The 57348-nt window shown below is 66.9% G+C and carries 51 protein-coding genes and 1 other RNA gene (2 of these 52 cut by a window edge); 33 read left to right on the plus strand and 19 right to left on the minus strand.

The window, feature by feature from the left end:
- Together DWQ67_RS02355 and DWQ67_RS02360 are read left to right on the plus strand one after the other, a co-directional pair.
- Positions 1-534, plus strand: partial view of an RNA polymerase sigma factor gene (locus DWQ67_RS02355; RefSeq protein WP_121483958.1) — the 3' portion only. It extends 792 nt beyond the left edge of the window; 534 of the gene's 1326 nt are visible here — the last part of the coding sequence; its start codon lies off the left edge, out of view; the stop codon is at positions 532-534.
- 127 nt (positions 535-661) lie between these two features.
- Positions 662-952, plus strand: coding sequence for a DUF1905 domain-containing protein (locus DWQ67_RS02360; protein ID WP_121483959.1), 291 nt, complete (start codon positions 662-664; stop codon positions 950-952).
- A gap of 106 nt (positions 953-1058) precedes the next feature.
- Here the strand turns inward: DWQ67_RS02360 and DWQ67_RS02365 are convergent, their stop codons facing one another.
- The gene (locus DWQ67_RS02365) at positions 1059-1280 is read right to left on the minus strand and encodes a DUF7455 domain-containing protein (RefSeq protein ID WP_121483960.1); all 222 of its coding nucleotides are present in this window, start codon (positions 1278-1280) and stop codon (positions 1059-1061) included.
- A 254-nt stretch (positions 1281-1534) separates the two neighbouring features.
- On the opposite strand from DWQ67_RS02365, the gene DWQ67_RS02370 reads away from it, so the two are divergent.
- Together DWQ67_RS02370 and DWQ67_RS02375 are read left to right on the plus strand one after the other, a co-directional pair.
- Positions 1535-3640: a DNA gyrase/topoisomerase IV subunit B gene (locus DWQ67_RS02370; RefSeq protein ID WP_121483961.1), complete on the plus strand. Its 2106-nt coding sequence runs from the start codon at positions 1535-1537 to the stop codon at positions 3638-3640.
- Positions 3641-3699: 59 nt separating this feature from the next.
- A complete protein-coding gene (locus DWQ67_RS02375; protein ID WP_121483962.1) occupies positions 3700-6228 on the plus strand; it encodes an excinuclease ABC subunit UvrA in 2529 nt (842 codons plus the stop codon).
- Here DWQ67_RS02375 and DWQ67_RS02380 read toward each other — a convergent pair.
- Complete coding sequence (locus DWQ67_RS02380) at positions 6225-7241, minus strand: M56 family metallopeptidase (protein ID WP_121483963.1); 1017 nt, start codon at positions 7239-7241, stop codon at positions 6225-6227. The genes DWQ67_RS02375 and DWQ67_RS02380 overlap by 4 nt on opposite strands.
- A gap of 12 nt (positions 7242-7253) precedes the next feature.
- On the minus strand, positions 7254-7649 hold the full coding sequence (locus tag DWQ67_RS02385; protein ID WP_121483964.1) for a BlaI/MecI/CopY family transcriptional regulator: 396 nt from the start codon (positions 7647-7649) through the stop codon (positions 7254-7256).
- Positions 7650-7917: 268 nt separating this feature from the next.
- On the opposite strand from DWQ67_RS02385, the gene DWQ67_RS02390 reads away from it, so the two are divergent.
- From DWQ67_RS02390 to DWQ67_RS02405, 4 genes are all read left to right on the plus strand, one after another.
- Entirely contained in the window at positions 7918-9540 is a 1623-nt protein-coding gene (locus tag DWQ67_RS02390) for a cytochrome ubiquinol oxidase subunit I (RefSeq protein WP_121484241.1), read from the plus strand.
- 29 nt (positions 9541-9569) lie between these two features.
- Positions 9570-10592 (plus strand): cytochrome d ubiquinol oxidase subunit II, encoded by a 1023-nt coding sequence (cydB, locus tag DWQ67_RS02395; RefSeq protein ID WP_121483965.1) that lies wholly within the window; start codon positions 9570-9572, stop codon positions 10590-10592.
- Positions 10593-10623: 31 nt separating this feature from the next.
- Positions 10624-14067, plus strand: a complete 3444-nt coding sequence (cydC, locus tag DWQ67_RS02400) for a thiol reductant ABC exporter subunit CydC (protein WP_121483966.1) — start codon at positions 10624-10626, stop codon at positions 14065-14067.
- Positions 14068-14367: 300 nt separating this feature from the next.
- Positions 14368-15099: an alpha/beta hydrolase fold domain-containing protein gene (locus DWQ67_RS02405; RefSeq protein WP_158595333.1), complete on the plus strand. Its 732-nt coding sequence runs from the start codon at positions 14368-14370 to the stop codon at positions 15097-15099.
- On the opposite strand, the gene DWQ67_RS02410 is transcribed toward DWQ67_RS02405, so the two are convergent.
- Positions 15060-15377: a hypothetical protein gene (locus DWQ67_RS02410; RefSeq protein WP_121483968.1), complete on the minus strand. Its 318-nt coding sequence runs from the start codon at positions 15375-15377 to the stop codon at positions 15060-15062. The two genes, DWQ67_RS02405 and DWQ67_RS02410, sit on opposite strands and share 40 nt — an antisense overlap.
- Positions 15378-15398: 21 nt before the next feature.
- Entirely contained in the window at positions 15399-18143 is a 2745-nt protein-coding gene (locus DWQ67_RS02415; RefSeq protein WP_121483969.1) for a DNA gyrase/topoisomerase IV subunit A, read from the minus strand.
- Positions 18144-18263: 120 nt separating this feature from the next.
- On the opposite strand from DWQ67_RS02415, the gene DWQ67_RS02420 reads away from it, so the two are divergent.
- Together DWQ67_RS02420 and DWQ67_RS02425 are read left to right on the plus strand one after the other, a co-directional pair.
- Positions 18264-20933: a bifunctional acetate--CoA ligase family protein/GNAT family N-acetyltransferase gene (locus tag DWQ67_RS02420; RefSeq protein ID WP_121483970.1), complete on the plus strand. Its 2670-nt coding sequence runs from the start codon at positions 18264-18266 to the stop codon at positions 20931-20933.
- A 58-nt stretch (positions 20934-20991) separates the two neighbouring features.
- A complete protein-coding gene (locus tag DWQ67_RS02425; RefSeq protein WP_121483971.1) occupies positions 20992-21819 on the plus strand; it encodes a GIY-YIG nuclease family protein in 828 nt (275 codons plus the stop codon).
- On the opposite strand, the gene DWQ67_RS02430 is transcribed toward DWQ67_RS02425, so the two are convergent.
- From DWQ67_RS02430 to DWQ67_RS02440, 3 genes are read right to left on the minus strand one after another with little or no spacing between them, the layout of a single operon-like run.
- Positions 21816-22403 carry a GNAT family N-acetyltransferase gene (locus tag DWQ67_RS02430; protein WP_121483972.1) on the minus strand — a complete coding sequence of 196 codons (588 nt, stop codon included), beginning with the start codon at positions 22401-22403 and terminating at the stop codon, positions 21816-21818. The two genes, DWQ67_RS02425 and DWQ67_RS02430, sit on opposite strands and share 4 nt — an antisense overlap.
- Before the next feature lie 11 nt (positions 22404-22414).
- Positions 22415-22906, minus strand: coding sequence for a carboxymuconolactone decarboxylase family protein (locus DWQ67_RS02435; protein WP_233555869.1), 492 nt, complete (start codon positions 22904-22906; stop codon positions 22415-22417).
- Positions 22907-22922: 16 nt separating this feature from the next.
- Positions 22923-23495, minus strand: a complete 573-nt coding sequence (locus DWQ67_RS02440; RefSeq protein WP_158595334.1) for a TetR/AcrR family transcriptional regulator — start codon at positions 23493-23495, stop codon at positions 22923-22925.
- A gap of 130 nt (positions 23496-23625) precedes the next feature.
- Here DWQ67_RS02440 and DWQ67_RS02445 point away from each other — a divergent pair, with 130 nt between their 5' ends.
- From DWQ67_RS02445 to DWQ67_RS02455, 3 genes are read left to right on the plus strand one after another with little or no spacing between them, the layout of a single operon-like run.
- Entirely contained in the window at positions 23626-24399 is a 774-nt protein-coding gene (locus tag DWQ67_RS02445) for a GNAT family N-acetyltransferase (protein ID WP_121483974.1), read from the plus strand.
- Positions 24400-24420: 21 nt separating this feature from the next.
- Positions 24421-25095 (plus strand): DUF5998 family protein, encoded by a 675-nt coding sequence (locus DWQ67_RS02450; RefSeq protein ID WP_121483975.1) that lies wholly within the window; start codon positions 24421-24423, stop codon positions 25093-25095.
- Positions 25096-25099: 4 nt separating this feature from the next.
- Positions 25100-26248, plus strand: a complete 1149-nt coding sequence (locus DWQ67_RS02455) for an alkaline phosphatase family protein (RefSeq protein ID WP_233555870.1) — start codon at positions 25100-25102, stop codon at positions 26246-26248.
- Here the strand turns inward: DWQ67_RS02455 and sepH are convergent.
- Entirely contained in the window at positions 26245-27603 is a 1359-nt protein-coding gene (gene sepH, locus DWQ67_RS02460) for a septation protein SepH (RefSeq protein WP_158595335.1), read from the minus strand. The genes DWQ67_RS02455 and sepH overlap by 4 nt on opposite strands.
- A 286-nt stretch (positions 27604-27889) precedes the next feature.
- Here sepH and DWQ67_RS02465 point away from each other — a divergent pair, with 286 nt between their 5' ends.
- The gene (locus tag DWQ67_RS02465; RefSeq protein ID WP_121483977.1) at positions 27890-28189 is read left to right on the plus strand and encodes a DUF4193 domain-containing protein; all 300 of its coding nucleotides are present in this window, start codon (positions 27890-27892) and stop codon (positions 28187-28189) included.
- A gap of 117 nt (positions 28190-28306) precedes the next feature.
- Here the strand turns inward: DWQ67_RS02465 and DWQ67_RS02470 are convergent, their stop codons facing one another.
- Positions 28307-28888, minus strand: a complete 582-nt coding sequence (locus DWQ67_RS02470; RefSeq protein WP_233555871.1) for a DUF3093 domain-containing protein — start codon at positions 28886-28888, stop codon at positions 28307-28309.
- 93 nt (positions 28889-28981) lie between these two features.
- Here DWQ67_RS02470 and dut point away from each other — a divergent pair, with 93 nt between their 5' ends.
- From dut to DWQ67_RS02490, 4 genes are read left to right on the plus strand one after another with little or no spacing between them, the layout of a single operon-like run.
- Positions 28982-29461 carry a dUTP diphosphatase gene (gene dut, locus DWQ67_RS02475; RefSeq protein WP_199712576.1) on the plus strand — a complete coding sequence of 160 codons (480 nt, stop codon included), beginning with the start codon at positions 28982-28984 and terminating at the stop codon, positions 29459-29461.
- Positions 29458-30324 (plus strand): DUF3710 domain-containing protein, encoded by an 867-nt coding sequence (locus DWQ67_RS02480; RefSeq protein WP_121483979.1) that lies wholly within the window; start codon positions 29458-29460, stop codon positions 30322-30324. Before dut ends, DWQ67_RS02480 begins: the two co-directional genes overlap by 4 nt.
- A 4-nt stretch (positions 30325-30328) precedes the next feature.
- Entirely contained in the window at positions 30329-30649 is a 321-nt protein-coding gene (locus DWQ67_RS02485; RefSeq protein ID WP_233555872.1) for a hypothetical protein, read from the plus strand.
- On the plus strand, positions 30646-31407 hold the full coding sequence (locus DWQ67_RS02490) for a DUF3159 domain-containing protein (RefSeq protein ID WP_233555873.1): 762 nt from the start codon (positions 30646-30648) through the stop codon (positions 31405-31407). Before DWQ67_RS02485 ends, DWQ67_RS02490 begins: the two co-directional genes overlap by 4 nt.
- Here DWQ67_RS02490 and DWQ67_RS02495 read toward each other — a convergent pair.
- Together DWQ67_RS02495 and DWQ67_RS02500 are read right to left on the minus strand one after the other, a co-directional pair.
- Positions 31404-32066, minus strand: coding sequence for a potassium channel family protein (locus tag DWQ67_RS02495; protein ID WP_121483981.1), 663 nt, complete (start codon positions 32064-32066; stop codon positions 31404-31406). The two genes, DWQ67_RS02490 and DWQ67_RS02495, sit on opposite strands and share 4 nt — an antisense overlap.
- Complete coding sequence (locus tag DWQ67_RS02500) at positions 32063-32764, minus strand: potassium channel family protein (RefSeq protein ID WP_121483982.1); 702 nt, start codon at positions 32762-32764, stop codon at positions 32063-32065. Before DWQ67_RS02500 ends, DWQ67_RS02495 begins: the two co-directional genes overlap by 4 nt.
- A 121-nt stretch (positions 32765-32885) precedes the next feature.
- On the opposite strand from DWQ67_RS02500, the gene DWQ67_RS02505 reads away from it, so the two are divergent.
- The 3 genes from DWQ67_RS02505 to acnA all read left to right on the plus strand — a co-directional run bounded on the left by DWQ67_RS02505 (position 32886) and on the right by acnA (position 39244).
- Positions 32886-34868 carry an APC family permease gene (locus tag DWQ67_RS02505; RefSeq protein WP_233555874.1) on the plus strand — a complete coding sequence of 661 codons (1983 nt, stop codon included), beginning with the start codon at positions 32886-32888 and terminating at the stop codon, positions 34866-34868.
- Positions 34869-35026: 158 nt separating this feature from the next.
- A complete protein-coding gene (locus tag DWQ67_RS02510) occupies positions 35027-36421 on the plus strand; it encodes a class I SAM-dependent RNA methyltransferase (protein ID WP_121483983.1) in 1395 nt (464 codons plus the stop codon).
- 117 nt (positions 36422-36538) lie between these two features.
- On the plus strand, positions 36539-39244 hold the full coding sequence (acnA, locus tag DWQ67_RS02515) for an aconitate hydratase AcnA (protein ID WP_121484247.1): 2706 nt from the start codon (positions 36539-36541) through the stop codon (positions 39242-39244).
- 326 nt (positions 39245-39570) lie between these two features.
- Here acnA and DWQ67_RS02520 read toward each other — a convergent pair whose 3' ends face one another.
- Entirely contained in the window at positions 39571-40086 is a 516-nt protein-coding gene (locus DWQ67_RS02520) for a hypothetical protein (RefSeq protein ID WP_121483984.1), read from the minus strand.
- A gap of 931 nt (positions 40087-41017) precedes the next feature.
- Here DWQ67_RS02520 and dxs point away from each other — a divergent pair.
- From dxs to DWQ67_RS02580, 12 genes are all read left to right on the plus strand, one after another.
- Entirely contained in the window at positions 41018-43033 is a 2016-nt protein-coding gene (dxs, locus tag DWQ67_RS02525) for a 1-deoxy-D-xylulose-5-phosphate synthase (protein ID WP_121483985.1), read from the plus strand.
- Positions 43030-43617 carry a DUF402 domain-containing protein gene (locus DWQ67_RS02530; RefSeq protein ID WP_121483986.1) on the plus strand — a complete coding sequence of 196 codons (588 nt, stop codon included), beginning with the start codon at positions 43030-43032 and terminating at the stop codon, positions 43615-43617. Before dxs ends, DWQ67_RS02530 begins: the two co-directional genes overlap by 4 nt.
- Before the next feature lie 57 nt (positions 43618-43674).
- The gene (locus DWQ67_RS02535; protein WP_121483987.1) at positions 43675-44265 is read left to right on the plus strand and encodes a hypothetical protein; all 591 of its coding nucleotides are present in this window, start codon (positions 43675-43677) and stop codon (positions 44263-44265) included.
- A gap of 44 nt (positions 44266-44309) precedes the next feature.
- The gene (locus tag DWQ67_RS02540; protein WP_121483988.1) at positions 44310-45137 is read left to right on the plus strand and encodes a hypothetical protein; all 828 of its coding nucleotides are present in this window, start codon (positions 44310-44312) and stop codon (positions 45135-45137) included.
- 48 nt (positions 45138-45185) lie between these two features.
- The gene (locus DWQ67_RS02545; RefSeq protein ID WP_121484248.1) at positions 45186-46160 is read left to right on the plus strand and encodes an aldo/keto reductase; all 975 of its coding nucleotides are present in this window, start codon (positions 45186-45188) and stop codon (positions 46158-46160) included.
- Positions 46161-46381: 221 nt separating this feature from the next.
- Positions 46382-47137: a cell division ATP-binding protein FtsE gene (gene ftsE / locus DWQ67_RS02550; RefSeq protein WP_121483989.1), complete on the plus strand. Its 756-nt coding sequence runs from the start codon at positions 46382-46384 to the stop codon at positions 47135-47137.
- Positions 47134-48066 (plus strand): permease-like cell division protein FtsX, encoded by a 933-nt coding sequence (ftsX, locus tag DWQ67_RS02555; protein ID WP_121483990.1) that lies wholly within the window; start codon positions 47134-47136, stop codon positions 48064-48066. Before ftsE ends, ftsX begins: the two co-directional genes overlap by 4 nt.
- A gap of 57 nt (positions 48067-48123) precedes the next feature.
- Positions 48124-49569, plus strand: a complete 1446-nt coding sequence (locus DWQ67_RS02560; RefSeq protein WP_121483991.1) for a M23 family metallopeptidase — start codon at positions 48124-48126, stop codon at positions 49567-49569.
- Positions 49570-49772: 203 nt separating this feature from the next.
- Positions 49773-50270 (plus strand): SsrA-binding protein SmpB, encoded by a 498-nt coding sequence (smpB, locus tag DWQ67_RS02565; protein ID WP_121483992.1) that lies wholly within the window; start codon positions 49773-49775, stop codon positions 50268-50270.
- Positions 50271-50402: 132 nt separating this feature from the next.
- Positions 50403-50785: a transfer-messenger RNA gene (gene ssrA, locus DWQ67_RS02570) on the plus strand.
- A 315-nt stretch (positions 50786-51100) separates the two neighbouring features.
- Positions 51101-52030 carry a tyrosine-type recombinase/integrase gene (locus DWQ67_RS02575; protein ID WP_158595336.1) on the plus strand — a complete coding sequence of 310 codons (930 nt, stop codon included), beginning with the start codon at positions 51101-51103 and terminating at the stop codon, positions 52028-52030.
- Between the two features lie 78 nt (positions 52031-52108).
- Positions 52109-52654 carry a DUF1942 domain-containing protein gene (locus DWQ67_RS02580; RefSeq protein WP_121483994.1) on the plus strand — a complete coding sequence of 182 codons (546 nt, stop codon included), beginning with the start codon at positions 52109-52111 and terminating at the stop codon, positions 52652-52654.
- 56 nt (positions 52655-52710) lie between these two features.
- Here the strand turns inward: DWQ67_RS02580 and DWQ67_RS02585 are convergent, their stop codons facing one another.
- The 6 genes from DWQ67_RS02585 to DWQ67_RS02610 form a co-directional block, all read right to left on the minus strand.
- Complete coding sequence (locus DWQ67_RS02585; RefSeq protein WP_121483995.1) at positions 52711-53541, minus strand: helix-turn-helix domain-containing protein; 831 nt, start codon at positions 53539-53541, stop codon at positions 52711-52713.
- An 81-nt stretch (positions 53542-53622) separates the two neighbouring features.
- Complete coding sequence (locus DWQ67_RS02590) at positions 53623-53934, minus strand: holin (RefSeq protein ID WP_121483996.1); 312 nt, start codon at positions 53932-53934, stop codon at positions 53623-53625.
- An 11-nt stretch (positions 53935-53945) separates the two neighbouring features.
- Positions 53946-55187: a peptidoglycan DD-metalloendopeptidase family protein gene (locus tag DWQ67_RS02595; RefSeq protein WP_121483997.1), complete on the minus strand. Its 1242-nt coding sequence runs from the start codon at positions 55185-55187 to the stop codon at positions 53946-53948.
- Positions 55188-55349: 162 nt separating this feature from the next.
- The gene (locus DWQ67_RS02600; protein ID WP_121483998.1) at positions 55350-56579 is read right to left on the minus strand and encodes a hypothetical protein; all 1230 of its coding nucleotides are present in this window, start codon (positions 56577-56579) and stop codon (positions 55350-55352) included.
- Positions 56576-57034, minus strand: coding sequence for a hypothetical protein (locus DWQ67_RS02605; protein WP_121483999.1), 459 nt, complete (start codon positions 57032-57034; stop codon positions 56576-56578). The genes DWQ67_RS02600 and DWQ67_RS02605 overlap by 4 nt, the downstream gene beginning before the upstream one ends.
- Positions 57031-57348 carry the 3' portion of a hypothetical protein gene (locus tag DWQ67_RS02610; RefSeq protein WP_121484000.1) on the minus strand. Its footprint extends 93 nt past the window's final position, so only the last 318 of its 411 coding nucleotides appear in the window; its start codon lies off the right edge, out of view; its stop codon occupies positions 57031-57033. The genes DWQ67_RS02605 and DWQ67_RS02610 overlap by 4 nt, the downstream gene beginning before the upstream one ends.

Raw genomic sequence — 57348 nt, forward strand, 5'->3', positions numbered from 1 at the left:
CGCCAGGCCATCACCCGCGCCATGGCTGATCAGGCCCGCACCATCCGCATCCCGGTGCACATGGTGGAGGTCATCAACAAGCTGGCCCGCGTGCAGCGCCAGATGCTCCAGGACCTGGGTCGCGAGCCCACCCCGGAGGAGCTCGCCAAGGAACTGGACATGACCCCTGAAAAGGTCGTTGAGGTCCAGAAGTACGGCCGCGAGCCCATCTCGCTTCACACGCCCCTGGGCGAGGATGGCGATTCGGAGTTTGGCGACCTGATCGAGGACTCCGAGGCCATTGTGCCCTCGGATGCCGTGTCCTTCACCCTGCTGCAGGAGCAGTTGCACTCCGTCCTTGACACGCTCTCCGAGCGCGAGGCCGGCGTGGTTGCGATGCGCTTTGGCCTGACCGATGGTCAGCCCAAGACTTTAGACGAAATCGGCAAGGTCTACGGGGTCACCCGCGAGCGCATCCGCCAGATAGAGTCCAAGACCATGTCCAAGCTGCGCCACCCCTCGCGCTCGCAGGTGCTGCGGGACTACCTGGACTGATCCGGGTAGTTGTGGACTGAAACGGCGCGGACACCACTCGGTGTCCGCGCCGTTCCTGCATGGGCCCGCTTCCACTGGGCCCGCTTCCACTGGGCCCACGCCTGCTGAGCCGACATAGGCTGGGGCCATGTTGCTGAGCTTCAGCGCCCCCGTTATCGAGTGGCGCGGACCGTCCCCGTACGTCTTTGCCGCCGTTCCGCAAGAGCTGACGGAGGAGGTGCGCCGGATTGCGCGCGAGCTCAGCTATGGGTGGGGAGTGGTGCCGGTGCGCGTCCGGGTGGGTGCCAGTGTCTGGACCACCAGCCTGTTTCCCCGGGACGGCGGCTACCTGGTGCCTCTGCGGGGCAAGGAGCGCACGGCTGAGGGGATCCAGTTGGGCGACGTCATCCTGCTTGAACTCGGCTTTGGCGAGGGCTGAGCGGACCACGAGGCCTGGCAACAACCTGGTGCCCACCATAAAGGGGCAACAAAAAAGCCGACACCCTGTGAGTGCCGGCGTTTCTTGTGTCTCGGTGAGGCGCTGACTAGTCCTCGTCGTCAAAGGACGGCTTGGCGTTCAGTGCGTCAGACTCATCCAGCCACTCCGAAGCCATGGGGCGCAACTTGGCCTCCACGTCGCGGGCGTGATGTGCGCAGAACAGCAGCTGGCCGCCGTTGGACGCGAGAGTGGCGCGTACATACGCCTGTGCTCCACAGCGGTCGCAGCGATCCACAGTGCTCAGTTGGCGGGTTGCGGTGGCGTTCATTCCGGCCTCCTCGTGTCGGTGATTACGGAACATATAACCATGTGGTCTGCACTTTCCTGCCCGGGCGCGGGAGTATTTCACTGGGGGCGTACGCCGGGGCCGGCGAGCGGGGCGAAGCGGGCCCACATCACAGCGCGCCTGGGGCAAAGCGTCAGACGGTGCGACTACCGTTGTTCTGTTGAGCCTTGATCAACACATCTTCACTGCCATGAGCTAAGTGCGCCCCGATGCCGGGGCGGGAAGGGGCTGCACGCGTGGCCACCCGGTCGGATTACGACGCCCGCCATCTCTCTGTTCTTGAGGGCTTGGAAGCGGTGCGCAAGCGCCCCGGCATGTACATCGGTTCCACCGATTCCCGGGGCCTCATGCACTGCGTCTGGGAGATCATCGACAACTCCGTTGACGAGGCACTTGGCGGCTTTGGAGCGCACATCACTGTGGTGTTGCACGCGGACGGGTCCGTCGAGGTGCAAGATGACGGCCGCGGCATCCCCGTGGATATCGAGCCAAAGACGGGGCTCTCCGGCGTGGAGGTCGTCTTCACCAAGCTGCACGCGGGCGGCAAGTTTGGCGGTGGCTCCTACTCCGCCTCCGGTGGCCTGCACGGCGTGGGCGCCTCCGTGGTGAACGCTCTCTCCGCCAGGTTGGACGTGGAGGTTGACCGCGGCGGCAAGACCTACCGCATGCAGTTCCGTCACGGCGAGCCGGGGCGTTTTACGGACACTGGCCGGCCCAGCCCGGACGCACCCTTCGCTCCCTTCACCGAGGCCCATGAGCTGGACGTGGTGGGCAAGGCCAAGCGCGGCGTCACGGGCACGCGCATCCGCTACTGGGCGGATCGGCAGATCTTCACTCCGGACGCCAGCTTTGACCTGGAGGCGCTGCTGCGCCGCGGCCGTCAGACGGCCTTCCTGGTCCCCGGGTTGCGCATTACTTTGCGCGATGCCCGCCGTTTGGTGGGGCCCGACGGCGAGCGGCTGGGTGAGAGCGAAGAGGTGCTGCAGTACGACGGCGGCATCTCCGAGTTTGTGGAGTTCTTGGCCCCGGACAGCAAGGTCTCCGATGTGTGGCGGATGCACGGCACAGGGACCTTCCACGAGACGGTGCCTGTGCTTGACTCCCGCGGACACTCGCGCGTGACCGAGGTGGAACGCACGTGTGAGGTGGACCTTGCCCTGCGCTGGGGGACCGGCTACGACACCACCATGCGCACGTTCGTCAACATCATCGCCACGCCCAAGGGCGGCACCCACCAGTCCGGCTTTGAGGCTGGGCTGCTCAAGAGTGTCAGGGATGCCATCCGCGTCAATGCGCGCAAGCTGAAGGCGGGCGAGGACAAGCCTGAGAAGGACGACATCATGGCGGGCATGACCGCCGTGCTGACGGTGCGCCTGGCTGAGCCGCAGTTTGAGGGCCAGACCAAGGAGATTCTTGGCACCCCGGCCGTGCGCGCCATCGTGTCCAAGGTGGTGGCAACGGAGATTGCCGCCAAGCTCAACTCGACCGCTCGGACGGAGAAGGCGCAGGCCGCCCTCATTCTCGAGAAGGTTGTCAGCGAGATGAAGACGCGCATCTCCGCGCGCAAACACAAGGAGACGCAGCGTCGCAAGACCGCCCTTGAGTCAAGCACCCTGCCAGCCAAGCTGGCGGATTGCCGCACCAAGGACGTCGCCAAGTCGGAGCTGTTCATCGTGGAGGGCGACTCTGCCCTTGGCACGGCCCGCCTGGCCCGCTCCTCGGAGTTCCAGGCCCTGCTGCCCATCCGCGGCAAGATCCTGAACGTCCAAAAGGCCTCCGTCTCCGACATGCTCTCCAACGCGGAGTGCGCGGCCATCATCCAGGTGATCGGCGCCGGCTCCGGGCGCAGCTTTGACCTGGCCAGCGCGCGCTATCAGAAGGTGGTGCTCATGACGGACGCGGACGTGGACGGCGCCCACATTCGCACGCTGCTGCTCACCCTGTTTTTCCGGTACATGCGCCCCATGGTGGAGGACGGGCGCGTTTATGCGGCCGTGCCGCCGTTGCACCGGGTGGAGGTGGTGCGCCGTGGCAAGGCCAATGAGATGGTCTACACCTACTCCGAGGCGGAGCTGCACCGCGTCCTGGCCGCGCTGGAGGAGCAGGGCTTGCACTATAAGGAGCCCATCCAGCGCTACAAGGGCCTGGGAGAGATGGACGCGGATCAGCTGGCAGAGACCACCATGGACCCGCGCCATCGCACCCTGCGCCGGATCATGATGGAAGAGGCCGGCTCCGCTGACTGCGTCTTTGAGCTCCTCATGGGCTCTGACGTGGCCCCGCGCAAGGACTTTCTCATGTCCTCCGCGCACCGCCTTGATCCGGAACAGATCGACGCATAAGCGGGCCGGCAGGGGCCTGACTCTTGGACGCTAAGTTACGCTCGCGTAGCGTTGAGCCCATGCCAGCACGAGTGCTCCCCACCCAGATCGAGGTGCGTGGAGCGCGGGTCAACAACCTGCGCTCCGTCGACGTTGATCTGCCCCTGAACTCCTACGTCGCCATGACGGGAGTGAGCGGATCCGGCAAGTCCTCCCTGGCCTTGGGGGTGCTCTACGCGGAGGGCTCTCGGCGCTACCTAGACGGGCTCTCCAGCTATCAGCGCCGCCGCATTTCGCAGGCGGCCGCCCCGGACGTGGACTCCGTGGAGTTTGTGCCCGCCGCCCTGGCCCTGCGCCAGCGCCCGTCCGCTCCGGGACCGCGCTCCACCGTCGCCACATTGTCTGAGGTGGGGGCAGCGCTGCGGCTGAGCATGAGCCGGCTGGGGACCCACCTGTGCCCTAACGGGCACGGCGTGGCCGCGACCCCACAGGCGTGGGTGGCAGAGTCGCTGAGGTGCCCCGAGGACGGGCTGAGTTTTCACCTGCCCTCCGCGGAGAGCTTTTCCTCCGCCTCCGTGGGCGCCTGCCCGCGTTGCGAGGGCCTGGGAGTGGTCTCCGAAGTGGATCCGGCCACCCTCATCACGGATCCGAGCCTGAGTATTGACGAGGGTGCCGTGGCACCGTGGCGACTCACCGGCCGCATGCACATGCCCTCCGTGGTGCGGGAGCTGGGGGTCCCCACGGACGTGCCCTTTCGGGACCTGAGCCCGCAACAGCAGCACCTGGTCCTTGACGGGCCCGTGACCAAGCAGCACGTGGTCATCACCAGCAAGAACGGCCGCGCCTTTGAGATGGACGCGGTGTACGAGTCCGCCACGCAGTCGGTCCTGAGCCTTGGCGGTTCCGTCCGCTCCAGCGGGGAGCGCCACGGCGCCGATCGCTTCCTGCGCTTCAGCCGCTGCCCTGACTGCGAGGGCTCGGGCCTGGGCCCCGTGGCCCGCTCATCGACGCTCCTGGGGCATTCGTTGCCCCAGCTGCTTGCCCTGTCGCTGTCAGCGTTTCCGGAGCTGACGCGCAAGCTGCGCGATGGCGTTGACTCGCAGGCCCCGGACGACGCTCCGGCGGTGCGCCAGCGCCCAGCACTACTGCTGGCAGCAGAGCTGCTACGCGCCGTCGAGCCGTTATTGGAGCTGGGGCTCGGCTACCTTCAAGCGGGTCGCCGCGGAGAGACGCTGTCCACGGGGGAGCGCCAACGCATGGAGCTCGCGGCCACCGCCATGCGCCGCACCACGGGCATGCTGTACGTGCTAGATGAGCCCACGGTGGGACTGCACCCAGCGGCCGTGGCGGGCCTGGTGACGGTCATGAACCGCATCGTGGAGACCGGGAACTCGTTGGTGGTCGTGGATCACGACGTGGACGTGCTACGCGGGGCAGACTGGCTGGTGGAACTGGGCCCCGGGGCGGGCCAACACGGCGGCACCATCACCGCTCAGGGCACGCCGCAGGAACTGGCCGCGGACTCACGCTCCGTGACTGGCCCCTACCTCAGCGGCGCCGCGGATCCCAGAGTCCGCCCGGCCAAGGACCCGGGGCAGGAGTGGCTTCAGCTGCGGGTAGGGAGGTACCTGTCCCTGCAGGACGTTGAGCTGCGGCTGCCGCAGCGCGCCCTCAGCGTCATCACCGGCGTCTCCGGCGCCGGAAAGTCAGCCCTCATCGTTGATTCGCTGGTGCCGGCGGTGCGCGCGCAGCTTGGCGAGGGGGCCACTCCGGAGTGGGTGGACTCCCTGGACATCACGGGCCTGCGGCGCATGGTGGTGGCAGATTCCACGCCGATCGGAGCCAATGCCAGGTCAACGCCGGCCACGTACAGCGGGATCTTTGACACGATCCGCCAGCGCTTTGCCCGCACGGACAGCGCCCGCTCGGCGGGGCACACCGCCTCTTACTACTCCTACAACTCCAAGTCAGGCGGGCGCTGCCCCACCTGCGAAGGGCTTGGCCAGCTCTCCCTTGACCTGCAGTATCTGCCGGACCTGACCATGGTGTGCTCGTCCTGTCACGGAGGCAGGTACGCGCCAGAGGCGCTCACGGCCACCGTGGACGGGCTGGACATTGCCGCGTACCTGAGTCAAAGCGTGGACCAGGCCGCCGAGCGGTGGGGAGGATCCGGCGCTGGTCTGAAGGTGCTGCGCTCCCTGCAGGACGTGGGGCTGGGATACCTGACGCTCGGCGAGCCCACCCCCGCCCTTTCCGGCGGGGAGGCCCAGCGCCTGCGCCTCGCGGCGGAGCTTGGGCGCGCCCAGGCGGGTGGGTTGTTCGTGTTCGACGAACCAACCATTGGCCTGCACCCGCAGGATGTACGCGTGCTCGTGGAACTGATGCGACGGCTGGTAGATGCCGGCGGAACGGTGGTGGTGATTGAGCACGATCTTGACCTGATCGCCAACGCGGACTGGTTGGTGGACGTGGGCCCGGGCGGCGGAGCGGAGGGTGGCCGGATCGTGGCCCAGGGGAGCGTCTCGCAGTTCCTGCGCGGGGATGCCGGGACGGAAGGGGCGGTGATCACCCCGTGGCTGCGCAGGCACCTGGGGGAGTCTGCGTCTTAGATGCCCCAGCTGGTGGCCACGAGGCACACGGTGGGGATCACCACGAGCAGGGCACCGACGCTCATGGTCAGCCGCGCCGCGCCGGTGGAGAGCGGTGCAGGCGGGTTGAGTAGGCGGTGCAACCGCCCGGATGTCAGGGATTCGCTGGGGCTGCCGTGCCCGCGAGGGGACGCGGGGGTGGGGCCGCTCGCGGCCGCCGCGTTGCTCCCGCCAGCGCCACGACCGGGTTCCCCCGTCAGGGAGGCCGCCTGCCCGGCGGTAGCGACCACCGCGAGGGCCCCGAGCAGGTCTGAGCGTTCGGCGGTACGCAAGGCCGCGTCGTCGGCCAGTTCCTCGATCAACTCACCCACCGCCTGCAGGGCCATGCGCGTGGTGGGCAACCATGGCAGCGCGTCGTGCCACGAGGTAAAGGCCAGCAGCAAGAGGTCGTGGCGCTGATCCAGGTGCGCGGACTCGTGGGCAAGGACCGCGCGCAACTCGCGCTCCGTCAGCGACTCGAGCAGCCCGGAGGAGAGCACGGTGAGGCTGCCGGCGCCCGGGAGGCAGTAGGCCAGGGGAGTGGCGTGCTCAATGACCACGGTGCCGGGCGTGGCCGCGCCAGGCTTGGGCGTGCCGGAGGTGGACAGGAAACGCAGCATCTCGCGGTGGCGTTGGCGCATGCGGCCAAGGCGCCAGGCGCTGCGGATCAGTGTCAGCGTCAGGTGGCCAAAGAGCATGGCCGCCAGGGAGAGCGCAAAGACGTGGATCAGGTCCACGTGGGGCAGGTCCTGGCCGTTGATGATCGCGTGGGCCAGCGTGACTATGGCCGGCAGTAGCCCGGACTCCAACGGCGCCAGGCCCCAACACAGGAACGCGCCAATCATGGACAGCCCACCGGCCAGGGCGATGCCCTGCCAGAGCACCATGGCGGCGGCGGGGGAGCGCGCGGGCCAGGCGGCACGGGCCAGCATGACCGGAACCGGCCAGGCAAGCAGGACCGCCAGGGCGGCCAGTAGGTAAGAGGCGAGGAGCACGCGCGGGCCGGACTAGGCGCGGGCGGTGAACCCGGACGCGTCCTCGTCGGTGGCGCGGGCGGCCAGGACGCGGCGCAGCGCGTCCGCATCGCCGGCGGAGATGGCTCCGGCAAAGCGCACCAGCACGGCCTCGCGATCAGCGGCGGTGCCGAGGGCGTCCTCCATGAGGGAGGCGGTGTGTTCCGCGCGGGTGGCCGTGGGGCGGTAGAGGTGCGGGCGGGTGTGGCGCTCGCGGTCCACCAGGCCCTTCTTCTCCAGCCGGGCCAGGACGGTGAGGACGGTGGTGACGGCGAGTTCCTTGCTGTCATCATCGGCAAGGAAATCACGGACGGCGTTGGCCGTCAGCGCCTCGCTGTGGTCCCAAAGCAGATCCATCACGGACCGCTCCAGCTCACCCAGTGCTGCCATCCCCGTCTCAGTCCTTTCCAAACGGCGCCGCCGGCGCCTTGCTGCGCGGGTGCCGCGCTCTCCACAAAAGTTGTGGTGGAGGCCCACCCATGGGCCTCATGCATACCAGTGTAGGCGCAGAAGGCCGGAGTTTCTACATGGTGTAGAACGGCACACTTCTACGAATTGTAGAAGTCGCCATTTCTACGTATCGTAGAAGTGTCTTGAGGGTCGGGCTTCACGCACGAGGAACGGCCCCAGCGCATCACTGGCACAAAGGACGATGATCATGGACCCACTCGAGATTGCCCGCTGGCAGTTTGGCATTACCACCGTGTACCACTTCCTCATGGTGCCCCTCACGATTGGGCTTGGCCTGGTCGTCGCGACGCTGCAGAGTTGCTGGCTCAAGACCAAGAATCCGGCCTACCTCAGGCTCACCAAGTTCTGGGGCAAGCTCTTCCTGATCAACTTCGTGATGGGCGTGGCCACCGGCATTGTCCAGGAGTTCCAGTTCGGCATGGCCTGGAGTGAGTACTCCCGCTTTGTGGGAGATGTCTTCGGGGCACCGCTGGCCATGGAGGCCCTGCTGGCGTTCTTTGTGGAGTCCACCTTCCTTGGCCTCTGGATCTTCGGGTGGGACAGGCTGCCCAAGCTGGCCCACCTTGCCACCATCTGGATGGCCACGCTGGCCTCCATCGTCTCCGCCTACTTCATCCTGGTCGCCAACTCCTGGATGCAGCACCCAGTCGGTGTGGAGATGATCCAGGGGCGGCCCGTCATGACGGACGCCTGGGCGGTCTTTACCAACAACACCGCCATGATCACCTTTGTTCACACCATCTTTGGCGCCCTAGCCGTGGCCGGCGGATTCCTGTTTGGGATTGCCTGGTTCCACCTCTACCGGCGCCGCCGCGATGGCATCGACACCGTGAACGCCGCCAAGCGCGTGGTGCCGGGCGCCCAGGCCGGGCGCGGGGCTGGCCGGGATAAGACGGACTACCTGGTCTGGTGGAAGTCGCTGCGCTTTGGCGGCTGGCTGGCCCTGGTGGCGTTCCTTGGTGTGGCCTTCTCCGGCCACGCTCAGGCGCAGCTGATGATCCAGCAGCAGCCGCTGAAGATGGCATCCGCGGAGGCGGCCTGTCACGACGGGACCGCGTTCAGCGTCTTCTCCTTCGGCAACCTGGGCGGGGACAAGGTCACCTGCGAGAACGTCACGACCGTCCTTGAGCTGCCCGGCCTGCTCTCCTTCCTTGCGCACGATAACTTCACCACCCCGGTGGCTGGCGTGAACACCCTGATCCCGCAGTATCAGGAGCAGTACGGCACCCACCTGCCGGACAAGGAGATCTACGGCGACCGGGCTGGGCAGGAGATTGACTACCAGCCCGTCATGGGCGTGACCTACTGGGGCTTCCGGCTCATGATCACCTTCGGTGGCCTGGGTGCCCTGGCCGCGGCGGTTGGCCTCTGGGTCACCCGCAAGGGCACGGTGCCCAACAGCAAGTGGCTCTCCCGCCTGGCCGTGCTCAGCATCCTGGCACCCTTTGGCGCCAACGTGGCCGGCTGGATCTTCACGGAAATGGGCCGCCAGCCCTTTGTGGTGGCACCCAACCCGGACCCCAGCGGCGTGGACGGGGTGTTCATGTATACAGCCGCGGCCGTCAGTCCAGGCGTCACCGCGGGGGAGATGATCTTCTCCCTGGTCACCCTGACCTCCGTGTACGCGGTGCTTGCCGTGATTGAAGTGCGCTACTTGGTGCGCTACATCCGGGCAGGGGTTCCCGGTGCCATGCCTGAGCTGGATCCGCACGACGGTGACGACGGCGACGACGGCCACGACTCCGATGGCAAGGGCGACAAGGGCGGCAAGGATTCCGGGCGCGACGACGTGCTCGCTTTCGCCTACTGATCCGCCCCAGAGATTGAAAGGCAACAACGATGGAATTCCTTCCCACCTTGTGGTTCATCCTCATCGCATTCCTCTGGGCCGGATACCTCTTCCTTGAGGGTTTTGACCTTGGCGTCGGCATGATGATCAAGCTTTTTGCCAAGAATGAGAACGACAAGCGCGTGCTGCTCAACACCATTGGCCCGGTGTGGGATGGCAACGAGGTCTGGCTGCTCACCGCGGGAGGGGCCACCTTCGCCGCATTCCCGTTCTGGTATGCCTCCCTCTTCTCCGCCCTCTACGTGCCGCTGGTGGTGGTGCTGGTCGCCCTGATCTTCCGCGCCGTCGCCATCGAATACCGGGGCAAGGCCCGCAGCGACAGGACCCGCGGCGCCTGGGATTGGGCTATGGCCCTTGGCTCCTTCGGCGCGGCCTTTGGCGTGGGTGCCATGCTCGCGCTCTCCACGATTGGCCTGCCGCTGAACGCCAACGGTGATCGCGTGGGTGGCCCGTTTGTGTGGCTCAACGGCTATGCCGTGCTGGGCGGCCTCGGAGTGGTGTTCTTTGCTCTGGTGCAGGCCCTGGCCTTTGTGGGGCTCAAGACGGACGGCGAGATCCGCCACCGCGCCGGGGCGTGGATGCGGCGCGCACTGCCGGTTGCGATCCTTCCGCTCGCTGCCTGGGCCCTGATCGTGGTCCTGCGCGGTCACGCCGTCTGGCCCTGGATTGCCCTCGGGATCGCGGTGCTTGCCGCCGTGGCCTCCTGGTTCGCCGCGATGGCCAAGCGCGAGGGCTGGGCGTTCCTGGCGCTGGGCGTCTTCTTGCTGGCGGGCGTGAGCGCAATCTTCGGCGCCGCCTACCCCAACGTGCTGCCGAGCACGCTCAACCCCGCCTGGAACCTCACGGTCTCCAACGCCTCCTCCTCCGACTACACGCTTGGCCTTATGAGCGTCATCGCGGCCATCGGCGTGCCGCTGGTGCTCGCCTACCAAGCGTGGAGCTACTGGGTCTTCCGCAAGCGCATCAGCGGTAGCCACATCCCGGCTGTTCACGCCGTGACCCCCGTGGTCTGAGCCGGAAATCAGAGCGGAAAAGAGGAGCGTCATGAAACCGGAAATTCCTGAGGGCACGACGACGCGTGGCTGGCTGCTGGGGCTCGGCGCCTTGGCCGCGGCGAAGGCAGCGGGGCTCATCGCCCTGATGTCCGCGATCGCGGCGGCGCTAGCGCAGGCCGCGGCCGGCTCCGCCGTAGACGTTGGCGCGCTGTTGCTCTGGGGAATCACCGGCGCCGTGGTGCGCGCCGGCGCCACCTGGGCCACGCGTGTGGTGGCGCAGCGGGCCGCCCTTGGTGTGAAGGAGGAGCTACGCTCGCAACTGGTGCGGCACCGCGTGGAATCCGGCTCCACCCGGCGGGAGGCGGAGGTCTCCGCGCTGGCCTCACGCGGGCTAGACGGGCTGGATCCGTACTTTCGTGACTATCTCCCTGCGCTTGTCTCCTGCGCCGTGATTCCCCTGGCGGTCGGCGCACGCATCCTCTTTGCCGACTGGGTTTCCGCGCTCATCTTGGTCCTGACCATCCCCTTGGTCCCGGTGTTCATGATCCTCATTGGCCTGCACACCGCAGAGCGAGTGGGTCAGGCCCAGGCCGGGCTAGACCGGCTAGGGCGCCACCTCACGGAGTTGGCGAGGGGGCTGCCGGTGTTGGTGGGCCTGCGGCGCGCCGATCAGCAGCGCCGCGCGTTGGCCCAGGTGTCTGAGCGCCACCGCGTGGCCACGATGGGTACGCTGCGCACCGCCTTCCTCTCCGCCTTTGCCCTTGAACTCATCGCCACGCTGTCCGTGGCCGTCGTGGCTGTGTTCATCGGTGTGCGCCTGGTCCACGGGTCCATGACGCTGGAGGCCGGGTTGCTCGCGCTCCTGCTGGCGCCGGATGCTTTCACCCCGTTGCGAGACCTGGGATCGGCCCACCACGCCTCAGAGGATGGCGTGGCGGCCCTGCGCCGGGTGCGAGACGAGCTGGACGCGCCCATCCAGCCGGAGCACGGCCTGCACGCGGGGGATTCCGGTGACACGGACGCCACCGGCCCGGTGATCAGTGACCTGGTGGTGGAGCGGGCCGGCCGCGAGAGCGTGGGGCCGGTGAGCTTTGCCGCGGCGCCAGGAATGATCACGGCACTGCTTGGCCCCAGTGGATGCGGCAAGTCCACCGTGCTAGACGTCCTGGCTGGCACCCTGCGCGCCACTGACAACAGCGCCGCAGATCCCGCGACCGACTCCGCCGCCGCGACAGAACCGGTCCAGCTGCGTGGCCGCGTCAACGGCGTGGACCCCCGGCGCCGCGCCATGGTGGCGCAGGCCCCGCGTTTCGCGGCCGCCACGGCCCGCGCCGAGGTGGCCCTGTATGCGGGCGAGGACCGCACGCGGGAGCTGGAGGCGCTCCTACCGGAGCCGCTCTGGGACACGCCGTTGGAGCGCCTGAGCCCCGGCGAACGACGACGCGTGGGGGTGGCCCGCGGGGTGGCCCGGGCCCATGCCCTGCTCCGGGACGGACACGGGAGTCTGCTCCTGCTGGATGAACCCACAGCCCACCTTGATCCGGACTCCGCGGGTCGCGTGCGCGCGCTCATCGCCAACTGCGCCGCCCAGGGGGTCACGGTGGTGCTGGCCACGCATGACGTGGAGTTAGCGGCACTCGCACGGCTGCGCGTGGAGTGGGAACTGACCTCGTCACCCGTGGTGAGCACGATCAGCGCTGGGTCTCCCGCCGTCTACCCACCCGCCCTCCCAAGCGGGGCGCCCGCGCAAGCACGCGCCGTCGGGCAAGAGAGCGCCGCTGCCGCAGAACCGCTGGCGACCCCAGGCACCGCGCGCGGTGCCTGGCGCCTGCTGCCGTTGCGCTCCTGGAGACTGTGGGCCGCCGTGGGGCTGGGGGCGCTGTCCGTCCTGGCCGCCGCCGCGCTGTCCGGGCTCTCCGGGTGGCTCATTGTGCAGGCCTCGCAGCAGCCGCCCATGCTGCACCTGATGGTCGCGATCGTGGGTGTGAGGGCGTGCGGCCTGGCCCGCGCTGTGCTGCGCTATCGCGAGCGCCTGGCCACGCATGATGTGGTGCTGCGCTGGGCGGCCGGCTTGCGCGTGCGGCTCTGGGATTCGCTGGGATCCGACGCCCGCGGCTGGAACCGGCTCACGCGGCCCGGCGGCGCCCTGGCGACCCTCATCGCCGAGGTGGACGAGCTCAGGGACGCCCTTCCACGCGTCCTGGTGCCCATCCCCGCGGCCATCCTGGCAGCCATCGCGAGCGCTGTCACCATTGCTTTGGTGGCACCTGCGGCGCTGCCGGTCGCGGTGATGGTGCTGGCCCTTGGCGTCGTGGCGGTCCCGCTGCTGGTCCTGGCCGTGGAGCGCAGGGCGGCCCGCCACCTGGCGGATCATCGGGCGGACGTGGCCGAGCGCACCGGGCGGGTCCTTGCGGCGGCCCCGGACCTGAGCGCCAACAACCTCTCAGACGCCGTGAGTCGGGACTTTGCCCGTGACGACGCGCGGGGCACCGCGGATCTGCGCAGGGACGCGCTGGGGGCCGGCGCAGGTCGGGCCGCAGCCTCACTCCTGAGCGGGGTCGGGGCCGTCGCCGCGATCCTGGCCGGTGCCGCCGCCACTGACCCGCGCCTGCTGGCGCTGGCCGTGCTGCTGCTCCTGGCCATGGACGAGCCGCTGGGTCAGCTCGGTGATGCGCTGCGCAATGTGCCGGTGCTTGGCACCATGCTGGCGCGGGTGGGGCCCTGGGTGTCCGACGACGCCCGGCGGGCCCGGCTGCCCGCCGCGTCTGCTTCGCCTGCCGAGGTCGGCGCGGAGCCCGGTACGCGGCCCAGTACGCAGCCCGGCCGCGTGGATGGGGTGCGTGTGAGCGGCCTGAGCGCGGGCTACGGGGAGAAACCCATCTTCAGCGACGTCAGCGGCGAGGCGGTCCCCGGCCGAGTATGGGCGGTGACCGGTCCTAGCGGCAGCGGCAAGTCCACGCTGATCGCGACCATTCTTGGCTTCCTGCCGGCTCGGCAAGGATCCGTGGAGTTGCGGGAGGCGAAGGGCGGCGCTGAAGCTGCGGAGCGCTGGCTTCCCGCCGCGCAGGCCGGCGTGGCGTGGTGCCCCCAGGACGGCTACGTCTTTGACAGCACACTGCGCGGAAATCTGGCCCTGGCCCGGGATCGCGAGCACGCACCAAGCGAGCAAGAGATGGAAACGGCGCTGCATCGCGTGGGTCTTGGCCGCTGGTACGCAGACTTGCCGCGGGGGCTGGACACGCTCACCGGTGCCGGTGGCGAGCGCCTCTCCGGCGGCCAACGGCAGCGGCTGGCGGTGGCCAGGACGCTCCTGTCCGGAGCCGGTGTGGTGGTGCTGGATGAGCCCACGGCGCACCTGGGCCAGGATGAGGGGCATGAGCTGGTGCGGGATGTGACGCGCGGGGCGGGGCCCACGGCGTTGGTGCTGGTGACGCACGACGCCGCTGTGGCAGCCACGGCGGATCGGCTCACGGTGCTGCCGGGGCGGCACTAGGGCCCCTAGGCTGGTGCGATGACTGCCAGCCACATCCCTCCAGCACACCCCGAATGCCGGGCTGGCTCCGCGGTGGGGTTGGCAGCCCGGCACATCGGATGCGCGGACGAAGAATTGGGGCAGTGGGTCCTGAGGTCCCGCTTGGAGCAGGCGGCGTTGGGCTCTCGCATCCCGGATCCTCTCGAGCTACGCGGGCCAAGGCCCAGGCCCCCCGGACCTGGGCTGCCCTGGGTCAAGAACACAGTTCTGGGAAACGTCGCCTGCCGCGAGTATTCTGCCGGGCAGCTCCAACGGACTCATGTGCTGGTGTTTGCCCACGGCGGAGCCTTTGTGGCGGGATCCCTCCAGAGCCACGATCGCCTGTGCAGGGAGCTGGCGATCAGCACGGGCCGCATGGTGGTGGCGGTGAATTACCGGCTGGCACCCGAGTTTCCCGCGCCTGCGGCTGTGGAGGATGTCGCGGCAGTGATGCGCGCGCTGCATCGGGAAGCGGCTGCCGACGGCATCTCGTTGGATGTGGCCCTGGGCGGCGATAGTGCAGGGGCCACCCTCGCGCTGCTGGCAGCGCTGCGTCTGCACCAGGCGGCTCCGGAGCTGGTGCCCTCCGCGCTCTGGCTCATCTGCCCCAATGTGGACCTGACGGGGCGGATGGCGCGTGAGTCAGATTGTGCCGAAGGCTGGGGTTTATCCGCCGCAGCGATGAGCCACTGCCTACGGCTCTGGGCCGGCGCAGAAGCGGTCTCGCTGACTGACAGCTGTGCCGAACTGCTTGGCGCGCTCTGCGGCGGGGAACACCCGCCGCGCGTCTTGGTGGCCACTGCGGGGCTTGACCCGCTGGAGGCTGAGGGCCACAGGCTGGCCGCTGCACTTGGCGTGACGCCTCTGCACTTCCCTGGGTTGGTCCACGGCTTTGTTCAGCTTGGCGATGTTTCGCCCGCTTGTGCAACGGCCACAAGGGAAGTGGTGGCCTGGGATGGGCTGCGGGCCCGCGGCTATCCAATCAGCAGTGTGATGAGGCCAAGCACCAAGTAGGCGGCGCCCAGTAGGAATCCCAGCGCGCACCACAGGGGCCTGCCCTTGGCGAAGAGGCCAAGCACCACTGCCACACCGGCCGGGAAGGCGCAGAGGAACGCCACGAGCCTGGCCACCTGCTCGCCAAGCTCGCGCGTGCTCAGGGTGCCCACCACGGCAAACACGGTGATGGGCACCATCCACGCCGCGATGCCCCAGATGAACGGCGCGGCAGGGACGGCCCCGCCCGGCGTGGGCCGGTTGGCCGGGCTCCGGCCCGGAAATGGCGCCTTGCTCACCGGGAGGCCCAAGCCATCGCATTAGTCATCAAAGAGCGAGTCCTGGATGTCCGTGTGCGAGCCGTCTTCCACTTCCACCGCGCCGCCGTCGCTGAACGGATCCGAGTCCTGCACAGGGGCCGGGCGCGAACGCACCGGCGTCACGGGCGGGAGCTCCGCAGAGGCAGCTGAGGCAACGGACCCGGAGCCAGCAGCCCCCGCAGGGGCCCGTTTGGTCGTAGCGGTGCGCGCAACGGCGCCTGAGGCGGCCGCGGTAGCCGAGCCGGCGGCGTCGGGCGCTGTACCAAGGGCCGTCGCGGAGACCGGGCCGATCACCTCCACGGACTGCGTCAGCGGGATGCCGGAGCCGTCGCGGCGGCCGTGCTCGGTGGGCAGGGCCCGCGCCACGCCGCCCAGCGTGGAGGCGCGGCCGGGGCCGTGGCCCACCCAGGCCAGGCTCAGGTGATCCTCGCCCTTCAGGAAGCGGTGGGCGCGCACGCCGCCAGTGGCGCGACCCTTGCCCGGGTATTCGGACAGGGGAGTGACCTTGACGGAGCCGCCCTCGGCGCCGGGCAGCGGCTCGGCACCGTCGGAGATGGTCACCACCACCGCCTCCGGGTCCTCAGCGGAGACCACACCAAAGAAGATGGCCTGATCCCCGGCCGCCAGCTTCACGCCGGCCATGCCACCGGCCGTGCGGCCCTGTGGGCGCACCGCAGAGGCCGAGTAGTGCAGCAGCTGGGCACCGCGGGTCACGAAGACCAACTCGTCAGAGTCGGTGGTCACGGCGGCGCCCACCACGGTGTCCTTGGGCTTGAGGCTGATGGCCTCCCACTCATCGCTGGTCTGGGGGTATTCGGGGCTCAGGCGCTTGACCACGCCGCTGGCCGTTCCCAGCGCAACAACAGCGTTAAGCGGCACCACGGCCACCACGGACTCGCGCCGGGCCAGTTGCACGAACTCGCCGACCTTGACCGCGTCCCCCAAGGGAATGCCGTTGCTTCCAGGCGGGACCACGGGAATGTCCACCACGGAGGTGCGCAGCATGCGGCCGGCGCTGGTGATGATGCCGATGTGGCCGCGCGCGGTGGTCTTCACGACGGAGAGCAGCGCATCGTGGCGGCCGCGGCGCTCCCCAAGCACCTCGGTGGTGTCCGGGGTGCGGGCCAGGCGTCCTGTGGCGGTGAGGACCACCAGGCAGGGGGCGTCCTTGACCTCCATGGCCAGCGGCGCCTTCTTGGACTTGCCCTCCGCCTCTGGCATGACGGTGCCCTTGAGCGGGGCGCCCTTGTCCTGCTCCAGCAGGACGGTGCGCCGATCGGTGCCGTGCTCCTCTGAGATGGCCTGCAGCTCCTCGGAGACCAGCTCCCGCAGGCGCGGGTCGGATCCCAGGATCTCTTCCAACTCGGCGATGGCCTGGAGCAACTCTGCCCGCTCCGCCTCCAGCTCCAGCGCGGAGAACTTGGTGAGCTGGCGCAGGCGCAGCTCTAGGATGTGATCCGCCTGGGGCACGGAGAGGTCAAAGACGGTCTGCAGCCGAGAGCGCGCGGAGGCCGTGTCATCAGAGGTGCGGATGATCTGGATGACCTCGTCGATGTCCACGATCGCGATCAGCAGGCCCTCCACCAGGTGCAGGCGGTCCTGCTTCTTGGCGAGGCGGAACGCGGTGCGGCGGCGCACCACGGAGAGGCGGTGCTCCACGTAGACGCGCAGCAACTCCACCAGGCCAAGGGTCCGCGGCTCCCCGTCCACCAGAGCCACGTTGTTGATGCCAAAGGAGTCTTCCATGGGCGTGAACTTGAACAGCGCCTGGAGCACGGCGTTGGGGTTAAAGCCGTTCTTGAGCTCAATGACCAGGCGCAGGCCGTGGTGGCGATCCGTCAGGTCAACCACGTCGGAGACGCCCTGCAGCTTCTTGGCGTCTGCGGCGTCCTTGATCTTCTCAATCACCTTTTCCGGCCCCACCGTGTAGGGGAGCTCGGTGACCACCAGGGCGTGCTTGCGGGCGTTGAGCTGCTCCAGCGTGACCTTGGCACGGGTGCGGAAGATGCCGCGGCCGGTGCGGTAGGCGTCCCGGATGCCGTCCATCCCCACGATAATGCCGCCGCTGGGCAGATCCGGGCCGGGAACAAAGGCCATGATCTCTTCCAGCGTGGCCTCAGGGTTCACCAGGAGGTGGCGGGCGGCGGCGACGACCTCGCGCAGATTGTGAGGGGCCATGTTGGTGGCCATGCCCACCGCGATGCCCGTGGTGCCGTTGACCAGCAGGTTCGGAAACGCCGCCGGGAGCACCTCCGGCTGCGTGAGTTGGTTGTCATAGTTGGGGACAAAGTCCACCACGTTCTCGTCGAGGTCATCCGTCAGGTTCATGGCGGCCGCCGCCATGCGGGCCTCGGTGTAGCGAGGCGCCGCAGGGCCGTCGTCGAGCGAGCCAAAGTTGCCGTGACCGTCGATCAGCGGCAGGCGCAGGGAGAAGGGCTGGGCCATGCGCACCATGGCGTCGTAGATGGCCACGTCGCCGTGCGGGTGCAACTTACCCATGACCTCGCCAGTCACGCGCGCGGACTTCACGTGCCCCTTGGAGGGGTACAGGCCCATCTGGCGCATCATGTAGAGGATGCGCCGCTGCACGGGCTTGAGCCCGTCCCTGGCATCCGGGAGGGCGCGCGAGTAGATCACGGAGTACGCGTACTCCAGGAAGGACGTCTCCATCTCCGTGGATACGTCGATCTCGACGATGTTCTCCTCGAAGTCCTCTGCGGGATCAGTCTGCGTCCGGCGCGCCATGATGGGTAAGTAACCTGTCCTCGTGTCGATGCAGCTCGGCGGAATCGCCGGGGAAGTTGCTGGCAGATGTTGCGTGGGTCATCCCTGGCGCAAGAAAGCGCTACGGATACTCTTTAGAGTATGGCTTCACCCCGACAGCCCGGCGCATATCCGACCCAGTGGGAAGCAGATGTTGTGCTCCGCGATGGGTCCACCGCGCACGTGCGGCCCATCCGCCCCACTGATGCGGACGCGACGCAGCGCATGCACACCGCGCAGTCGGAGCGCTCCATCTACCTGCGCTACTTCACCTATAAGTCTGAGCTGACGCCCTCTGAGCTCAAGCGCTTCACGCAGGTGGATCACCAGGACAGGGTGGCGTTGGTGATCATGCGCGGGGAAGACATCATCGCGATTGGCCGCTTTGATCGCCTCTCCAACCCGGTGGAGGCTGAGGTCGCCTTTAACGTGCGGGACTCCTACCAGGGCAAGGGCTTGGGCTCCATTCTCCTGGAGCACCTGACGGCCGCCGGCCGCGAGGTGGGAATCGAGCGCTTCAGCGCCGAGGTGCTGCCAGAGAACCGCCAGATGCTCACGGTCTTCTCCGAAGCCGGTTATGACGTCTCGCGCCGGTTTGAGGACGGCGTGGTGATGGTGGAGTTCAACATTGACCCCACGGAACGCTCCGTCGCCGTGATGGAGTCACGCGAGCACCGCGCGGAGGCCCGCTCGCTGGCGGAGTTGCTGCGCCCGCGTTCCGTGGCGGTCATCGGTGCCTCCCGCACCTGGGGGACCATTGGGCACGAGCTGCTAGATCACGTCACGGACGCCGGTTTTGCCGGGCCCATCTACGCGGTGAATCCCAACGCCCTTGAGCTGGGCGGTGGCCCCGCCTACGGCAGCATCGCGGAGATCAAGCACCCGGTGGACCTGGCCGTGGTGGCCGTGCCGCAGGATCAGCTGATCACGGTGGCGCAGGAGTGCGCCAGGGCCGGGGTCAAGGGCCTGGTGGTGGTGACGGCGGGCTTCAAGGACGCCGATTCCCTGGCCACGCAGCGCGAGTTGGTGCGCGTGGCGCGCGCCAATGGCATGCGCGTGATTGGCCCCGCCTCGCTCGGCGCGCTCAACACGGATCCGGAGGTGGCGCTGAACGCCTCCATGGCAGCCGCGCTGCCCAGGGCGGGCAGGGTGGGACTCTTCAGTCAGTCCGCGGCGCTGGGTTCCATGCTCCACGCGGTTGCCCGACGCCGCTCGCTTGGCCTCTCCGCGTCGGTGAACGCTGGCAACCGTGCGGACGTCTCTGGCAACGACCTGATGCAGTACTTCGAGGACGACGAGGCCACCACGGTGGTGGGCATGTACCTGGAGAGCTTCGGCAATCCCCGCAAGTTCTCCCGCATTGCGCGCAGGCTCTCCCGCAGCAAGCCGGTCATCGTGGCCAAGTCTGACGTCATGGGCTTGCGCGTCCCGCCCGGCCACGAGGCCCGCACCACCCAGGCCCCGTTGGGGGCCGTGGACGCCATGTTGCGCCAGAGCGGCGTGGTGCGAGTGGGCACCCAAGAGGAACTCATGGACGTGGCGCAGCTGCTCGCCGCGCAACCCCTGCCAGGCGGGCCACGCGTCGCGATCCTGACCAACTCCGGGGCGCTCGCCGCGGTGGCAGCCGACCACGCGGCGTCGCGCAAATTGAGCGTCACCGTCACGGTGGATGAACTGAATCTGAGCTCCGGGCAGTCCGTAGCCGTGCGGGCGCTGCGCGAGCAGCTGGCCCTGCTGGCCGCGCGCCCCGATGTGGACGCGGTCGTGGTCGCGTTGCTACCCGCTGTTGGCGCTGACCCGCGTGCCCTGGCCTCGGCGCTGGACGCCGCGGGCACGTCCAAGCCGATGGTCGCCTGCTTTGCTGGCTTTACCGAGGAGGATGCGCCCGTCGCGGGGCTCTTTGGCACCCTGCCCTGTTACCCCAATATGGCCGCCGCCCTCAACGCGCTGCGCCATGCGGTCACCTACCAGCAGTGGCTGGGGCGGGACCCTGGCGAGGTGCCAGAGTTTGAGGGTGTGGACCGCGATGGTGCCCACGGGCTGCTCACCGAATACACCCAAGGGCTAAGCGGCGCGCAGTTGCGTTCCCTGAGTGACGAGGAGTCGGAGCGGCTGCTGGGCTGCTACGGCATCAAGGTGCAGCGCTCGGCGCCCTTCACCACCGAGGACGAGGCCGCCACGGCGGCCGCGGAGCTGGGCTATCCCGTGGCGCTGAAGGCGCAGGATGAGAACCTGCGCCACCGCCTTGACCTAGGCGGGGTGCGCCTGAACATCACCGATGAGGACTCGCTGCGCCGCGACGTGCGCGCCATGAAGGAGCTGCTGCGCCCCTACGGCGAGGTGACGCTGGAGGTTCAGGCCATGGCGCCCGCCGGGCAGGGCTGCGTGGTGCGCGCCATCGAGGACCCACTGATGGGGCCCTTGGTGTCTTTTGGGCTGGCCGGGGACGCCGTCACGTTGCTGGATGACTGGGCCCATGCCACCCCGCCGCTCACCAGCGGCGTGCTGCATGACATGGTGCGGGAGCCCCGGACCTCGCGCAAGCTCTTTGGGCACCAGGGCCTTCCCGCCCTGGACGCCGCCGCGTTGGAGGAACTGCTGGCCCGCGTGGGTCAGCTCAAGGACGAGCAGCCCTCGGTCGCGTTCCTGGAGTTCAATCCCGTGCTGGTCGCCGCCCAGGGCGTGTACGTGCTCTACGCGGACATCCGCGTAGGCAACCCTGCCCAGCGCACCGACAGCGCTCGCCGTGCCATGACGCTGCCGCAGCGGTGAACGAGGCCGAAGGTCACTCGCAGTCACCGGTGTTGCCGGCAAACATTCCTCTGAGGTCATGGATCCGATCCCGCTCGCTACGTTGCTGCCTCCAGGTCTCGATCCGGTCCGGTGCAAACTTCACTGCGCGGTCTTCAACGGTGAGGTGTATCCGATCGACGTCCTCGGTCAGGACCCCGATGGGTGGCAACGGTGGAACTCGTGGCGCAATGTCAACGACGACTTCAACCGACAGTTCATTTTCTCATTGGCGCAGGACCGGCGTGACCCGACCCTCTGGCTCTTTGGTGGTATTTGGGAGGTTGTGAGGCGCCGTGCGGAACCGCGGCAGCACTCTTACGACATTGTCCTGCGAGAGGACCTCATGGGTGCGTTCATCAAGAGGCTTTATGTTCGGTTGGCGCTGTCAGGTCGTAACCGCCGCCGGAATATGGAGGCGTGTCTTGGCGCCATGACGGTGTCGAAGATTGCCGAGGAGCCCTTCTACGGCGACCAATTCCCCGGGCACGACCGCATCGATCACTCGCTAGCTGACATCCAAGCGATGGTGAGGCAAGGCAGGCCAGACTGGCGGATCGCGCTGGAACACATGAAGGGCGTCTACGTCATCCACGACGAAGTGACGGGCGAGCCGTACGTCGGTTCAGCCTACGGCGACACTGGCCTCTGGCAACGCTGGTCCCACTACGCCCTCACCCTTCATGGCGACAATGTCGCGTTGAAGGCTCATCTCGCCGCAGTGGGTGAGGATGTGTATCGCCGGACCATGCGGTTCGCACTGCTGGAGTTTTGGTCGATGCGGACGGATGATCAGCATGTACTCGATCGAGAGAGCTATTGGAAGAGTGTGCTGTTGTCCAAGACGTTGGGTCACAACAGGAACTAGGAGTGCCCCGCCCGCGCGGCGGCGCGGGCCATGGAATAGACCACAGGGCCGCTGGGGTTGGCGGTGGCGGCGGCGGTGGTGAAGCCCAGGCGCTGATAGAGGCGCTCATTGCTTGTGGCGGACGTCTGTAATGCGACGCCCGCGGTGCCGGAGCTGCGTTCGTCGATCAACTCCAGCCCCGCCGCGATGACGGCGGTGCCCAGCCCGGCACCCTGGTCGGCGGGGTCCACGCCTACCGTTTCCAGCGTCCAGGCTCCGTCCGCCGCTGCGGGGAGCGAGAGCTGCGCGAGGAGGGCAAGCCGCTCACCGAGAAGTTCCCCGACCCGTTCCTGGATCGCTTCGGTGGGAGCAGGTGCGTTCGGCGGAAGAAAGGCTGCGACCGCGCGGAGCTGGGACTCCACCAGCACCAGGCCGTGATCCAGGGCGTGAGCCAGGTACAGGCGCTGTAGCTCCTCGAGGCGCTCAGAGTAGCCCTCCGCCGGGATGGACCAGCGCGTCCATGGGTAGTCGTGGAAGGCTGCGGCAAGCAACCCTGCCGCGTCGTCAAGGTCTTCCGTGGTGGCCGGACGGATGGAGTGGTTCATGATGGGGTTCCTCAGATGCCTTGCGGTCGGGACGGTGGAGCCACCGGGTAGTGGCTGGCGATCGCCACGCGGTTCCAGGCGTTGATGACGATGACCAGCCAGGAAACGGCGGCGATCTGTGCGGGCGTGAGCGTGGCGTCCGCGTCCACAGTGCCGTGCGCGTCGTTGCGCCCGGCGGAGATGGTGGTAAGCCCCTCCGCCAGTGCGAGTGCGGCCTGCTCCTGCTCGTTGAAGTATTGCGATTCCCACCAGGCCGGCAGCACCGCCAGCCGGTCGGGGGACTCGCCCTTGGCGAGCGCATCGCGCGAGTGCAGGCGCAGGCAAAAGGCGCATCCATTGATCTGCGAGGCGCGGATCTTCACGAGCTCAATCAGCAAGGGATCAAGGCCGGCTTCTACCGCGCCCGCATGCGCCGTGGCGTCCAAGGCCACGAGTCCCTCATAGTTGGCGGGGCTGGCCTTGCCAAGATTCACGGGTGAGAACATCTCTGCCTCTTTCTTCATGAGGTGCACTCTGTCTTCATCGGGAGTGAGTCCACACTGCGGCGGATGGGCGCATGGCCGCCATGGTGGCACGGATGAGGTGTCGTTGCTCCTCGGGGGATCGATCCGCAGACAAGGCCACCACCTCGTTGAGGGCCGCAAAGACCGCGCTTACCACGGCGTTGAGAATGATGCGATGGTCGGCCTCGTTGGAGGCCCATCGGAGCCAGAGGGCGTCCGCCAACTTACGTTGGAAGAGCCGTTGATGGGCCAGGTAGCTGGCCTGCACCTGCGGTGAATCTGCAGCGATGTGCTGGAACCTCTCGGCTCTTCTTTGGGCATCGGCGGTGAGCCGTTCAAGGGCTGCCTCCACCACCGCCTGCAGGGTGTCCCAGGGGTCGTTGCCCGGAGCCTGGTCGCCGACAGAGTCGATGGCCCACTGCGTATCGGCCGCGAAGCTCGCGAACAACAGGTCGTCCTTGGCCGCGAAGTATCGAAAGAAGGTGCGCTCGGAAATCCCGGCCTCCGCCGCGATGGAACCCACCGTGGTTTCCGCGAATCCGTGCTCATCAAAGAGGCGAGCAGCCACGTCTTGAATGCGTTGACTCACCGCCTGCCGAGCTATCTCGCGGGACGAGGATCTTGCTGCAGGCATGGTCGAAACTCCTCACGTGTCATAGGCTGTCATTTGTGGCAGGACTGCCACGTTTCGACCTTACACCCCAAAGGGGGCGCCGCGCATGACCCGCATGTCCATCCCCACCTTTTCCGACACCGTGACGAGGTTCTGGGCCCGGCCTTTTGAAGGCACCGAGCTCTTCCGAGACGAGCGACTCAGCCTGATCAGCAATCCCGGGTTGGGCGCCGGGGAGCGGGTCACGCTCCTGCGGACCGCGGGTGATCACCACACCGCCGTCGCCGTTCGCCCGGAGATCGCAGAGCAGCTGCGAAGCCGCGGCGTGGGGACCGGCGCCTCCGTTCTGAGTGAGCCGCAGCTGCGTCGGGCCCTCAGCGACCTGGGCATCCTGCTCCATGATGCGGACAATGTCTTCTACTTTCCGGCCGGCCACCCGGCGCGCGAGGGTCTAGCGGAAGCAGGGGATGGGTACGTGGTTCGCGTCCTGACGGCCGCTGACTCCGGACTCTTTGCGGACTTCACCCAGCGTGCGTCGGAGCAGGACCTGGACGATGCGCAGGTGGAGCTGGAGGACTGGGCGGTGTGCGGGGTGATCGCACCAAGTGGCGCCCCGAACGGCTCCCGCGATCGGCTTGTCGCCGCCGCCAGCACGTATCCCTGGCGCGACTCGCGACTGGCGGACATCGGCGTGCTGACGCTCGCCACGGAGCGCGGAAAGGGGCACGGGCGCCGGCTCGTCACCGCCATGGCCCGGCATGCCTTGGAGCAAGACCACGAATTGCAGTACCGCTGCCAGCTGGATAACGCCGGCTCCAACGCGCTGGCCCACGCCGCCGGGCTGCAGCTGTGGGGCCGATGGGAAGTCCCCACCCCGTAGGCGCCTCGGTAGACTGGAATCATGTCGCCGTCCACGCCCGCTCATGATCCGGACCTGCTGACCCAGCTGAACCGGGTTGGCTTCTATCCCGCACTGATCGCCGATGTCCTCTCCGAGGAACTGGAGGGCGCCGCACCCCTGCGCCACCTGCTGCACCTGGAGACGCACGTGGAGCACGCGGAGGTGCACCGCCACGCCACCATCCTGGTGCTCACGGCGCAGGCGCTGGTGATCCTGCACGTGGATGATCACCAGCCGGAGGACTCCTCTGAAGCGGTGGCCAACGTGTCCGCTGAGACGGTTGCGCTGCCCCGCGTGGACTCTGTGGTGGTGTCCGCGATCTACCCCCGCCCGCATGAACACCGCCCGGGCGATGGCCCGCGGGAGCTCACGGTGGGCATCGCTTGGTCCGGCGGCTCGCGCCTGGACCTGGGCCCGGCCGGCTGTGGTGATCCCAACTGCGAGGTGGACCACGGCATGTCCGGGCAGAGCGTGCGGGAGGACCTGGTGGTGCGCATCTCCGCGGACGCGGACGGAGCCAAGCACCTGGAGCATGCGCGCTCCTTTGCCCGCACCCTGCGCAGCGCCACGAGCGAGGCGGCGTGGAATCCGGTCGCGGAGCGCGCGGAACACCAGCCCGCAGCCCAGCCTTCCGGCCGGCCCACGGCCTGGCTCTCGCGAGGCAATCATCGCTGATCCGGTGGCGCCCCCCGCGGCGCCCGCCTACGGAAGCGGCTCCCTGACGGAGCTCATGACCTCTGCCGCCGCCGCCCTTGGCGAGCCCGGCTTCAAGAACGCGCTGCAGCTGCCCCGGGCCAACCGGGTGGTGGTGGTCCTGGTGGATGGGCTAGGCGCCCGCCTGCTCAAGCGTTTTGCCGGTTACGCGCCCACGTTGCGCCAGGCCGGGCAACACCCGTCCTCGCGCACCCTTGATACGGTCTTCCCCACCACCACAGCCGCCGCCCTGGCCTCGCTGGCCACCGGTGTGCCGCCGTCGCAGCACGGGATTGTGGGCTACGACGTCATGGACCCCGCCGGCCCCCGCATCGTGAATCAGCTGGGCGGCTGGCCCGGTGACCTTGACCCGGCAACGTGGCAGGTAGTGCCGACGGTGTTTGAGCGGCTGCAGGAGCGCCGCAGCGTCGTGACGGTCTCCCGCCCCAAGTTCCGCGACAGTCCGTTGACCCGGGCCGGCCTGCGCGGCGGCGAGTTCATGGAGGCCACGAGCCCGCCCGCGCGGGTGGGCGCGGCCCTGGCCGCGCTGCGCCAGCACAAGGACGCGCTGGTGTACCTGTACTGGGATGACCTGGACAAGGCGGGGCACGCCCACGGGGTGGAGTCCCAGCAGTGGCTCCACGCGCTGGAGGAGCTGGACTCCGCCATGCGCCGACTGATCGCGGGCGCGGGTCCCAACACGCTGGTGCTGCTCACCGCGGATCACGGCATGGTGGACGTTCCCGCCAGCGGCCGGATTGACTACTCGGAGCGCCCAGAATTGCTGGAGGGCGTGGCGCTCACCGCGGGGGAGCCGCGCGGCGTCCAGCTGCACTTTGACCCAGCGGCCAGCGCGGAAACGCGCCAGGGAACCATCGACGCGTGGAAGGCGGCCTTCGGCGACGTTGCCTGGGTCTTGACGCGTGATGAACTGTCCGACGCCGGGTGGCTGGGTCCGCAGTGGGCGCCGGGAGTGCGGGAGCGAGTAGGTGACGTGCTCATCGCCGCGCACGGCTCGGTGGCCTTCTACGACGGGCGCAGGGTGGCCCCGCACGCCTTTGACATGGTGGGCCAGCACGGCTCCCTCACGCCGTCTGAGCGTAAGGTGCCGCTGCTGATCCTCGCCGGGGGCTAGGCCTCCGGTTCGTCCTCGTCGTCACCCTTGGCGGAACGCCCAAAGACGATCTCGTCCCAGCTGGGCACCTGCGAGCGGCGCTTCTTGTGCCCGCGAGCCGAGTCGGCATCGTCGTCCGCCAGCACCGTCTCGTTGTGACGCGTCGCCGGAATGGGATCCGGCACGCGCCTCAGCGGCGGCCAGGCGCGATCAAGCCCGTCCGGCGCGCGCAGTCCATCCGTGCGCTCGGGGCCCGGCACCGCGTCGGTGCTGTGCTTCGATTCTGTCTTCGGCTTCGATTCTGTATGCGGCTTCGATTCGGTGTGCTGCTGTGACTCAGCGCCGCGCTTGGAATCCTTGCCACCCAAGCCCCAGGGGGACCGGCGGGGCGTTGGCTGGGGTTCGGCCTGGTCCTCGGAGCCTGAGTCGTCAGTGGGGCCCTCAGCGCCCTGCTTCGTGGCCTCGGTGTCCTTGGGTGCCTGCCAGGCGCTATCGCGCTTCCAGGTGCTGCCGTGGCCTGTCTCGCGCTCCTGGTGAGAGCGGGCAATCAGGTGCGCCAAGGCGTCGTCCCCGTCTGCGTCCTCTCCCACGCGCGTGCCGCGCCGGCGCGTCAGCACGTCAAGCAGGCCATCGTCCTGCGGCTCGCGGCCGCGGGGGGCCTGCGGATCCGGGTCCGCTGGGCCCGCGATGGGCTCGGAGGCGTCCACGTCGTAGGGGCGATCATCCACGGGAACCAGGCGGCGCTGGGTGGGGAGCACGTCCCATGGCTCCCACTCGGAGAGCACCTGCCCCCAACGGTTGGCGTTCTCCAGGTGGCGGCGCGCGGGGTGGAAGGTCCATTCGGCCGGCGGCTCCTCGCCGATCGCGGCGGCGCCCTCCGGAACCTCAAAGCGCGCCACGACGCGCCACGTCCCCGAATCAAGCTTCCAGGCGTCCCAGACCAGGGAGGCGGGGTTCACGCCAAAGGAACGCAGACGGGTCCGGACCATCTCGCCGAGGGAGGCGGGCTCGTCACCAAAGGCGGCGCGGTAGCCCTCGTGCGCCAGCGGCGCGGAGACCTCAATGTCCAGGGCCCGGCGGGCAATGTAGTCCCGCTCGGCGAGGACGGGGCCCTCGTAACGCAGGATGTTCTCCAGCGGCGTGCCAGAGTCCTCGGCCACCTCAGCGGCGGTGGCTCCGCCGCGGATGCGTGCCTGGATCTCCCGCGGGGCCAAGGGGGCGCCCTCGATCACCGGCGCGGCGGGGGTGGGGTGCGGCGTCTTCACGGCGCGCTTCAGGGTCGCGTCCAGCGCCAACAGGTACTCGGTGCCGTCTGGGGTGCGAACGACGAGCTCGGTTCCGGTGTCGTGGATACGCACCAACTCGAGGTGATCCATGCCTTGCCTCCAGCTCGCTCTCGACGGTCTACCTCCCCAGCCTCCCATTATCGGCATCACTCGTGCGGCATTTGTGCGGATCGGCGCGTCAACTCTTGACACTTGGCCTTCACCTGAGCGCCGTGGGGGAGCGGGTGGGCAACGCATTTTGTCCACCTGCGGCGAACAGGGTTTGTTATCCGGGCCAGTCTGGTGTGTAATCGCTCCGACACGTGGGGTTGACCGTTGTGTTCCAGGTCTCTCACACGTGAGCATCAGACACATTTCGCAGAGGTTAGAGGGAAAAGTGGCCACCGATTACGACGCGCCCCGCAAGAACGAAGAAGATGTCCGCGAGGACTCCCTCGAGGAGCTGAAGGGGCGTCGCAACGATTCACAGTCTTCCGTCGTGGACGAAGACGAGGCCGAGGCCGCAGATAGTTTTGAGCTGCCCGGCGCCGACCTCTCCAACGAGGAGTTGCAGGTCACAGTCCTGCCGGCGCAATCCGATGAGTTCACCTGTGCCTCCTGCTTCCTGGTGCGTCACCGCTCCCAGGTCGCGGCAGAGCGCGGCGGGCTGTACTACTGCAAGGACTGCGAGAGCTAAGCTCCCGCTCCTTTCGGGCACAGAGCGAGGGGGTCACCATCCACTGGATGGTGACCCCCTCGCTCTGTTTTGCTCGCTCTGTCTTGGGCGGGCATTTTCCTGCCCGACGCCGTGTGCTTAGGCCTGCGGGCCGGTTTCCTCGCGCTTGGCGTCCTCGATGCGCTGAAGGCGTTCGCGCTCCAAGGAGCTTGGCTCACTCGCTTCGGTGATGACCCCGGCGTTGTCCGGGTCGCTGTGCACCATGTGACCGCCCAGGGCAGCAATCAACTCCTCCGGCCTGCGAGTGGAGAAGAGCCAATACGGCGTCTCATCGCGCGGGTCGGTGATGATGACCTTCACCACCGGGTCCACCCAGCCACGGAAGCACATGAAGGCCAGGCCATGCAGGCCGCGTCCACGCTCGTAGCGCGCGCTCTCGCCGCGATGGCCGGTGACCTCGCCCAAGAACTGGCGCTCGATGCTGGCCCGTCCCACGGACAGAGTCTGTTCATTGACCGCGATGGTGGGGGCGGAGACCGTCAGCAGGACCACGGCGATGATGAAGGCCACGGCGATCAGGATGCCGCACAGGACGGGGTTCGTGGGGGAGAGCGCCAGGCCAATAGCGATGGAGATTCCTGCCACCACAAGCCACAGCCACCAGGGTGCTCGCAGCTTTTCGGTGTAGGACGTGGGAGTGGACGCGGAGGGCGTGGACATAGCCTCCATCCTACCGGCGAGCCGCTAGAGTGGACGCCGGTTGACCGGTGCCCCATGGGCCGGACCGAATCTCGACTGTGGACGTGAGGAAAGATGAGCGCTGAGCCGGACATGATGGTGCGAGTGCGCCGTTTAGACCCGGGGCTACCCCTCCCGGCGTACGCACTGCCAGGGGATGCAGGAGCTGATCTCTATGCCAGGGAGGACGTGACGCTGGCTCCCGGTCAACGCCAGCTCGTCCCGACGGGGCTCGCCATTGCGCTCCCTGATGGCTACGTGGGGCTGGTGCATCCCCGCTCCGGCCTCGCCGCCAAACACGGCGTCACGATCGTGAATGCGCCCGGCACTGTGGACTCCGGCTACCGCGGAGAACTCCTGATCAACCTACTCAATACCGACGCCACCCAGCCGGTGACACTGCGCCGGGGTGATCGCATCGCCCAGCTTTTGGTGCAGCGCGTGGAACGTGCAGCCTTCGTGGAAGTCGATGATCTGGGGGAGTCCGCACGCGGGGCCCGCGGATTCGGGTCCACGGGTGGTTTCGAGGCCGCGACAGCGGCAAAGGAAGGATGACCATGTTCGGTCGCAAGAAGAAGGAAGCCAAAGCCGCAGAAGAGGAGGCCCTGCTCAACGAGCAGGACGCCGACTCGACTGAGGCGGAAGAAAGCCCCGAGGCCAAGCCCAAGGCGAGCTCCGACGCGAAAGCCAAGACCGCGTCGTCGGGCACGGCCGGTTCCAAGGGCACGGCCGGTTCCAAAGATGATGCCGACGCCAAGGGCGCCGCAGACTTCGGGGCCGCGAAGAAGTCCGACCGAACCCGTGGCCCGCTGGACGCCTCCGAGGTGGGGGACACCCCGGAGCTGGTGGACCTTGGTTCGCTGCGCATCCCGCCGCTCGCCGGCATGAATCTGAACCTTGAGGTGGAGCAGGAGTCGCAGGCCATCGTGTCTGTGGCACTGGAGATGGACGGCTCTCGCGTGCAGCTGCAGGCCTTCGCCGCCCCCAAGTCTGACACCCTGTGGCCAGGCATCTCCTCGCAGATTGATCAGTCGGTGACCGCCCAGGGCGGCCGCACCGATCGGCGCGAGGGCCGCTTTGGCGAGGAGCTGCTGGCGCGTGTGCCAGGCACCGGCCCGGACGGCAGCCAGGGCACCATGATTGCCCGCTTTGTGGGCGTGGACGGCCCCAGGTGGTTCCTCAGGGCCGTTTTTGGTGGCCCCGCGGCCATCAACGAGGAGGCGGCCAAGCCGCTGGAGGAGCTCCTGGGCGGTGTGGTGGTTGATCGCGGCCAGACGCCCATGGCGCCCACCGAGCTGCTGCCGTTGCACCTGCCGGACGGGCAGAGCGTTCCGCTTCCGGAGCCCGAGTCGGAGGAAGCCGACCCGCTGACGGACCAGGCCCCCAAGCGTGGGCCCGAGATCACCCAGATTGGCTGATCCCGTGGCGGACCAGGCGGGGTGGGGTCAACTGCCGCAGCGCGGCCGCGTGGAGTTGCGCGGCTATGTGGAATCCGTGACGTACCCCGCCGCCTCCGCAGCACCCGTCTTTGGGGCCATGCTTGCCCCGGACGTGGCGCCCCCCGGTGGGCGAAAGCAGCGGGTGCAGAGGGTGCGCCTGCGCTGGATTGGTCAGCGCAAGGTGCCCGGCGTGGACGCAGGCACCTGGCTGCGCTGCACCGGATTGCTGACACTGGATGGGGAGTCCCCGGTGATGTATGACCCCCGGTACGAAATCCTGGAGATGGAAGAAGACCACGCATGAGCCACCCGGAGAATGAGCCGCAGCCTGCTTCGCATGAGCCCCAGCCCGGCCAGGCGGAGCCGCTCATGGGCTCCGTCGCGGCCCAGTTGGCGGCGAACAGCAACCTCAAGCGCACCGGGGCAGGCAACATTGACGTTCTGGCCTCCCTTGGCGGGATTCGCGGGCTGGTGGAGACGCTGGCGCCTGGCATGGTCTTCCTTGCCGTCTTCATCTTTGCCAGGGAGCTCAACCCCGCCCTGATCGCCTCCGTGGGCGTGGGTGTGATCCTGCTGGTGATCCGGCTGGTCTCCAAGCGCAACGTGACCCCGGCCGTCTCTGGGCTCGTTGGCGTGATCATCTGCGCCATCTTCGCCAGGGTGGGCGGGGAGGCACGCGACTATTACGTCCCGGGCTTCTTCATTAACATTGCCTACATCGTGGCATTCGCCATTTCTGCGTTCGTGAAATGGCCCGTGATCGGCCTGCTCTTCGGATTCATTCGCGGGGAGAATGTTGAGTGGCGCAAGGACAGGGCCCGCCTGCGGATGTATACGGCTGCGACCTGGCTGCTGATCGGCGTCCTGGCGCTGCGCTTGGTAGTCCAAGTTCCGCTCTATTTCGCTGACGCCGTGACGGCGCTCGGCACGGCACGCCTGGTCATGGGCACCCCGCTGTACATCGGCGCCCTTGCCCTGGCCTGGATGATGACGCGCCCGCCAGCGGCATCCCAGGTGGCCGCACCGGAGACCGGTCCTCACCACCCCACCGATCGGGTCTAAGCCCGCGCGGCGAGCAATTCGCGCAGCGCCGGCTCGGCGTCCATGGCCGTGAGGAAAAAGACCTCGTCGTCGCCCTCAAAGACGTCGTCAGGGGAGGGGGCAAACGGGATGTCGTCGCGGAGTACGGCTACCGGCACCACGCCGTCGGGCCAGCGGTAGGAACCCACCAACCGGCCCACCGGGGCGCCGTCGAACGGCACGGTGTAGGCCACCATGGTGGTCTCACCGGTGCGCAGCGTCAGCAGGCGCACCACGTCGCCCACCTCCACCGCTTCCTCCACCAGCGCGGTCATGAGGCGCGGGGTGGACACGGCCACGTCCACGCCCCAGGCGTCGTCGAACATCCAGTCATTTTTGGGGTTGTTGACGCGGCCCACGGTGCGGCCCACGCCAAACTCCGTCTTGGCCAGCAAGGAGACCACCAGGTTTGCCTTGTCATCTCCCGTGGCAGAGACCACCACGTCCGCCTCCTCCACACCGGCCAGCTTCAGGGTGGCCATTTCGCAGGCGTCTCCCACGTACCAGCTGGCGGCCTCAAAGCCGTCGCGATCAGAGGGGATCTCGTTCTCGTCGATGATCAGGACGGAGTGGTGATGGCGCAACAGCTCGCGCGCAATGGACAGGCCAACCGAGCCGCCGCCAGCGATGACTACCTTCACTTGTCCGCCTCCTGCTCCGCAGCCACCTGGGCGGCGCGTGCCGGCGTGGACGCCAGCAGTCGGTCAATCTGGGAAGAACTCTTCACGGGGAGCATGCCGTGCAGCACGTCCCCCTCCTGATAGCGGGTGTCCTCCGTGGGGAGCACCCCCTCGCCAAAGCGGGTCAGGTACGCCACGCGCACGCCCACCAGTGACTCCAGCTTGGCCAGCGGCATGCCGTACCAGGACGGATCCGTGGCCAGCTCCCGCAGCACCAGGCGCCCGGAGGCCTCGCGGAAGTCACCGGAGAGGCTGTGCTCCGGCAGGATGCGCCGCAGCACCTGATCCGTGCTCCAGCGTACGGAGGCCACCGTGGGGATACCGAGGCGCTGGTAGACCTCCGCCCGCCCCGGATCGTAGATGCGTGCCACCACGTGGCCCACGTGGTATTGCTCACGGGCCACCCGCGTGGCGAGGATGTTGGAGTTATCCCCTGAGGAGACCGCTGCAAAGGCGTAGGCCTCAGCAATTCGGGCGGCCTCTAACGTGTCGCGGTCAAAACCCACACCAGTGACCGTGCTGCCCTCAAAGCTGGGGCGCAGGCGGCGAAACGCCGTGGGATCGCGGTCAATCACTGCCACCGAATGGCCGTCATCCTCCAGCGTGTGGGCCAGGCTGGCGCCAACGCGCCCACAGCCCATGATCACAAAGTGCGCCATGGCGACCCGCTCTCTTCCCAATCAAGCGTGTGCGGGGCCGGGCGGCCTCCGCGCGGAACAGTCTTGCACGTTGCGCCCGGGAGAGTGCGCACCGCGGCCTCTGTGCGACTACCCTGGCTTGGTGCTGACGTTTCTGGACGCCCTCAAGCGGATCCTCGTGGGGCGCCCCGAAATTACGGGGCGGACCCGCCTCGTTGCCATGCGCAGGCGCGTGGCCCTTCCCGCGCTCTCCACCAACGCCCTCTCCTCCCTGGCCTACGCCCCGGACGAGATCCTGCTCACGCTGGCCATTGCAGGCCTCAGCGCCGTGCAACTTGGCCCGTGGGTTGGCGTGGGCGTCATGGCGGTGATGATGATCCTCATCCTGTCCTACCGCCTCTCCGTGCGGGCCTACCCCTCCGGCAAGGGCGACTACCAGATCGCCTCAGAGAATCTTGGCCCCAAGGCGGGCGTGGTGGTGGGCTCCGCGCTGTTGGTGGACCTCACGCTGACCGTGGCCGTCTCCATGTCCGCCGCGTCTCATTACGTCACCGCGGCCATTCCCGCCATGTCCGGGCATGAGGGCTGGGTGGCCGGCTTGGGCGTGCTGGTCCTGGTGGTCCTCAACCTGCGCGGCGTGGGGCGCGGGACCGTGGCGCGCACGCTGCCCACCGTGCTCTTTGTTGGGGCACTGGGTGTGCTGCTCTTCGTGGGCGGTCTGCTGGCGCTGATGGGCCAGCTTGGCCAGGCCCCCAGCGCCGCCTATCAGATCCTCCCCGGCTCCGAGTTCCCCAACGGGCTAGAGGGCGTGGCCGGATTCATCCTGGTGCTGCGCGCCTTCTCCACCGGCTCCGCCGCGCTCACCGGCCTCGAGTCTCCCGTCTCCGGCGTGGCCCAGCTGACCAAGCCCAAGGCCCGCAACGCCGGCTGGGTCCTGCTGTGGCTTGGCATCACGGCCACCGTCCTGACCCTTGGGGTGCTCTTCCTCTCCGTGGCTGCCGGCGTCCACATGGTCGCCAATCCAGGCGCGGAGCTGAGCATCGACGGCACCGCGCCGCAGGGTTACATCCAGGCCCCCGTGCTGGCCCAGCTCGCCACCGCGGTCTTTGGCCCGGGTGTTCCGGTGGTCATTTTCTCCGTCATCACGATTGTGGTGCTGCTGGCCGCAGGCATGGTCGGCTTCATCTCCTTCCCGCGACTTGCCTACTACCTGGCCTCGGACGGCTACCTGCCACGCCAGCTGCGCACGCGGGGGGATCGCATGGGATTCTCCAACGGCATCCTGTTGTTGGGGGCCGTGGCCCTGGCCTTGGTGTTGGTCACCGGCGCCCACCTTGGCACGCTGGTGCAGCTCTACGTGGTGGGCGTGTTTGTCTCCTTCACCCTGTCCCAATTGGGCATGGTGCGGCATTGGGGCCTGCGCCTGCGCTCGGCCTTTGATCGCCAGTTGCGCGCCGCACTACGCCGCAAGAAGGCCCTTTCTCTCATCGGATTCCTGCTGTCCGCGCTGGTCCTGGTGGTCATCCTGTCCACCAAATTCCTGCACGGCGCCTGGTTTGCCGTGGCGGGCATTGTGGTCCTGAGCCTTGGCATGATGGGAATCCGCAAGCACTACGACGACGTGGATCGCGAGTTGGCGATCGACGCGGAAACCTCCGTCACCGAGCTGCCCTCCCGAGTGCATGCGATTGTGCTGGTCTCCACGCTGCGCAAGCCGCTGCTGCGCGCCATCGCCTTTGCCCGTGCCACCCGCCCCCAGCGCCTCGAGGCCGTCATGGTGGACGTGGACCCAGAGAAGACCGAACGCACGGCGGCCGCCTGGGAGCGACTAGGAATGCCGGTGCCACTCACGGTCCTGGCCGCGCCGTATCGTGAGCTGGCAGGCCCGCTGCTAGAGCACATCCGCCAATCCCGCGCCGACCGGCCCCGCGACCTGGTGGTGGTCTACATCCCGGAGTACGTCGTGGGACGCTGGTGGGAGCAACTTGTTCACAACCAAACCGGCCTGCGCCTTCGTGCCCGCCTGCACTTCGAGCCCGGAGTGGTGGTGGCCTCGGTGCCGTGGCAGTTGGCCTCCACCGGCCAGGGCCTCAAGCAACCCGGCTCCACGCCAGCGCCACGCTGAGCCCCACCCGGCTCACACCTCACCCTTCACCGCACCAGAGTTCAGACCCCATCGCAGCGAACCGGCACCGCCGCCAGCGCAGCCAACCACCCGCCGTCGGGCATCTTGCCCGCCGCACCCGGCACCCGCCGGGCCCCGTCCCCGTAGGAGACCCACGCATGACTCAGCACCCCACCGCCGACCAAGGCACGTCCCACACCCCCGTGATCGAGCTGCGCCTCGGGAACGTGGCCAACGGCGGCGTGATGGTGGCCCGGCACGAGGGGCGCGTGGTTTTTGTGCGCCACGGTGCGCCGGGGGAGCTGGTGCGGGTGCGCCTGACGGAGCCGGGCCAGGGAGATAGCTTCTGGCGAGGTGACGTGGTGGAGGTGCTGGAGGCCTCTGAGCACCGCGTAGCGCACGTCTGGCCAGCCGCTGACGCGCTGCTGGCGAAGAGCCCCGAGGACATCCCGGGAGGGGCGGAGTTTGGCCACCTTGACCTGGCATACCAGCGCGAGCTGAAGGCCCAGGTACTGACCGAGCAGCTGGAACGCCTGGCCAAGTTTGACCCGGCGACGATCGGTTTTGCCGGGGTGGAGGCGCCAGAGGAGGAGCGCGAGGACGGCCTGCATTGGCGCACCCGCACCGCCTTCGGCGTGGACCGCGCCGGCCGACTGGCCATGCGCGCCGCCCGCAGCCACCACCTGGTGCCCACGCCGAGCATGCCGCTGGCCGTGGAAGCGGTGGACGCGCTTGGCCTTGACCAGGTGGATCTCACCGGCCTGGGGCGCGTGGAGATCTCTGCCCCGCAGGGGCAGCCCCCGTTGGTCCTGCTGGTTCCTGCCACGCCCGACGCCGCTGGGGTCAAGTGGGCGGGCGCCGCCGCCAACCGCGTGGCGCGCCACGTCGGCGAGGCCGCCTCGGTGGCTCTGCTGACGCAGGAGAGCGGCACGGCAGCGGACGGCGCGGGTGCCCTGCGCCGCGTCTCCGGTCGCACGTGGCTGCGAGAGAGCGTGGACGGGCACGAGTTCCGCGTGACCGGCGAGGGCTTCTGGCAGGTGCACCGCTCGGCGCCCGCGACGCTGTCCCACGCGGTGCTGGCTGCCGGCGAGCCGGCCGAGGATGAGGCGTGGGCTGATCTGTACGCCGGCGCCGGTCTCTTTAGCTCCCTGCTGGCACAGTCCGTTGGTGTGACCGGCTCGGTGCTCTCCGTGGAAGGCGCCCCCGGCACGCACGCAGATGCGAGGCGCAATCTTCACGCCTCGCCCCAGGCGCGCGTGGTGCGTGGCCGCGTGGAGCGCGTGCTGCTGGAAGAGGCAGGGACCCGGCCAGACGGCGTCGTGCTGGATCCGCCGCGCTCCGGCGCAGGCAAGGCGGCCGTGGCCGCGATTGCCGATGTGGAGCCGGAGCGCATCGTCTACGTCTCCTGCGATGCGGCATCCTTTGCCCGCGATGTGGCACTCTTTGCCGGCCGCGGTTACGAGCTCACGCAGCTGCGAGCCTTTGACCTTTACCCCCACACTCATCACCTGGAAACGGTGGCCGTGTTGCGTAAGAAGGCCGTCGCCTCTTGACAGCGGTAGAGTGGAATGTAGCTCCGCCGCGTCTGACTTGCGTTCCAAAGTGAGGTTCGCCTCACTAGCACCCACTGCGGCGTGGAGATCATGATGGAGTTTGGCGAGAGGAGTTCCATGACTAACGTGGACAGCTTCGGGGCTCAGGGCGTACTGGACGTTCAGGGCACCGAATACGAGATTTTCCGGCTGAGTGCCGTTGAGGGCTCAGACAAGTTGCCGTACAGCCTGAAGGTGTTGCTGGAGAACCTCCTGCGCACCGAAGACGGTGCCAACATCACCGCGGATCACATCCGCGCACTGGCCAACTGGGATCCCAAGGCAGAGCCTTCTGTGGAGATTCAGTTCACCCCGGCCCGCGTGATCATGCAGGACTTCACCGGTGTTCCCTGTGTTGTTGACCTCGCCACTATGCGCGAGGCCGTCAAGGACCTGGGCGGCGACGCCTCCCGCGTGAACCCGCTCGCTCCCGCCGAATTGGTCATTGACCACTCGGTGCAGATCGACGCCTTCGGTAACGAAGCGGCGCTCGAGCGCAACATGGAGATCGAGTACCAGCGCAACGGTGAGCGCTACCAGTTCCTGCGCTGGGGCCAGACCGCCTTTGATGACTTCAAGGTGGTTCCCCCGGGAACCGGCATTGTGCACCAGGTCAACATTGAGTACCTGGCGCGCACCATCATGACCCGCGAGGTGGACGGCAAGCTGCGCGCTTACCCGGACTCCTGCGTTGGCACCGACTCCCACACCACCATGGTGAACGGTATGGGCGTGCTTGGTTGGGGCGTGGGCGGCATTGAGGCCGAGGCAGCAATGCTTGGCCAGCCCGTCTCCATGCTCATCCCCAAGGTCGTGGGCTTCAAGCTCTCCGGCACCATCCCGGCCGGCGCCACCGCCACCGACGTGGTCCTGACCATCACCGAGATGCTGCGTAAGCAGGGTGTCGTTGGCAAGTTCGTGGAGTTCTACGGCGAGGGTGTCGGCGCTGTGCCGCTGGCCAACCGCGCCACCATCGGCAACATGTCCCCGGAGTTTGGCTCCACGGCCGCCATGTTCCCCATCGACGACGTCACGCTGGAGTACCTGCGCCTCACCGGCCGCTCCGACGAGAACGTGGCGCTGGTGGAGGCCTACACCAAGGAGCAGGGCCTCTGGCACGACGCCTCCAAGGAAGCCGCCTACTCCGAGTACATCGAGCTGGACCTCTCCACCGTGGTCCCGTCGATCGCCGGTCCCAAGCGCCCGCAGGATCGCATTGCGCTGACGGACGCCAAGGAGCAGTTCCGCAAGGACATCCACAACTACTCCACCGACGAGGACGCGCTTGGCCTTGGCCGCCCGTCCAAGGGCGTGGACGTGAGCATGGAAGATGGCAGGCAGTTCCAGCTGGATCACGGCTTCGTGTCGATCGCCTCCATCACCTCTTGCACCAACACCTCCAACCCGTCCGTGATGCTGGCCGCCGCCATCCTGGCGCGCAACGCCGTGCAAAAGGGCCTGTCCTCCAAGCCGTGGGTCAAGACCTCCGTGGCTCCGGGTTCCAAGGTCGTCACGAACTACTACGAGAAGTCGGGTCTGATCCCGTTCCTCGAGGAGCTCGGCTTCTTTGTGGTCGGCTACGGCTGCGCTACCTGCATCGGTAACTCCGGTCCGCTGGAGCCGGAGATCTCTGAGGCCGTCCAGGCCAACGATCTCTCCGCCGCCGCGGTGCTCTCCGGTAACCGCAACTTTGAGGGTCGCATCAACCCGGACGTGAAGATGAACTACCTGGCCTCCCCGCCATTGGTCATCGCTTACGCCCTGGCCGGCACCATGGACTTCGACTTCGAGAACGATGCCCTGGGTCAGGATGCGGACGGCAACGACGTCTTCCTGAAGGACATCTGGCCCAACCCGATCGAGGTCCAGCAGGTCATGGACGCCTCGATTGACCGCGAGATGTTCACCCAGGACTACGCGTCCGTCTTCGATGGCGATGCTCGCTGGCAGGGCATTGACACCCCGGAGGGCAACACCTTCGAGTGGGCAGAGGACTCCACCTACGTGCGCAAGCCCCCGTACTTCGAGGGCATGTCCACCGAGCCGGAGCCCGTCAAGGACATCGACGGCGCACGCGTGCTGCTGAAGCTGGGCGATTCGGTCACCACCGACCACATCTCCCCGGCCGGTTCCTTCAAGTCGGAGACCCCCGCGGGTCAGTACCTCATCGCCAACGGCGTGGACCGCAAGGACTTCAACTCCTACGGCTCCCGTCGTGGCAACCACGAGGTCATGATTCGCGGCACCTTCGCGAACATCCGCATCAAGAACGAGCTGCTGGACGGCGTCGAGGGTGGCTTCACCCGCGACTTCACCCAGGCGGATGCACCGCAGTCCTACGTGTATGACGCGGCGCAGAACTACCAGGCCGCCGGCACCCCGCTGGTCGTCCTGGCAGGCAAAGAGTACGGCACCGGGTCCTCGCGTGACTGGGCAGCCAAGGGCACCGCGCTCCTGGGCGTCAAGGCCGTCATCACCCAGAGCTACGAGCGTATTCACCGCTCCAACCTCATCGGTATGGGCGTCCTTCCGCTGCAGTTCCCCGAGGGCGAGTCCGCTGGCACGCTGGGCCTGGACGGCACGGAGACCTTCTCGGTCTCCGGCGTCACCGAGCTCAACAAGGGCATCACGCCCAAGACCGTCAAGGTCACCGCGGTGTCCACGGACGGCAAGACCACGGAGTTCGACGCGGTTGTCCGCATCGACACCCCGGGCGAGGCCGACTACTACCGCAATGGCGGCATCCTGCAGTACGTGCTGCGTAGCATCACGGCCAACGCCTGATTCGCTAGCGCTGGCTTGAACGGGGCGGGCCCCGGAACCTCTTCGCGAGGTTCCGGGGCCTTTCCCGTTCCTCTTCCCGTTTCCTTCGCTCGGAAGCGGGCTTATCGGCGGGAAGCGGTCTTGTGGGGTGCTTGGGGGCGATAGGCCTGCTTGGTCGGCTTTGTACCCGGTTCTGGTGGGCGGCGGGGGTGGTTTCGGGGCCGTTCCCGTTCCCTTTCCCGTTTCCCTCGCTCGGAAGCGGGCTTATCGGCGGGAAGCGGTCTTGTGGGGTGCTTGGGGGCGATAGGCCTGCTTGGTCGGGTGCGGTGAGGTTGCCCGACGCCGCTTCACATCAGTTGAGGGGGCCCGGATGGCAAGCCTGCGCCGCGCAGAAGGGCCGCGAGGCGCTCACCTTGAGTGATCAGCCTGAATCCCCACCGGCGCACGGCGTAGCCTGCGGCCAGAATGTCATCCTCACGCTCTTTCTCAAGGAATACCGCGGACCCCGCTCCCTGGCCGCCGTTCATGGTGGGGTCCAGGTACTTGACGCGGCCGTCGACCTCCGCAACCAATCGGAACTCTGGCCAGAGAAAGTCCGGGCGGGCCAGGAATGATCCGTCCTCACGAAAGAGCGGTTGCTGCAAGCGAGGCGGAGGCACGCCGGCCACCATCATGACCGCACGGCTACCGGATTCCGCGGGCGACTCGCTCTCCGCGCGGCCAGCGGCCAGCCGAGCCAGGCCCCGCTCCATTCGACCGTCGCCGCCCAATGCGTCCAGCGCCGCACCGATGTGGTCCGGCGACGGTGCCCCGTGCCCAGCCCACCGAGCGACGGCGTCGGAGACAGTGATGGCATTGATCACGTGATCACGTGACCACGCGCCAGGACCTCTGCCACGGCGTGGCTGGGGGCGACGGTCGTGAACCCGGCCGCCGTGAGCGCAAGGTCAGAAAGCACGTGCCGATGTCGGACAATCCGAGTCCCGTACTGCGCTTCACGTGGCGCTTCGCCGGGCAATAAAAGGGTTGGGCGCTGCTTGCCCAAAGCGGACGTGGATTCGGTGGCTACCGTGATCTCACGTGGTGTTCCGAAGGTGGGATAGCCGTGCAAATGCAGCGCGGTTTCGCAGCAGAACACCGTGCCTGGGACTAAGGACCGCGCGGCAACCTGGAAGAGGAACCGGGTTGGCCGAGTCGCCGCTAGCCACGCTTCGCTACCGATGTACGAGCCTCGGGTCAGCCTGACAGCGCCGCCGCGTTCAAAGAGCCTCGGTAAACAAGTGTCCCCGCGCGAAAGCAGGAGTTCTTCGGGAAAGGTTGGCGGCGAAAGAGGGTCCATGACCTGAGTTCAGTGCACACGCGGGCTCTCGCCGAGGCCCGAAGTCCCATCTGTGGATAGACACGCCCAAGCGCCGCCGAATCCACGTGGTGTGAGGGACCGCGTGCGAGCGGAGAGCGAGGCGCGGAAGCGGGCGTATCGACGTGGAGCGGGCGCGAGGGGTGCTTGGTGGCGATAGGCCTGCTTGTTCCGTCCGGGGGTCGGCGTTGGGGTGGGCGGCCGTGGCGCGGAAGCGGGCGTATCGACGTGGAGCGGGCGTGAGGGGTGCTTGGTGGCGATAGGCCTGCTTGTTCCGCCCGGGGGACCGCCCCGCCCCGCCCGCCCCGCCCCGCCCGCCCCGCTTGGCCCCCAGACGCCGCACCGCCACGCACCGTCCCGCCCGGCACGGAGGGCGAGTCCAGCCCGCGGCGGTACGATGAACGTCAAGCATGATTGCCGTTGGAAGGGAACTAAGCGTGAGCGTGTTGGAGAGGATCCGCTCTCCTCGGGATTTGCGTGAGCTCAATCCTGAGGAACTGGCGCAGTTGAGCCAAGAGATCCGTGATTTCCTGATTGCCCACGTGGCACGCACCGGCGGGCACCTGGGCCCCAACTTGGGTGTGGTTGAGCTGACCCTTGCCCTGCACCGCGTCTTTGATTCCCCGCATGACACGCTCGTTTTTGACACGGGCCACCAGTCTTACGTGCACAAACTGGTCACCGGGCGGCAGAATTTCAACACGCTGCGTACGGAGGGCGGGCTCTCCGGTTACCCGTCCCGTGCGGAGTCTGAGCACGACGTCGTTGAGTCCTCTCACGCCTCCAGCTCGCTCTCTTGGGTTGATGGGATTTCGCGCGCCCGCGCTCTCGCGGGCGAGGACGATCGCTGGACGGTGGGCGTGATTGGGGACGGCGCCCTGACGGGCGGCATGGCCTGGGAGGCGCTGAACAACATTTCCGCGGACCATGATCGTCACGCGGTCATCGTCGTGAATGACAATGGGCGATCCTACGCGCCGACGGTGGGCGGCCTGGCACAGACCATGCAGGGCGTTGGTGGAAGCGTGGGCAGACACATCGATAAGGTCCGCGTGTCCCGTCGCTACGAGGACACCATGAAGTTCATGAAGGAGCGGCTCAAGGACGGCAATCCGCTCTCGCAATTCACCTACAAGTCCCTGCATGCGGCCAAGGCCGGCGTCAAGGATTGGTGGGCGCCGCAGGGGTTGTTCGCCGATTTGGGCATCAAGTACATGGGCCCCGTGGACGGGCACAATCAGGCCGAGCTGGAAGAGGCCCTGACCGCGGCCAAGGCTTTTGGCGGCCCCGTCATTGTCCATGCCATCACGCAGAAGGGCTTTGGCTACGCCCCGGCGATGGATGATGAGGACGATCAATTCCATTCGGTCGGCATCATCGACCCGGCCACCGGGAAGCCGCTGTCCGCGCCGTCGGGCGTCTCGTGGACCAAGGTCTTTGGCCAGGAACTGGCCGATATCGCTGACGAGCGCCCCGACGTCGTCGCCCTGACCGGCGCCATGCTCAAGCCCACCGGCCTCGCCACGATGGCGGAGCGGCACCCGGAACGCGTCATCGACGTGGGCATTGCCGAGCAACACGCCGCGGCCTCTGCCGCTGGCCTGGCTTTCGGCGGATTCCACCCGGTCGTGGCGATTTATGCCACGTTCCTGAACCGCGCCTACGACCAACTTCTGATGGACGTGGCGTTGCACAAGGCCGGCGTGACCTTCGTTCTGGATCGCGCCGGCGTGACGGGGCCGGACGGCGCCAGCCACCACGGTATGTGGGACATGGCGCTGGTGCAGTCCATCCCCGGCCTCCATTTGGCGGCTCCGCGTGACGCTACTCGCCTGAAGGAACTGCTCCGCGAGGCCGTGGCCATTGACGACGCGCCCAGCGTGGTGCGCTTCTCCAAGGGCACGGTTGGCGCGGACATCGTCGCGGTGCAGCGCACTGAGGACGGTGTCGATGTGCTGCGCGATGAGGGCGTGGATGAGCCGGATGTGCTGCTGGTGGCGGTGGGCGGTTTTGCCGAGTTGGCGCTCGACGTCGCGGAGCGGCTGACGCGCCAGGGCATCAGTTCCACGGTGGTTGACCCGCGCTGGGTGCTTCCGGTGCAGGCAAGCATCATTCAGATGGCGGATCGGCACCGCTTGGTGGTGACGCTGGAGGATGGCGTGCGCGCGGGCGGCGTGGGCTCGCGACTGCGCCAGGAGATGCGCGCGGCTGGCGTGGACACCGGCCTGAACGAGGTGGGATTGCCGGATGAGTTCCTTGATCACGGCACGCGCGCTCAGGTCCTTGAGCGCGTGGGCGTGACCGCCCAGAAGATTACGCAGGACGTGGTGGCGCAGGTGCTGGGGACCAAGGTGCCCCGCGCCAGGCCCGCCGGCGCACGCACGGGCGCGCTGCCCGTGATCCGGCATGACCTGCAGCACGGTCGGGGCCACCGCACGGACGACGGGGCATGAGCGCTCCCACCGGATTGCCCCGCCGCCCAGCGGGGTTCAAAGCCGGAGATCAGGTGGTCTGCCGCGCGTGGAAGTACAACGGTCTGGCTCATTGGGTGGTTCCGGGCATAGCCCTGGGCTCAGACCAGCACGGCGAATGGATTTTCCAGCCGGCCGGTTCTTTTATTGCCCGCCCCGGAATGGCCTTCTTTGCGCGTAGCGACGCGGTGACCCTGGTCCCCGTTGAGGGGGAGTGGATCGCCACCTTTCACTCCGGCGAGGATCGCAACGGCCTGCGCCTCTACATCGACATCTCCACCCGGATTGGCTGGGCCCCCTTGGCGCGCTCTGGCTGGGAGGTGCATTCCATCGACATGGACCTTGACGTGGTGGAACGGACCGGCAGGGGCCTCTACCTGGATGATGAGGACGAGTTTGAGGAGCACGCGGCGCAGTTTGGCTACCCGCCGGAGCTGATGGCGAGCATGCGCACGGCCGCCGACGAACTAATGGCGAGCGTCGGCACCAGCCAGGCACCGTTTGACGGCGCGGCCAGGCGCCGTTTTGACCAGGGCAGGGCGTTGATTGACTTGGGCGGAGCCTGAGTTTGGCGCCCTCGCCGCATGAGTACACTTTCACCGCATCACCCAAGGAGAACCCCTATGCCCATCCTTCGCACCTTTCGCACCGATGAAGCCGGCCAGATGGCCTTCCGCGAGGCCTGGTATGACGAGGAACAGGCCCAGTTTGTGATCAATCAGGGGCCGGTGGGCCAGCTTTCCGAGACCCCGGTTGTGGAGGATGAGTTGACCCCGGAGGCCGGCGCCGGTCTCATGGAGGCCTTCGCGGAGCAGTGCCAGGAGGACGGATACCGGGAGATCTCTCCCGAGGAGCAGTCGTGGCTGTACCTGCGCTTCCCGATGAAGACCGTTGAGGGCTCGGCGCGCGACCGAAGCCTGCGTGACGCCGTGGTGGGCGGGCTCACCGGCCACCTGGCCTGGCGCGGACTCGGCACGGTGGAGGGCAGCGTCTTTGGCCCATCGCGCCTGAGCATCGTGGTGCTCACGCCGGAGCCCAAGGCAGCGGTCAAGGCCACGCTGTCGTGCCTGCGCGAGTATGCGAAGTCTGACCTGACCAAGGCCGTCATCGCCGTGGCCCCGGGGGCAGAGCCGCTCAAGGCTCGGATCAAGCACCCGCTGCCGGCCAAGGGCGACTTTCCTGTGGACCCGCTGGAGCAGGACGCGCAGGAGTAGCCGCTGGGCCCCGTCGCCCTTGGAGGGTGCAGTAGTCTCACGGCATGACGCACACCAAGTCCAGTGCCCGACGCCGCGTGGCCGGGTTTTTCATGTTGCCCCTCCTGGCGCTGGGGTGCCTTGGGCTCAGCTCCTGTTCCGCGAATCGGGGCACGGAGGCCTCGGACCAGTTCGATAGCGCGGTGGGGAAGTTGGCTGGCGTGACTGAGGTCTCCAGTTTCGGCGTGAATAACCTCCCCTTTGCTGGCAGCGGCGACGCGACCATTACGGTTGACCAGGCGTTGGATGCGGGCAAGGTGAAGGAACTGGCCCATCAGGTTGGGAGCATTGCCGCGGGCCAGGGCGGCATGACCTGGCACAAGATTGAGTTGGAATTGGGCAAGGACACGGTGGCGATTGTGCCCAGGCGGGACGACATCACGGACGCACGGCTGGACCGGCTGGCCACGCTGCGGGCTTCCGGCAACTTCTCCGAACTCCACCTCGGCAGTGGTTATCTCAATGTGGACCAGGACGTGGTTGGCGTGGTCCCCGGGACGTCACTCTGCGAGATGGAGCCTGCCTATGACGAACTGGCGAAGTACGACTGGCCGGATGGAAATGGGCAGCGCCTCACCGTTGCAGCCACCCATGGTCCCGATGGCACCAATTCCTTTGGAGATGCCCGGGGCCCAGTCAAGCCTGGCCCAGTAGGGCGTGCGGTCTTTGCAGCGGTGTGCAAAGACACCACTGCCGGCATTCGGCGGCTAGCGGCGGACGGCGTCGAGTTGAGCATCGCCGCGTACTCGGCGGCGGATGCCGACCAGATCGAATCGCTGATCCGGTCGGTGCCGGGAAGCGAAGCCATCCGGGTCAAGGTCACGGAGCGCTAGGCCCGCTGCACCACCGGCAAGGCCGTTAGGCTGAGACGCATGAGCGACATGAACTACGTCCACCTTGGCCTCTCCGGCTTGGTCGTCTCCGAGATCGGTCTTGGTTTGAACAACCTGGGCCGCAGCGGCACCGTCACCTACACACAAGCTGGCTCAGACGCCGTCGTGCATGCAGCGATTGACGCCGGGGTGACGCTGTTCGACACGGCGGATATGTACGGGGCGGAGCCGGGGCTGTCCGAGCTTCGCTTGGGCGCTGCGTTAAAGGGGCACAGGGATGAGGTGGTCGTGGCCACCAAGTTTGGGATGGATGCCGGCGGCGCCAACGGGCAGGATTTTGGTGCACGGGGCTCGCGTCGGTACATCATGCAGTCGGTGGAGGCCTCGCTGAAACGCCTGGACACGGACCACATTGACCTGTATCAATTCCATACTCCAGACCCCGGAACGCCCATTGAAGAGACGCTCTCGGCGTTGGACACCCTGGTGACGCAGGGCAAGGTGCGCTACGTGGGCCACTCAAACCGCTCCGGCTGGCAGATTGCGGAGGCCGAGTTTATTGCCCGCGAACTGGGCACGGAGCGCTTCATCAGCGCGCAGAATCACTACAACCTCCTGGATCGCCGAGCGGAGCTGGAGGTGCTGCCCGCCTCGCGTCAATACGGGCTTGGGGTGCTTCCGTACTTCCCGCTGGCCAATGGGCTGCTGACCGGAAAGTACTCCTCAGGGGTGGCGCCGGAGGGATCCCGTCTGAGCCATTCACGCAAGGAGTACCTGGAGAAGGCAGATTTTGATCAACTGAAGGCCTTTGGTGATTTTGCGCAGGAACGCGGCCTCACGGAGGTCAACGTCGCGTTCTCCTGGCTGCTGGCGCAGGAGCCCGTGACCTCGGTGATTGCGGGCGCCACCAAGCCGGAGCAGATCCAGGAGAACGCCAAGGCCGGGCTCTGGCAGCCCACCGCAGAGGACCTGGCGGAGTTGGATCGGATCTTCCCTCCGGCTAACAAGGTCGCCCTGTTCTAGGGGCCTGTGAAGGGGCCCGGCCCGCCGCCAAACCGGCAGCGAGGCAGGCACCCGCGCCGCCGACGTCGTGCATTTCACAGCAAACCGCTGGGCAACACGCGCGCTCGGTCACGAACCGGTCACGGAAGCGCACGTACAGTCAATAACGCCGGCGATCTACTTCCCCCGATCCCGTCGCACCCTGACGCCTTCGCCGGTGGCGGGTGCGTCTGTGTGACCACATGATCAGATTTGACCACGTCACCAAGGTCTACGACGCGCCCCAGCATCCCGCCCTCAGTGACATTGACCTCGAGGTAGATCGAGGCGACTTCGCCTTCTTGGTGGGCGCCTCCGGTTCCGGCAAGTCCACCTTCATCCGCCTGGTGTTGCGCGAGGAGCGGCCTAGCTCCGGCTCCGTGCACGTCGCAGGCACCAACGTGGACAAGCTGCCGAGCTGGAAGGTCCCCCTGCTGCGCCGCAACATCGGCGTGGTCTTCCAGGACTTCCGCCTGCTGCCCAACAAGACCGTCTTCGCCAACGTGGCTTTTGCCATGCAGGTGATTGGCCGCTCACGCGCCATGATTCGCGAGACCGTGCCGCAGGTCCTGGAGACCGTGGGCTTGAAGGAAAAGGGAGGCCGCATGCCGCATGAGCTCTCCGGTGGTGAACAGCAGCGCGTGGCCATTGCCCGCGCCGTGGTGAACCGCCCGGCGATCCTGCTGGCGGATGAGCCAACGGGCAACCTGGACCCGGAAACGGGACGCGGCATCATGGAGATCCTGGACCGGATTAACCAGAACGGGACCACCGTGGTGATGGCGACGCACGATGACGAAATTGTGAATCGCATGCGCCGGCGCGTGATTGAGCTGGATCACGGCAAGGTGGTGCGCGACGAGCGCGGCGGCGAGTATCACGCGGTGGGGGACCAGTTGGTCCTCAGCGCCGGAAATCAGGCCATTGCGCCGTTCGATTCCGAGGAGGACGAGCTGTGAGGTTGTCGTTCGTTCTGTCAGAGATCTTCTCGGGGTTGCGCCGCAACCTCTCGATGGTGGTCTCCGTCATTCTTGTCACCTTTGTCTCGCTCAGCTTTGTGGGCGCGGCGGGTCTGTTGCAGGCTCAGGTCACGCAGATGAAGGGGTACTGGTTCGACAAGGTGCAGGTGGCTGTTTACCTCTGCAACTCCACGTCGGTCTCCGCCAACTGCCCCGTCGGTGCTGATGGCGCCGCGACCCCCGTCTCAGAGTCGCAGCGCACCGCCGTGGAGGATGCGCTTAAGTCTGACGAGATGAAGTCCTACGTCGCCATGTACGAATACGAATCCCCGGAAGAGGCTTACAAGCACTTCCAGGAGCAGTTCGGTAATTCCTCCATGGCGGATTTGGTGAAGCCGGATCAGCTGCCGGCCTCCTTCCGCATTAAGTTGGTTGATCCGGAGAAGTACCAGGTCATCAACGAGCGCTTCAGTACTATGCCCGGCGTGGACCAGGTGGCTGATCAACGCCAATACCTGGACAAGGTGTTCCAGCTCATCAATGTGGCTTCCATCGTCGCAGTGATCATCGCGGCGGTGATGATCGTGTGCGCGGTGCTGTTGGTGGCGACGACCATCAGACTCTCTGCCTTCACTAGGCGCCGCGAGACCGGCATCATGCGGCTCGTTGGCGCGTCCAAGTCGGTGATTCAGCTGCCCTTCGTGTTGGAGGGCGTGATTGCCGCGGCGATCGGCGCCATCCTGGCCTCCGGTGTGCTGTGGGCCGTGCTCCAGTTTGTGGTGACCGACCGGCTTGCTGCCGAGAACCCCCAGGTCGCGTTCATCGACCCCACGGAGATGTTCTGGGTCGCGCCACTACTGATTTTGATTGGCGTCCTGCTCGCTGGGCTGTCTTCCCTGCTAACGTTAAGGCGTTACCTGAAGGTCTGAGATCTTTCTGGTGACGTTCGCCGGGAAACTTCCCCTCCAGGCGAGAAAGGAACACAAGTGACTTCCGCACGACTACGACTCTCACGCGCCGTTCTGGGCACCGTCCTGATCAGCGTGTTTGGCCTGGGACTGGGCGTTGCCCCGGTGCAGGCAGACAAGCTTGACGATCAGAAGAGCCAGATCGACAAGCAGGTGGAGAATGGCAAGGAAGATCTTGAGGATCTCAACACCACGCTGGCTGAGGCCGGCGCCAAGTTGAAGAAGTATCAAGATGCCCTCCCTGCCGCTCAGCGCAAGCTCACCGACGCACAGGGCCGCGTGAGTGCGGCACAGGGGCAGGTGTCGGTGCTGCAGAAGAAGCTCTCGACCGCGCGTGCCTCCAAGGCCAAGCTGGATGCCGAGCGCGAGTCCACCCAAGAGGAGCAGCAGCAGAGCTCACAGATGGCCGGAAAGATCGCCGCACAGGCCTACCGTCAGGGAGGCGTGGGAGGGAATCTGTCCATGCTGCTCTCCTCCGGTGGGGACGCGAGTGACCTGGCAGGCTCCATAGAGATGGCCAGCCGGGCGCTCCAGTCGCAGAATCAGGCGCTGGCCTCCCTGCGTCAGAAGGGCGCGGAAGAGGGCAATGCCGCCGCACGCCTGAAGAGCGTCGAGGAAGACATTGCCTCCTTGAAAAAGGAGGCGGATGCGGCGCTCGCGACGCAAAAGACAGCGCGCGACGACGCTCAGTCGGCTAAGGACGAGGTGGACAAGATCCTCGCGGATACCGCCTCGGCTCAGACCACGCTGAAGGGCAAGGTCACCTCAGCCAAGAAGCAGCTTGATCAGCAAAAGTCCGAGCAGGCCTCGATCAATCAGCAAATCAAGGAACGCCAGGAGCGCCTCAAGCGTGAGGCGGAGGAGCGAGCCCGCAAGGCGGCAGAGGAAGCCAAGAAGAAGCGCGCCGCAGCGGCGGCCGCCGCTAAGAAGAAGGCAGCCAACGCAGCGCGGTTGGCTCGTGAAGCCGACAAGGCAGAGCGTGCCGCCGGCGTGGAGAAGGAAAACTCCACGCCGTCGAGCGAGGCACCTTCGCAGTCCTCCTGGGGTCTCATCATTCCCTCCACCGGTGGCTACATCTCCTCCCCGTACGGCTGGCGCCCCACGCCTGCCGGGACCATCGACTACTTCGGTACCGGCGGCTATGTGCACGCCGGTCAGGACTGGGGATACGGCGGCCAGTGCGGCGCTCCCATCAAGGCGGCCGCGGCCGGCAAGGTGGAGTACGCGGGCTCAAAGAGCACCCATGGCATCATCGTGTCGCTTGATCACAAGATCGTGAAGGGCCGCGCGCTGACTACCAATTACAACCACATGTCGCGTGTTGCGGTGAACGTGGGCCAGCGGGTCAAGCAGGGCCAGACCATTGGTTACGTCGGTTCAACGGGTAACTCCACGGGCTGCCACCTGCACTTCGAGACGATCGTGGATGGGTCCTACATGGACCCCATGAAGCTGCTGCGCTGATCGCGCGGGTTGTTGCGCGCTTGCGCCCGCTGCTCTGATTGAGTATTCTCAATCACTCAAGGGTGGGGCCGCCAGCGCGCACGAGTTGGGCCGGGCGGCAACGCCCGGCCCAACTGCGTTTCGGCGGTAGGATGGGTGATTCCGCGTTCCTGCAGCTGTGGGGGAGCGTGGCTAGCAGACGAGTGGTCGGAAGGAGGGCCCTGATGGCCAAGAAGAATCCGAAGGAAGAACAACGCAACAAGGTCGTGGCCACCAACCGCAAGGCCCGTCATGACTACACCATTCTGGATACGTATGAGGCCGGAATGGTGCTCTCTGGCACCGAGGTGAAGTCGCTACGCGAGGGCAAGGCCTCTCTCGTGGACGGTTTCTGCACGTACTACCGTGACGAGCTCTACCTCGAGGCCGTGTACATCCCGGAGTACCTCAATGGCTCCTGGACCAACCATGCGGCGCGGCGCCGGCGCAAGCTCTTGCTGCATCGCGAGGAGCTCAACAAGCTCCAGCGCAAGTCCGAGGAATCGGGCCTGACGATCGTGCCGTTGCAGTTGTACTTTAAGGACGGCAGGGCCAAGGTGGAGATCGCCCTGGCTCGCGGTAACCGCGAGTATGACAAGCGTCAGGTGCTTCGCGAGAAGCAAGACAACCGCGAGGCTCAACGGGCCATGCGGGCAAGAAACCGCGGGGCCCAGGACGACTGAGGCCTGCTTGAGGGCGGCGGGGAACAAACCATGACCCCTCGGGGTTATACTGAATGTCTGCTCGGGTTGCCGGGCGGAGCGGTTGCCAAGGGTGGTCCTCACGGGCCATTCGAGGCGTTGAAAACCACATACGGGGATGATCGGTTTCGACGATGTGAGTCGCGACAGGGGAAGCGGGCCAAGGATGCAGAGTTATCTTGTAAACGCCCTCTGCAAACCAATAAGTGCCGAAAACAAGCGCACTGACTTCGCTCTCGCTGCCTAATTGTAGCTAGACGGTCCGTTAGCCCTGCGATGCTATCGCGTGGGAATCTAACGTCATTTAGATAGCCACTGCTGAGTACCTGCGTCACAGGGGTGCTCGGGACTTCCACTGTGACTGTGCCCGGAGGTATCCACGAGTCACTTGTTCGAGTGTTGACTCTTGGGGCAGAGAAACCTCAATTCGAAATGCGCCCGGAGAAGACCTGGCAACACCACATCGGACGGGGGTTCAATTCCCCCCATCTCCACCTAGACTGAGGCTCGGAATCCGTGTGATTCCGGGCCTCTTCTGGTCTCCGCACAAAGCGTGTTGGCGAGAATGGCCGATTTGTTGGCGAAGAACGGTACCGAGTGGGGACATGGCAACAATCAGAACGAGACAGAGGGCGGACGGATCAAGGTCATACACCGTCTCCTGGCGTGACGCTGAAACCAAGGCGGTGCGCTCGCGTACCTTCCACGAGGAACAGCGGGCGATCAGGCTCAAAGAGTTCCTAGACTCCAACGGAAACTCCTTCACGGTTGCAAAGCAGGCACTCGCGGCCGTGACCCGCAAGGTACCTCTTGTGCAAGAGGTGGTAGCCGCACACATCGAGCACCTGCGCAAGCCGCAAGAGGGCACCATCTCCAAGTACCGACGACTGCTGCGCCTGCACATCCACGGCACAACCCTCGGCACGCGCCCCGTAGACATGCTCACCCGTGCCGACGTGGCGCACTGGCTCGACAACCTGGTGGCCGCCAGCCGAGCGAACCAACCCACCGGTCAGAAACTCGGCCACAAGTCCAAGGCCAACATCCACGCCCTACTCTCGGCAGCGCTGGCCTACGCAGTCGGTGAAGAGATCATCACCCGCAACGTCGCCAAGGGCCAGATGCTCGCAGACAAGAACGACGCCCGCGAACCCGTGTACCTCTCACCCGATGACCTCGACATGATCTGCGCCGCAGTGGGGGAGCGCTACCGACTGTTCCTCCTAACCCTGTGCAAGACGGGCCTGCGATACAACGAGGCCACTGCCTTACGCAAACGCGACGTGCGGATCAGCAATGGCCGGGCAACCATCTATGTGACCCGCGCATGGAAAGCAGGCGAGGGAGGTAAGGACGAGATCGGGCCGCCCAAGACCAAGAAGTCCCGGCGCACCGTCGCCTGCAGCCTGGTGCTATCCGAGGCGTTGGCTGATCACTTGAAGGAGATATCGCCGGAGGACCTGATATTTACCCGCCCAACAGGTGAGTATCTGCGCAACTCCTGGTTCCACAAATACGTCTGGGGCCCACTCATGGATCAGATGCTTGAGGATGGACGGCTCTATGAGCGGCCCTGGATTCACGAGATCCGTCACGCGCACACCACCCACCTACTCCAAGCCGGTCGCCCGGTACACGTCGTACAGGCCAGGCTAGGACACGAGGACCCGCAGACTACGCTCCGGATCTACGCGCAGATGAGCACCGGAGACGACATAGCGGCAGCCGACGCGCTGGACTAGGCCTGTATCCCCACACCGTTCCTGATCGTCCGTGTGGTTTACTAACGTCATTGTCACCACCCCTATGAGGAGCACCGCATGAAGAAGGTCATCTCCATTTCCGCCGTCGCATTGGTCGCGCTCTCGCTAACCGCATGCTCAGACCCTAGCGGTGGCACGGTCGAAAAATCCGGCGCGGACAATGCTTCACAGAGCCAGGCGGCGAAGGACTCAACCACGTCGGCAGCGCCCGAGGCTGGCTCCGAGTCGAGTGACCCGAAGCTTGGTGATGCCTACACGTGGGAGAACGGCATGAAGATTGCCGTGTCGAAGCCAAAGAAGTTCAAGCCCTCTGAGTACGCGATGGCCGACGTTCAGGGCAAGCCGCAGGTGTTCACTGTGACTGTCACTAACGGCACTGAGGAGGACTTCAAGCCGGTCATCTTGTCGCTCAGCGCCTCATCTGGGGGGAGTGAGGCTGAACAGATTTTCGACTCTTCTCAGGGCGTTGAGATGCCTACCACCACGGTAAAGCCGGGAAAGACTGTGACATACAAGGTGGCGTTTGACGTGGAGGATCCTGACGACATCACCATGGATGTGTCGCCGGGATTCGAGTACGACTCGAAAACCTTCGTTTCCTGACCCCCAGGACGCACGAAACCGCCCCACCCTCGCACTGAGGGTGGGGCGGTGGTGTTTTAGGTGGCGGCGTTGGTGAAGATGCCAAGCCATTTAGCTGTGCCGTAGTCGAGTCCGTGCTTCTTGACGAGCTGCTGTAGGCGCTCTGACCACCCGTAGTCCCAGAACCCTGGGTCGTCGCCGTGCTGTGCTTGGAAGGCTTCCATGAATACCTGATAGGCGGCGGTCTGTTCGCTTTCACTGGTGGCGGTAGCCATGTCTCGTGCGAGTTGGAGCAGTTCGCGGTCGCTGCGTCCACCGGAGGTTGACGGCGAGCGTAGCGAGGATTCGCTTCGCCCGGAGGGTGAAGGCGTAGGAGCGGTGGGTGTAGTTGAAATGGTGGGTGTAGTTATGGTGCGCTCTGTTGCATCCGGCGGGGTGCAATATTTTGCACCCGGTTCGGTGAACACTAGGACGTAGTGGTTGGCGTAGAAGTTTCCGGTGCGGAGGTTTCGACGGCGGGTCACTTGGAGGGCGCCGTAGTCTTCGAGCTCTTTGGTGTAGCTGCTGATGGATCGGGGCTTGATGCCCATGTCTTGAGCGAGCTTCTCGCGGCTTGGGAAAGCGGTCTTGGATGAGTTATCGGCGTAGGTCATGATGACGCCGTAGAGGCGGACTGCGCCGTGCGAGAGGCGGATTCCCGACCGGAGTACCCATCGTGGGACTTGGGCGTATGGGGTGAAGCCTTGGAGCTCGAGGGTGCTAACATCGTCCATGTCGGACACGTCCTTTGCGGGTTGTTCGATCGCGCCCCCGGATGCTGACACATCGCGGGGGTTTCTCCTACCATAACGCAGGTGGGGTGCCGCCGTGGCACTGGCGGACGCCCTCGACGTGGACCGCCAGTGCATCTATCAGATGGCCAAGCGCGGCGGCCGGTAGCCCCCAGACGCACAAAAACGCCCCACCTCGTGATGAGGTGGGGCGCTTTGTCATGCGGCGTGCTTGGCGGGGGAGTCGTCGGCAGACTCGGCAACCGGCTCCGGCTCGGGGTCCGGGAGCTCGGACCCGTCGTCACTGATCTGCTCGATGACGATCTCCTGATCACCGCCCGCGGTGAAGCTCGGGTTGACGATGGAGGTCAGCACGGAGGCGAGGGCGGCGAGCCCGGCGGCGGACAGAGACACACCCCAGTCGACGCCACCGAAGGTCAGCCCGGTGACCGAGATGACGGCCAGGAGGGATTGGGCGAAGGTCTTGGCGGCGCGCTCAGCGGCCCCCTTGAAAAATGCGATGGTGAACACAGGTGTCGTCCTTACTTGAGGTTGGTCTTGCGCTGGCTGTTGAGGAAGGCGATCTCGGCGGCGCGCAGCATGGGGCCGGCCACCGCGTCGATCACACCGTGGTAGAAACCCCGCTTGGCGAGGGTCTGCTGTAGGGCCTTGGTGGTGAGTCGGCCCCACTTGCCGTCCAGTGCACCCTTGTAGGTGCCTTGGGCTTTGAGCCATCGCTGGCGGCGCTGTGTGGCAGAGCGGTCCTTGTGGCCGATCTTGGCCATGAGGATGTACCAGGCGTCTGCTATCTGGGCCTTGGTCGCCTTGGCGGAAAGGTTCGCGTCCGGCCACTTCTTGGCGGGCTTGGGTTTGGTGGCAGGCTTGGACGTCCCACCTCCACTACTGCCGCCCGTGCCGCCCGCCGGTGCGCCACCGACGCGGAGGGCGAAGCGCCGGAACGCCCTCGCCGGGTCGTAGTTGGAGGCCGGGTTGCGCCAGTCGGCCCACGTCTCAAAGTGCAGATGCGGCGCGGTCTGGTTCCCGGATCGGTCGTTGTAGCCGATGACCTCCCCGGCCGCGACGCGCTGCCCTGCCTTCACGGCGGGCGTCACGTGGTTGTAGCCCTGCGCCTCGCCGTCGGCGTTGCGGATCAGGACTCCGTTGCCTGTGCGCCCTGGTGCCCACGTGGAGCGTCGATTGCCGTGGCGCACACCTCGGGCGGCGCGCACGACGGTGCCCGCGAACATGGCGCGCACTGGCTTGCCCGTCTGGCCTGGGGACGGTGGGGCGATGTCGATCCCGAGGTGCCCGGCGTACCCGCCAGACGTCCCGTACTTCTGGGTGTAGCGGCCCGTGAAGGGCGATACCGCGTGGGGCATGAGGTGTCCTTTCGTGGGGACGGCTGGCCACGGCCGCACGTCATCACCGGCGGGTCCGGGGACGACGGAGACGTGGACGTGCTTGTTGTGGGGGTTGGTGCCCATGTACGGGAGCCAGGAGCCATTGTCGAGGCTGATCCGACCCCGGCTGATGACGTAGCTGACGCGGGGGTCGCGGGCTGCCACGAGGCGGTCCGCGAACGCGTGCGCGTCGAACACGGCCGGGTCGTGGGTGAAGTCCCTGGCATGGACCACCCCCGTGGCGTCCGGGTTGTGATCGGAGTTCCGCGCCGCGTGGGCATCGTCACCCTTCCCGCCATCGCTGACTGTGGACCTGGTGGGGTAGTGGTTGTTGATCTGACCGAGCAGCTGCTCGAGCGATCCGGCCATGCGCCATGCCGTCATGGGGTACCCCTTTCCTGCTGTCGGAGTGTCGCGGCGTCGCCCTTGCGGACTCTGCCTGTGATCCAGGGGAAGTTGGCGAGTCGGGGACTGGCTGACGATGTGAGTACGTCCCAGCCGAGTCGTGTGGTTGTCATGGTGTCCTCCTGCTGGTCGGTGTCGGGGTTAGGCCGTGGCGCCGGGGAGAGTGGTGGGCCACGGGTCTGTGGTCTGCCACTGCGCGGCCATGGCGTTGCCCGTGTTCTGTGCCTCGGTGGAGCAGAAAATCTGCCCGCCGATGTCCACGTTTAGGGCGCCGCCCCACGCCCCGGTTGCGAGCCGTACGGGGAAGGTCTGCCCCGTGGTGGGCCGGAAACCGGCCGGGACGCCGTTGGTGGTGATGGTGGTGTTGGTGCCGCTGGCGGTGAGCGCCCGCCATGTGAGGGTGACCGTGTTGCCCTCGCGGACTAGCCGGAGAAATCCGCCGGCGCCCAAGCTCCACGGGCTGGCGATAAACCCGGCGATGTTGCGGATGCCGGTGTGGGAGTAGACCAACTGGTCCGCCCCGGTCGTGTCTTTGACGTAGACCCGGCGGCCCGCCGTCGTGTCCACCCGTGCGGCCGCCGCTGTGGCTGTGGCGGCGCTGTTTGCCGCGGCGGTTGCCGCGCTTGCTGCCGTCGTCGCCGCCCCTACTGCTGATGCCGCGTCGGCCTTGGCGGCATCAGCTGCGGCCTTCGCCAACGTGGAAGTGGACGCCGCTGTGGAAGCTGACCCGGCCGCCGCCGCTGCCGCCGCCGCGCTGGATGACGCTGACGCCGCCGCATCGGCGACCCCAGCCACCGCACCCGCTGACGCCTCCACCGCAGCCTCCGCCGCGGTGGCAGCCTCTTGCGCTGCACCCATGGCGACGGCTGCCGACTCCGCCGCACGCCGCGCCGCGTCCTCCACCTGTGGGATACCAACGCCCGGCGAAGAAGGAACCTTCACCGCCGTCGTGAGATCCACCTGCCCGCCCGCTGGCACCGCAATGGCGTGGCTGGGAATCGTGGGAGTGCGCCCATTGATCGGCGCGAAAGAATAGTCCACCTTCCACGTGAACCCAGTTACCGGGGCGCCGGGGGAGTCCGTCGCCAGAACCCGCACACCACGAGCCATCGGCGGCTGTGCGGGGTCCGTGTGCGGTGTGGACAGGTAGCCCTCAGCGTCAAGCACCACCACGACAGGCCCACCGATGACCGTGACCGCACCGCCCTCAGCCTCAGCCAGTGGCAGGTACGGTACATCCGGAGTGAGCGTGATCTTCCCAGCAGCAGGGACCACATCCGGCTCAGCGCCAGAATCAGCCCCATCGATGAGCGCGGCAATAAACCGCCCCGTCACGAGTCCAGTGAGAAGGGGTGCAGGCAGGTCGGTCATGGTGTCTCGCTTTCTTGCTGACGCCGCAAAACTGTGGCGTTCGCCGCGAGGTCATCGCGGTACTGACGGATGCGCCATGAAGGCAGCGGCGGTGGTGGCGGAGCCGTTGGGGAGCCCCAGGCCATGAGCTGCTCGGAGTGCTGCACGAAATCTTCGAGGAGCTCGCGGTGATCGCGCAGCGTGTCGTCGGCCTCGCGGGCTTGGCGGATCGCCTCGTCGCGTTCTTTTTGTGCCTTACCCCGCTCGTGTCGCTCCTGGTCAATCTCCATCTGTTGATCAGAAACGCGCTTTTCCAGGGAGGCGACGCGTGCGGCAAGACCGTCTAGGAGGGTCTGGGTGCTTGTCGTCTCTCGGCTTGCTTTGGCCTGGAAGCGGGTGCCTAGCCACGCCAGTACCGCCGCGATGATGCCAGCGATGACGGTGATTAGCGTCCCGAGGAATGTAGGGTCTGTCATTGATCGTCACCTCCGCGCCCGCTCCGCGAGGACGCGATGGCCACCCATAGGACCGCCAGCGAATACGTAGCGTATGAGTACACGGTCTGCATCCGGTCAGCGTTGCCGCTCTCTGCCGCCGCGCCAAGGAAGGCTGCTGCCACCAGTAGCGGCACGAAAATTGCCGCGTACGTGGCCACGGACCTCAGCCAGCGGACACGGCTCAAGAGTCCGCCGATCAGCGTGATCACCCCTGATGCCAGTAGCAGTAGCCCGACGTGCTGGGTGGTGATATTGGCGGGCATCCACTCCACCCCAGCGATGCGGGAGGGTGT

The sequence above is a fragment of the Galactobacter caseinivorans genome, from assembly GCF_003640665.1.
GTDB lineage: Bacteria > Actinomycetota > Actinomycetes > Actinomycetales > Micrococcaceae > Galactobacter > Galactobacter caseinivorans.

Coding starts and splice junctions, on each gene's coding strand:
- DWQ67_RS02360 (WP_121483959.1), top strand. CDS start 662: ATGTTGCTGAGCTTCAGCGCCCCCGTTATCGAGTGGCGCGGACCGTCC.
- DWQ67_RS02365 (WP_121483960.1), bottom strand. CDS start 1,280: ATGAACGCCACCGCAACCCGCCAACTGAGCACTGTGGATCGCTGCGAC.
- DWQ67_RS02375 (WP_121483962.1), top strand. CDS start 3,700: ATGCCAGCACGAGTGCTCCCCACCCAGATCGAGGTGCGTGGAGCGCGG.
- DWQ67_RS02385 (WP_121483964.1), bottom strand. CDS start 7,649: ATGGCAGCACTGGGTGAGCTGGAGCGGTCCGTGATGGATCTGCTTTGG.
- DWQ67_RS02390 (WP_121484241.1), top strand. CDS start 7,918: ATGGACCCACTCGAGATTGCCCGCTGGCAGTTTGGCATTACCACCGTG.
- cydB (WP_121483965.1), top strand. CDS start 9,570: ATGGAATTCCTTCCCACCTTGTGGTTCATCCTCATCGCATTCCTCTGG.
- cydC (WP_121483966.1), top strand. CDS start 10,624: ATGAAACCGGAAATTCCTGAGGGCACGACGACGCGTGGCTGGCTGCTG.
- DWQ67_RS02415 (WP_121483969.1), bottom strand. CDS start 18,143: ATGGCGCGCCGGACGCAGACTGATCCCGCAGAGGACTTCGAGGAGAAC.
- DWQ67_RS02420 (WP_121483970.1), top strand. CDS start 18,264: ATGGCTTCACCCCGACAGCCCGGCGCATATCCGACCCAGTGGGAAGCA.
- DWQ67_RS02425 (WP_121483971.1), top strand. CDS start 20,992: ATGGATCCGATCCCGCTCGCTACGTTGCTGCCTCCAGGTCTCGATCCG.
- DWQ67_RS02430 (WP_121483972.1), bottom strand. CDS start 22,403: ATGAACCACTCCATCCGTCCGGCCACCACGGAAGACCTTGACGACGCG.
- DWQ67_RS02435 (WP_233555869.1), bottom strand. CDS start 22,906: ATGAAGAAAGAGGCAGAGATGTTCTCACCCGTGAATCTTGGCAAGGCC.
- DWQ67_RS02445 (WP_121483974.1), top strand. CDS start 23,626: ATGACCCGCATGTCCATCCCCACCTTTTCCGACACCGTGACGAGGTTC.
- DWQ67_RS02450 (WP_121483975.1), top strand. CDS start 24,421: ATGTCGCCGTCCACGCCCGCTCATGATCCGGACCTGCTGACCCAGCTG.
- sepH (WP_158595335.1), bottom strand. CDS start 27,603: ATGGATCACCTCGAGTTGGTGCGTATCCACGACACCGGAACCGAGCTC.
- DWQ67_RS02470 (WP_233555871.1), bottom strand. CDS start 28,888: ATGTCCACGCCCTCCGCGTCCACTCCCACGTCCTACACCGAAAAGCTG.
- dut (WP_199712576.1), top strand. CDS start 28,982: ATGAGCGCTGAGCCGGACATGATGGTGCGAGTGCGCCGTTTAGACCCG.
- DWQ67_RS02480 (WP_121483979.1), top strand. CDS start 29,458: ATGACCATGTTCGGTCGCAAGAAGAAGGAAGCCAAAGCCGCAGAAGAG.
- DWQ67_RS02490 (WP_233555873.1), top strand. CDS start 30,646: ATGAGCCACCCGGAGAATGAGCCGCAGCCTGCTTCGCATGAGCCCCAG.
- DWQ67_RS02500 (WP_121483982.1), bottom strand. CDS start 32,764: ATGGCGCACTTTGTGATCATGGGCTGTGGGCGCGTTGGCGCCAGCCTG.
- DWQ67_RS02510 (WP_121483983.1), top strand. CDS start 35,027: ATGACTCAGCACCCCACCGCCGACCAAGGCACGTCCCACACCCCCGTG.
- acnA (WP_121484247.1), top strand. CDS start 36,539: ATGACTAACGTGGACAGCTTCGGGGCTCAGGGCGTACTGGACGTTCAG.
- DWQ67_RS02530 (WP_121483986.1), top strand. CDS start 43,030: ATGAGCGCTCCCACCGGATTGCCCCGCCGCCCAGCGGGGTTCAAAGCC.
- DWQ67_RS02535 (WP_121483987.1), top strand. CDS start 43,675: ATGCCCATCCTTCGCACCTTTCGCACCGATGAAGCCGGCCAGATGGCC.
- DWQ67_RS02540 (WP_121483988.1), top strand. CDS start 44,310: ATGACGCACACCAAGTCCAGTGCCCGACGCCGCGTGGCCGGGTTTTTC.
- DWQ67_RS02545 (WP_121484248.1), top strand. CDS start 45,186: ATGAACTACGTCCACCTTGGCCTCTCCGGCTTGGTCGTCTCCGAGATC.
- ftsE (WP_121483989.1), top strand. CDS start 46,382: ATGATCAGATTTGACCACGTCACCAAGGTCTACGACGCGCCCCAGCAT.
- smpB (WP_121483992.1), top strand. CDS start 49,773: ATGGCCAAGAAGAATCCGAAGGAAGAACAACGCAACAAGGTCGTGGCC.
- DWQ67_RS02580 (WP_121483994.1), top strand. CDS start 52,109: ATGAAGAAGGTCATCTCCATTTCCGCCGTCGCATTGGTCGCGCTCTCG.
- DWQ67_RS02585 (WP_121483995.1), bottom strand. CDS start 53,541: ATGCACTGGCGGTCCACGTCGAGGGCGTCCGCCAGTGCCACGGCGGCA.
- DWQ67_RS02595 (WP_121483997.1), bottom strand. CDS start 55,187: ATGACGGCATGGCGCATGGCCGGATCGCTCGAGCAGCTGCTCGGTCAG.
- DWQ67_RS02600 (WP_121483998.1), bottom strand. CDS start 56,579: ATGACCGACCTGCCTGCACCCCTTCTCACTGGACTCGTGACGGGGCGG.
- DWQ67_RS02605 (WP_121483999.1), bottom strand. CDS start 57,034: ATGACAGACCCTACATTCCTCGGGACGCTAATCACCGTCATCGCTGGC.